Below are 56,563 nucleotides of genomic sequence, written 5' to 3' on the forward strand. Positions count from 1 at the left end.
CCATAGCCCCCTTCTGACCGGTACAGTGCGCGCTTAAATCGGCTGCGACCTTCACCGCAGCCCTCTCCCGGAGCCCTTCTTTTGCTGTCCATTATCCGCGAAGCCGGCTGGCCAATCTGGCCGCTGCTGATTACCTCTATCCTGGGCCTGGCGTTGATCGTCGAACGGCTGCTGTCCCTGCGCCGCAATTTGATTTTGCCGAAAGGCTTGGCCGAGCAAGTGCTGGAAATGCAGCGCAACAGCCAGGACAGCCCTGAAGCACTGACCCGGCTGGAACAGCATTCGCCTATGGGCCGCATTCTGGCCGAAGTCCTGCGTCACCGGAATCAACCGCGCGAGGTCCAGCGCTCTGCCGTCGAAGACGTCGGCCGAGCTGTCGCGCACGATCTGAACCGATATATTGCCGCGCTCGGCACGGTTGCCGTCATCGCCCCCTTGCTCGGTCTGTTCGGCACCGTCGTGGGCATGATCGAGATTTTTGCGTCGTACACCCCCGCTGGCGGTGACCCCGCCCAATTGGCGCGTGGCATTTCCATTGCGCTGTACAACACCGCCTTCGGCATCTTGATCGCCATTCCCGCCATGATCGCCCACCGTTATCTGCGCAGCCGCGCCGATAACCTGCTCAATGACATGGAACAGGCCGCGGCACGCCTCGCACGGCTGAGCCGCCCGACTGTTCCGCCCAGGGCCCAGCCATGAATTTTCGCAGCCGGCGCGGTGACCGCGATGAACTCGACATCAATCTGATCCCCTTGATCGATGTCTTGCTGGTGATCCTGATCTTTCTGGCCGCCACCACGTCTTTTGCCCGTTATACGCAATTGCAGATCACCCTGCCCGAGGCCGCCATCGAGCAAGACACCGCTCCCGAGATCACGCTCGACGTCAGTCGCGATGGCCGCTATGCCTTGAACGGAACAGTGATCGACGCCGCCAACGCCAGCGACATCGCCAACATGCTCGCCCTGGCGGCGGCGGGGAAAGAATCCCCCATGTTGCTGATCAACGCCGATGCGCAAGCCACGCACCAATCCGTCGTCAACGTCATGGAGGCCGCTCGCCTGGCGGGTATCAGCCGCGTCAATTTTGCCGCTCAGAACGCCCGGTGATCCCCGCCGTGCCACGCAACCCCTCGTCCCCCTCGCCGTCCGCATCAGGCGTTATGCAACGTCATTGGCAGCGTGACGGCTGGCTGGCCACCCTGCTGCGCCCGCTTGCCGCCCTGACGGGGTGGCATGTGAAACGACGTCGCGCGCAGTATGTGAATGGCCAGCGTCCGGTTTATCGCGCCCCCGTGCCAGTGGTCGTGATCGGCAACATTTATGTCGGCGGTACGGGTAAAACCCCCGTGGTAATCGCAACCGTACAGGCGTTGCGCGAACGCGGTTGGACACCCGGCGTCGTCAGCCGGGGCTACGGCGTCAAAATCGGCCCCCAGGCCCGGGTAGGTCGCGGTGAACTAAATCCTGCGGACTTTGGCGACGAACCCGCCTTGATCGCCCATACGAGCGGCGCCCCTGTAGCGGTGCATCCGCGCCGCGCACTGGCCACCCAAGCCCTGCTGGAACAGTACCCGCAAACGGATGTCATTGTGTCCGATGACGGCCTGCAACACTTGGCGTTAGCGCGTGACGCGGAAATCGTGGTGCAGGACGAACGCGGCGTCGGTAACGGGCACCTGTTGCCTGCCGGACCATTACGCGAGCCCGTATCCCGATTGAATACCGTGGATGTCATCGTCACGAATCGGTCTGCCGGTGGTACGCAATCGATATCATCGGCCAGCGACAGCCGGACTGGCCCCAGGCACACCGACATGCAGTTGCATCCCGATGCCGCCCGCCAGATCGCAACGGGCGTGCAACGTGCGCTAGCCGACTTTGCCGATCCATCGGCCTTTCGCCGTGTTGCCGCAGTGGCCGGCATCGGTAATCCCAACCGATTTTTCGCAACCTTGCAGGCGGCCGGCATACAGCCGGATCCTTGCGTAGCGCTGCCCGATCATTACGACTATCGTCAGTCCCCCTTTGAATCCGTGCAGGCCGAAGCGATTTTGATCACCTCGAAAGACGCGATCAAATGCCAGACTCAGCGTGATGCGCGCCTCTGGGAAATCCCGGTCCGGGCGCAGTTTTCCGATCCGTCGTTGTTCGATTGGCTCGACCAACATCTGCGCAAAATCGCCGATCGGCGCAAACACCACCGCGCCCCTGGCTAAAAACGTCACATCGAACCTCGCATCTCGGGTAGCGCTGCGTCCGTTCCGGCCCCAAACTGCTTTAGAATTACGCCTATGGAATCCCGCCTACTTGATACGCTCGTCTGCCCGCTTTGCAAGGGCCGTCTCGACTACGACCGCGCCCAGGCCGAACTGACCTGCCGCGCCGACCGCCTGGCCTACCCCGTGCGTGACGGTATTCCCGTCATGCTCGAGTCCGAGGCCCGGTCGCTGGACACCCCTCGCCCCGACGCAGCGGCATCGTGAGCTTCATCGCCCTGATCCCCGCGCGCATGGCGTCCACACGCCTGCCCGACAAGCCGTTGGCCGATATAGCCGGCAAACCCATGGTCGTGCGCGTGGCGGAGCGCGCCGCGGGTTCGCAGGCCGCACAAGTCACCATCGCCACCGACGATACCCGCGTGCAGCAGGCGGCAGCCGAACACGGCTATCAAGCCGTATTGACCCGTGCGGACCATCCCACCGGTACCGATCGCCTGGCCGAGGCCGTCGAACAACTGGGTCTGGCCGATGATGCCATCGTCGTCAACGTCCAGGGCGACGAACCGCTGATCGATCCCGCGCTCGTCGACGCCGTCGCAGCACTGTTGCTCGATCATCCCGATGCCGACATCGCGACGTGCGCCTGTCCCCTGGCCGACGCTGAGTCCCTCTTCAATCCCAACGTCGTCAAGGTCGTCTGCGGCGCTGACGGACGCGCCTTGTATTTTTCGCGCGCGCCGATTCCGTGGGCTCGCGATGCCCTGGCCAGTGGCGAACGCGTATTGACCCCTGGGTTACCGGCACTGCATCACATTGGCTTGTATGCCTACCGCGTGGCATTTTTGCGGCGTTTTCCGCGTCTGCCTCAAGGCGCACTGGAACGTTTCGAGGCCCTCGAACAACTGCGCGCGCTCGAACATGGCCACACCATCGTCGTACATCGCACTCCGCAACCTCCCATGGCTGGCGTAGACACCCCTGCAGACCTCGATCGGGTCCGTGCGTGGTATGCCAATCACTCCCAATGACGGGTTTTCCCTGATTCTGGTAATCACACCAGCCCCCGCGTTGCGGCATAATCGTCCTCATTCTTAAAATTCATCCACTATTCAGGAGCTCCTCCCATGCGTCTCATTCTGCTCGGTCCGCCCGGCGCCGGCAAAGGCACCCAGGCCGCCTTCGTCACCCAGCAGTTCGCCATCCCGCAGATTTCCACCGGCGATATGCTGCGTGCGGCCGTCAAGGCCGGCACCCCGCTCGGTCTGGAAGCCAAAAAGGTCATGGACGCAGGGGGTTTGGTTTCTGACGACATCATCATCGGCCTGGTGCGAGACCGTCTGAAACAGCCCGATTGCGCCAACGGTTATTTGTTTGATGGCTTCCCGCGTACGATTCCTCAGGCTGATGCACTCAAAAGCGCGGGCGTCGCACTCGACTACGTCGTCGAAATCGCCGTCCCCGAAGAAGACATCATCGAGCGCATCAGTGGCCGTCGCGTCCACCCGACCAGCGGCCGCAGCTATCACGTGCGCTTTAATCCGCCCAAGGTCGCGGGCGTGGACGATGTCACCGGCGAGCCGCTGATCCAGCGCGACGACGACAGCGAAGCCACCGTACGCAACCGTCTGGCCGTCTACCAAAGCCAAACGCGCCCGCTCGTGGACTACTACTCGTCCTGGGCCGACGCAGGCGATGCCAAGGCGCCCAAATACCGCAAGATCTCGGGCGTAGGCGCAGTTGATGAAATCAAGACTCGCCTATTCGAGGCGCTGGCCAGCTAAGGCCTTCGCGCTGCTCTCTGACGCCGTGGCACGCCACGGCGTTTCTTTGAACCTCTCCCTCTGAAGAACCCGTATGGAAATCGCGAACAAGGTATTCATTGTGACTGGCGGGGCCTCCGGCCTGGGTGCCGGCACCGTACGCATGCTGGTCGAAAACGGCGCAAAAGTCGTCATCGCCGATGTTCAAGACGAGCCCGGCGAAACCCTGGCCAAAGAGCTGGGCCAACGCTATGTACATTGCGATGTCACCCAAGAAGCTGACGGCCAGCGAGCCGTCGCTGCCGCCCTCGAGCTGGGTGCACTGTTCGGCCTGGTCAACTGCGCAGGCGTCGCCCCTGCCGCCAAGATCGTCGGCAAAAATGGCGCCCATCCGTTGGATCTGTTCCAGAAAGTCGTCTCGATCAACCTGATCGGCAGCTTCAACATGATGCGCCTGGCCGCTGAAGCCATGAGCAGCAACACCCCCGAGCCAACCGGCGAACGTGGCGTATTGATCAACACCGCCTCCGTTGCGGCATTCGATGGCCAGATCGGCCAGGCGGCTTACGCCGCCTCAAAAGCCGGCGTCGCGGGCATGACCCTGCCGATCGCGCGCGATCTGTCCAAAGCCGGTATCCGTTGCATGACCATCGCACCGGGGATCTTCGGCACGCCGATGATCTTCGGCATGCCCCAGGACGTTCAGGACTCTCTGGCCGCCAGCATCCCGTTCCCCGCGCGCCTGGGTCGTCCAGAGGACTACGCCAAACTGGTGCACAGCATCGTCACCAACGACATGCTCAATGGTGAGACCATCCGTCTGGATGGTGCCATCCGCATGCCGCCAAAATGATGCAAGCCCTGCGCACCGACGCTGCAGGTGCGCACCATGCCGTCCCGGGCATGCCCGGGACGGCACTCCCCCCGACGGCATGCGCGTTTTTCTTGCCGTTTTTTTGCTCCCTGTCACCCCATGAGTCTGTTTCGCTCGGCTGCTACGGTCAGTAGCTTCACGCTGTTGTCACGTATCACCGGTTTGGTTCGCGACATTCTGGTCGCGCGCGCCTTTGGCGCCGGGCCGTTGACAGATGCATTCTGGGTCGCGTTCCGGATTCCGAATCTGCTGCGGCGCTTGTTCGCCGAGGGAGCATTCGCCCAGGCCTTCGTGCCCATCCTGGGCGCTGCCCGCAACGAACGCACAGACGACGAAGTACGCACCTTGTTGGACCGGGTGGCGCTGTTGCTGACTTTGGCCCTGATGGCCGTCACCCTTATCGGCATTCTGGCCGCCCCCTGGGTCGTCACCGCCATGGCCAGCGGCTTGCGCGGCGAAGCTCGCGGGACTGAGTTTGGTGCAGCAGTGTGGATGACACGGATGATGTTCCCGTACATCCTCTGCATGTCGCTGGTGGCCTTTGCCTCGGGGGTCCTGAACACCTGGCGGCGCTTTGCCGTACCGGCTTTCACTCCCGTTCTGCTGAACGTCGCCATGATCGGGGCATGCCTATGGCTGGCTCCGCGCATGGACATTCCCATTTACGCCCTGGCAATTGGCGTCATGGCGGGCGGTATCGCCCAGCTGGCCGTTCAATGGGTTGCCCTGGCGCGCCTGGGCCTGACGCCCCGCTTTGCGACCAATCTGCGTCAAGCCTGGGGTGACGCTACGGTCAAACGCATCCTGAAGCAAATGGCGCCAGCCACCTTAGGCGTATCCGTGGCGCAAATATCGCTGCTGATCAATACCAATATTGCCACCTGGCTCACGCCAGGTAGTGTTACATGGCTATCGTTCGCCGATCGCTTGATGGAGTTTCCCACCGCATTGCTGGGGGTCGCACTGGGCACCGTATTGTTACCCAGCCTGTCGGCGGCACACGCGAAACAAGACCTGGCCGGCTATTCCGCTCTGCTGGACTGGGGGCTGCGGCTGGTGATGTTGCTGGGCTTGCCGGCGGCGTTAGGCCTGGCCCTGCTGTCGGACGGACTGGTGGCCACACTCTTTCATTACGGCGCTTTTCAGGCGCAAGACGTCACCCAGACCCGACTGGCCGTGATGGCCTATTCCGTCGGCCTGATCGGGATTCTCAGCGTGAAAATCCTGGCGCCCGGCTTTTATGCCCAACAAGATATCCGCACACCGGTCAAAATCGCCATCATGGTGCTGATTGTGACCCAGCTCATGAATCTGGCCCTGGTCCCCACACTGGCTCACGCGGGCCTGGCGCTGGCTATCGGCCTGGGCGCCACGCTCAACGCGCTGGCCTTATTGTTCGGTCTATTGCGCCGCGGGACTTACCACCCCAGCGCAGGCTGGCTCGCATTCACATTGCGGCTGCTGCCTGCCCTGGCAGCCTTGGCCGCCGTGCTTTACTACGCCGACGGCCATCTGGATTGGATAGCGTTACAAAGCCACCCGGCGCAACGCGCGCTTTGGCTGGCCGCCGTACTAGCCGCCAGCGGACTGGCCTACTTTGCTGTGCTGTTTATTTTTGGTTTCCGCCTACGCGATTTCGGCCGCCGGCGCAGCAAATAATCTCCCGTGGATTGTTAAGAATAAAAAAGTTTTTAACTTTATTTAAAAGAATATTCACAGTTAATGTAAATTAAAGTAAAAATAGCATTATTATTTAACCTTCAATAGCCGTTCGGATTCGCTTATGGGAATGATGCCTCCCTTCAGCCACGCGTCCCCTCTGGCAAACCAAGCCATTGATTGGCTGTTATTGCTGCGCTCAGGCCGTGCTACGCAGCACGACTACGCAGAGTTCCGCGCGTGGCGCGATGCTCACCCTCAGCACCATCAAGCCTGGCAGACTTTGACCACCAGCATCGATGGCGCAGCCTTTGATCAGTCCAACGATTCGCCTCTCTCATCGGCGACCGCCTCCTATAGCCGGCGCCGCTTCCTGGCTCGCACGGGGCTCGCGGTACTCGCTGGCGGGGCTGCAGCGTATGCATGCAACGCGCTTTACCCGCTGCAAAACTTGACGTCGGATGCAGCGACCGGGACTTCCGAGCGGCGTCGTTACACCCTCACCGATGGCAGCAGCTTGCTCCTCGATGCCCGCAGCGCCTTGGACCTGAGCTATACCCCGTACTTACGCCAGCTTAATTTGCAAAGCGGTGCGGTCACTATCGCGGCTACCGCGAACGAAAACCGGCCATTCCTGACAAAGACTGCCGAGGGGCTGATTCGATCTCACGGTGCCCGCTATATGGTGCGCCAACAATCGCATCGCACGCTGGTTGTGGCGCACGACGAGCCGATCGAAATCCAGACCCGTGCTGGTGCACATACCATTTTGCAACCCGGCATGGGTATGCGATTTGATGCGCTTCGCCTGGGTGAGCCCAGCCGCGAAATGGCCGCCCGAGCCGCCTGGGAACAGGGACGCATCGTGGCGCGCGACGTGACACTGAATGAAATTGTCGAGACACTACGCCCCTACTATTCGGGGACACTACGTGTTACCGTAGCAGCTGGCGGTTTACCCGTCTCCGGCGAATATTCGCTCGATGACATTAACGGAACATTGCGCAGCCTCGAACAGGACCTGCCCATTACGGTGCAACGTTTCACGCCCTGGGTTACCTCCATTGCCGTTGCCTCGACCTGACGTAGCGCTACTTCAGCTGCCCTCGCGACACGCCCATGGCGCTCTGGCACAATCTTGAGATACAACGCTAGAAATTCCTTGCAATCCCCGGCAAACTTGCTACAATGTTGGACTTTGCCGAATTCACTTAATTAATCAACACATGGCCAATACCGCCCAAGCCCGCAAACGCGCTCGCCAATCCGTCGAGCGTAACAAGCACAACTCCAGCCTGCGCTCGATGCTGCGCACCGCCATCAAGCGCGTACGCCAATCGATCGAAGCCGGCGACAAGGCGGCGGCTAGCGACGTGTTCCAAAAAGCCACCAGCGTGATCGATCGCGTGGCTGACAAGAACATCATCCACAAAAACAAGGCCGCTCGCCACAAGAGCCGCTTGGCTGCCGCCATCAAGGCGCTGGCCTAAGCCATTCTGCTGCCCCTGCTCTGCAGGGCTGCATGAATACGGCAAAACAAAAGGATGCCCGTGGGCATCCTTTTGTTATTGCAGCAACGGTTTTCGCATGCCGCCGCTGATCCCAGGCTCCGCCGAGGCATGTATGCCTGCGCGACATGCGCCAGCAAACAAATCGGCCGGACCGCCGGCCGATTTCGCTTACTTTGCAAACGCCTCGCGCAACGCAAAGGTCGCTTGTTTGAACACGCCCAGGTCTGTGCCCACCGCGACAAAATGCATGCCCATGTCCAGATAGCGGCGCGCATCTGCCTGCACAGGCGCCAACGTGCCGACGGCCTTGCCCTGGGCGGTGACGCGGTCATATAGATGGCGAATGACCTCTTGCACCTCTGGATGCCCCGGATTGCCCAGATGCCCCAGGCCCGCCGCCAGATCCGACGGACCAATAAAGATCCCGTCCACGCCCTCGACCGCCGCGATGTCGTCGACGGCATCGACGCCGGCTCGGCTCTCGATCTGCAACAACACGCAAACGTTGTCGTTGATCGTCGTCAGATAATCCGGCACCGTGCCGTAGCGGTTGCTGCGCTGCGCGCCCGCCACACCGCGGATCCCCTGCGGCGGATATCGCGTCGCGGCGACGGCACGGCGCGCCTCGTCTGCCGTCTCGATAAACGGGATCAACAGGTTATAGAACCCGATATCCAGCAAACGCTTGATCTCGACTGGATCGTTCCACGACGGCCGGCCGATCGCCGCGCTGGTGCTGCCCTGCAGGGCCTGCAACTGCTGCAACATCAATGGGACTTCGTTAGGCGAGTGCTCGCCGTCGATCAGCAACCAATCATAGTTGGCCAGGCCTGCCAGCTCGGCGGTAATGTGGTTGGACATGCACATCCAAAAGCCGATCAGCCGTTCGCGGGCCAGAATCTGCTGGCGGAAACGGTTAGGCAACGGTGAACTCATGATCACTTCCTTGGATAAGTAGAACGCTCCCGTTGCGGCACAAAATCCAGCAACGAGAGCCAAAAACGTGGCGCGACACGCGGCCCCTGGAAAATATCAATCAAACGCAGCGTCAGAGGCTCAGGCTGCGCCAACAGGGGTCAGGACGTAGTCCACCCCGCTACGCTCACAAATGGCGCGCAGGCGCTCTTCCAACGCCAATGGGATGGGAATGCCCTCACGCAAGCGACGCTCCCGCTCGACGGCCTCGGGCTCTCCGGCCACCTGCACGGGCTTGGCCGGGTCGGCCGGCGGCGTCTCATGCAAGGTATCGATCGCCTCGTCCAGCTCGTCCTCAAATGACCCCGACTCCCGGAATGCATCCGGATTCAGCGCCAAAAAGAAATGCCCGATATCGTCGGGATCGCCCGGACGACGCACCGCGGCCTGCCGTGCCGCCAAGGCACTGCCGCTCAACGTGCCGCCCAGGATTTGCGCCATCATTGCCAGACCATAGCCTTTGTGACTGCTCATGGCGGCGGTACCGCCCAGCGGCGTCAATCCGCCCTCGCGGCGATCAAAGATATAGCGCATCGCTTCAGCCGAATCAGTCACATTGCCGCCCTGGCCATCGACCGCCCACCCTTCCGGCAGGGGCTTGCCATGAAAGTCGTACACCTTGACCTTGTTCGCTGCCACCGTAGTCGTGGCCATGTCCAGCACAAATGGTTCGTTCTGTGCCGCGGGCGCCGCGAACGCAATCGGATTGGTCCCCAGCATCGGAAATGCGCCATGCGTGGGCACCATGATCAGCGTCGTCGCACTACTGGTGACCAGACCCACCGTGCCGCGCCGCACCGCCATGCGCGCGTAAACACCTGCCGCGCCGAAGTGATGCGAATTTCTTACCGACACGGCGCCTACGCCGTGTTCCAGGGCCTTGTCTACCGCCAGACTCATCGCTTGCGCTGCAACGGGATACCCCAGGCCTGCCATACCGTCGAGCAACGCGGTAGACGCAGCCTCGCGCACCACACGAGGCCGCGCACCGATCTGCAAAGTACCCGCGCGCAACTTGGCCTCGTACGCAGGCAACATCGAAATGCCGTGCGAATCGACCCCCAGCAAATCCGTTTCTGCCATCAGATCCGATGTGGTGACCGCCAGATCCTCCGGCATCCCCCACGCCATCAATACAAGCCGTATTTGCTGACGCACCTGCTGCGCCGGCACATTGGTCACTTGGCTACTCCCACCCTTCACTACCGTTCTCCTTCGGGCTTCACACCCTTGTTCTCAACGGGCATTCACCCGTATTGCCACCCATACCTGCGTTCAACAACACCGCATCGCGCCCAGCCGTTGGATTCTCATTGATCGCGTTCACGATCCACCAAGCGATGACGTGCCTGACCCAGATGGAATTGCATTGCCACCCGCGCCCGCTCGCCATCCTGCTCGCGTATCGCAGCCAAAATGGCAGCATGCTCATCCACCACACGCTGCGCACGCTGACGTGACCCGGTCCGCGTCAGGCTCAATGTCAGACGCATAAAACCACTGATCGACTCATGGATCGATTCCAGCACGCCCAGGTAATAATCGTTGCCCGTCGCTTGCGCAATACAGGCATGAAAGGCCAGGTCTGCTTCGGCCGAAATATGGCCGCGCTCCAGCTCGTCCACGAACGCAGCATGCGCCTGCTCGATCTGATGCAACTCCTCGTCCGTGCGCCGCATCGCTGCCAGACGAGCAGCATCGCCCTCCAGCGCCATGCGGATCTCTTGGGCACGTAAATACGCCCCTACATTCTGCACATCGTTAAACGTTTTTAAACGCGGGGCGGGCTGATGACTGACAAACGTCCCCAAGCCCTGGTGCGCCGTTACCAACCCATCAGCACGCAAGCGCAATAGCGCCTCGCGCACCACCGGCCGCGAGACACCAAAACGCTCGCAGATCTCGTGCTCGGACGGGAGTTTGTCGCCGACATTCAGCCCGCCCTCGACGATCTGCTCAAAGATCTGGCCATACAACTGATCCGCCAAACGCACGCGCTGGCCTCGCTCCAGGACCAGGGCGCCGCTGCTCGGCTTCTCGATCAATGCCGTGCCCACCTCGTTCGTACCTGCCCCCGCGTTCGCTGCCGGGGCCAAGGGTTTCGCATTCGCCCTGCGCGCCCCTGGGCTCGCTGCTCGTTTACGTGTAGTCGCCATGACCCGTTAACCGCCAACCGCCCCTTGCGTGTTCACATACAAGGCATAAATGGAATGCGACGACGCCATGAACAGGCGATTGCGCTGCGCACCGCCAAAGCACAGATTGGCACAGCGCTCAGGCAAATGAATGTGACCCAGGCGTTTGCCTTCAGCCGAGACGACCATCACGCCGTCCTTGCCCTCACCCATGCCCCAGCCCAGCCACAGATTGCCGTCCACATCGCAGCGCATCCCGTCGATGGTGCCGCCTTGCGCATCCAGGAACACACGGCCGTTGGACAGCTTTTTGCCCCCATCTGTCACGTCATACACATGGATCAAGCGGTTCGGCGTAGCGCGCCCTTCGACCACATACAAGAGCGCCTCATCAGGCGAAAAGCACAAACCATTGGTCCCCTTCAGATTGGTGATCATGGCCTCGCCTTTGCCCGTCTGCGCATCGATGCGATAGACCGTATGCGGCATTTCGGCCTTGGCCTTGCGGCCCTCGTAATTTCCGCCGATCCCGAACGGAGGATCCGAGAACCAGATAGAACCATCCGAATGGCAAATCACATCATTGGGCGAATTCAGCGGCTTGCCTTCATAGCTATCCATCAGCACCGTGATTGAACCATCGTATTCCGTACGGGTGACGCGGCGCGTCAGATGCTCGCACGTCACCAGGCGGCCCTGCCGATCGCGCGTATTGCCATTGGAGTAATTCGAGGGCTTGCGAAACTCGCTGACTGCCCCCGTGGATTCGTCCCATTTCATGATGCGGTCGTTGGGAATATCGCTCCACAGCAAAAACCGCCCATCGCCAAACCACACCGGACCCTCATTCCAACGCATGCCCGTCGCAATGCGCTCCACGCCCGCATTGAACAACCGATAGGGTTCAAACGCCGCGTCCAGCACTTGTACCGAAGGATCGGGGTACGCAGCGGCAGGCTCCCAGGCACGCGCCCATGTGGGCAGCGTCACCGCCGCTGCGCCGACGCCCGCCAACCAACGTCGACGTCCGCTATTGACCGATGCTTCATCTCCAGGATTCGTCTGCTTTGATTCGAATACGGCAGCGGACTGTAGAGCAGGAATATCACGCATAAAGTTGTCTCCGGCTTATCGTTATCTTCGCTGTGCGAGCGTGCTCGCACTAGGGTATTTACTGCTAAAAATGCCGTGCTTATCACCGTACGATACGGCCTCGGAAAAGTATACTTGGTTGACAAGCATACTCTCAACGCTTGGTCTTGTTTTACAAGACTCCCTCTCACAAGATGCGCCAAAACGCGCACAGGAGACATCGTGAAGAAACTGATTAGCGCCATCGCAACCGCCAGCGTCACCTTGCTCGGCGGAACCGCTGCCCAGGCGGCCTCATACCCCGACAAACCCGTCACCGTCATCGTGCCCTTTGTGCCCGGCGGCTCGTCTGACATCACCGCCCGTTCAGTCTTGCCGGGCATGCAAAAGCTCCTGGGCCAGACCTTCGTGGCCGAAAACAAACCTGGTGCAAACAGCGCGATCGGCGCGCAGGCTCTGGCACGCTCCACGCCAGACGGCTACACCATGATGGTCGGTTCTATCGGCACCTTTGCCATTAACGAGGCCTTGTACAAAGAGCTCTCGTACAACCCCAGCAAAGACTTCACCTATCTGACTCAGGCCGTGCGTAACCCCAACATCCTGGTTGCACCGCCCTCGTTCCCTCCCAACACTGTCGCCGAGCTGGTGGAATACGCCAAGAAAAATCCCGGCAAAGTCTCGTACGCCTCATCCGGCACGGGATCGTCCGACCATCTGTCTGCCATCCTGTTTCGCCAACGCACCGGCACGACGGGCGTAGACGTCCCCTATCGCGGCGGCGGCGCGGCCATTGCCGACCTGATGGGCGCCCAGGTCAACGTCTCGTTCCAAAACCTGGGCGCGGTACAGAAACACGTGCAGGCCGGCAAACTGAAGGCCCTGGCCATCACCGGCGATACGCGCTCACCAGAACTGCCCAATGTACCCACGCTGGCCGAAGCCGGCATCAAAGACATGGTGGTGTACTCATGGCAAGGCTTTGCCGTACCTAAAGACACCCCGGCACCTGTCGTGAAAACCCTGTCCGATGCGCTGCGTACGACCCTGCGCGAACCCGGCGTGACGAAAACCCTGCAAGGCCTGGGCTTCGAGGTCGTCGCCAACACGCCCGAAGAGTTCGCCGCCTTCCAAAAAGCCGAGGTCGCCCGGTGGAAACAGGTCATCAAAGAAGGCGGCATTGAGTTGCAGTAAATCAAGTAGCATGTACTTTTTCCCACCCCAACCAACAACGACATGACCACAAAGCCACGCATTCTTCAGGTCGGCTCTCTGTCCGGCTCCCCTTCTGCCAACCAGCGGCTCGCGAACGACTACGACGTTTTCGAGCTCTGGAAACATGGTGATCGCAAAGCTGCCCTCACCGACTACGGCAAAGGCATCACCGCCGTGGTCACCTCGGCAACCATGGGCGCCGACGCCGACCTGATCAATGCGTTGCCTGATCTGAAAGCCATCTGCAGTTGGGGGGTGGGCTATGAAACCATCGACGTACAGGCCGCCCGTGCCCGCGGCGTGCTCGTCAGCAATACGCCCGACGTTCTGACCGACTGCGTGGCCGATCTGGCCTGGGGGCTGATGATCGCCGGGGCGCGCCGCATGAGCCTGGGCGACCGCTTTGTACGCGCCGGCCGCTGGGGCCAGGTCCATGGCAACATTCCGCTGGGCACCCGCGTCAGCGGCAAAAAACTAGGCGTGATCGGCCTGGGCCGTATCGGTCAGGCCATCGCCCGCCGTGGCGACGGTTTCGACATGGAGGTCCGCTATCACAACCGCCGTGCACGTACTGATGTGCCATACGGCTACGAAGCCTCGCTGGTCGATCTCGCTGCCTGGGCCGATTTCTTGATCGTTGCCACCGTCGGCGGCCCGGAAACCCGCCACCTGGTCAATCAGCAGGTCATCGAGGCATTGGGCCCCAAAGGCATCATTGTCAACATCGCGCGCGGCCCCGTCATTGACGAACAGGCCCTGACAACCGCACTCGAGAACGGCAAACTCGGTTGCGCCGCCCTGGACGTCTTCGAATACGAGCCCAAGGTACCCGAGGCCCTCGTCGATAGCGACAACACCGTCTTGCTGCCTCACATCGGCAGCGCCACCTACGAAACCCGCCTAGCCATGGAAGACCTGATGCTGGAAAACCTGGCATCGTATTTCCAGAACGGCAAGCTCGTCACGCCGGTCGAATAAATCCGCGGCATGATAGTGAGCCGTGCGACGGCTCACTATCATGCCGGCACTGGCCTGCCGAGCGGGTGCAACGCCCGCTATCGCACCTGAATCTGATCCCTTGGCTTACAGAGTCAGGCGCTTCCCTCGGGGCCATCCAACACCATTGCGCATCATCGGCAACGCGCCGAATTTTAGTAATAAAAACAATTATCATTATTAGTGCAATAATTATTACTTACGCGTGAGTATCAACCGATGCTCTCCGCCGATCTCGTTCGCCCTCTCACCTCGCCGCATTTCACATCACGCCATGCCCTCGCCGCTGCTGCAACGTCCCCTTGCTTGCCTGATCGCACTCGTCCCTGCCCTCGCCATAGCGCAGCCCACCACGACAAACAGTACCGATGATGACGTCGCGCAAATGCCGGCGGTACAGATAACCGGCGATGACAACCCCGATGCGTTCAATCCGGTCGCCCCACCGCAAGTCAATAAATCCTCTGTTCCGTTATCTGAAACGCCCCAATCCATCACCGTAGTGCCACGCGCCGTACTCGACAGCCAACAGGCACAGACCCTGGCCGATGCCCTGCACAATGTGCCGGGCGTGGTCAGCAATCAATTTGGCCGCCGCGGCTGGGACGATTTGATCATTCGCGGTCAAGTGGCATCGGATTCCATTTTTCTGGACGGCCTGCGTGTCTCGGACAGCAACCGCGTCGCACAAGAATTGTTCGGCGTAGAGCAAGTGGAAGTCCTCAAAGGACCCGCGTCACTGCTGTATGGCCTGGTATTGCCGGGCGGACTGGTGAACATGGTGAGCAAACGTCCACAAGCCGAGGTCTTTGCCCGCGCCGATGTCACGGTGGCCAGCCATGATTTCTATCAGGGCACACTGGACATGGGTACGCCGCTTTCCGACAGCGGCAAGGCGGCGTTTCGCCTGAACGCACTGGCCATGAACTCACACGACGCGACCGACTACGTGTGGTTCAAGAATCGCTGGATCGCCCCCTCGTTATCACTCGACCTGGGCGCCGCCACCGACTTTACGATTTTGGCCAGCTACCAAGAACGCCGCTACATCCGCCAGCAGGGTTTGCCGCTGGCGGGCTCGGTATTGCCCAATCCATTGGGCAGCATTGCTCGCAACCGATTCATCGGCGAACCCGACCAGGACCCTTATCGGGCATTTCAGAGCCGCATCGGCTATGCCCTCACCCATCGCTTTGCCAACGGTTGGACCGTCAACCAAAACCTGCGCTGGCAACAGTTCTCGGTCACGGGGCAGTTGATCGCCAACGGCACGCTGAATGCGGACAATCGAACCCTGCGGCGCACCGCGACAGACCAGGCCTGGGATGGTGACACCTTTTCGCTCGACACCAATGCTCAGCGCCTTTTCGACACCCCGCTGGGCCGTCACACCATCACTGTCGGGGTCGACTATCTACGTTCGCGGGAAAACGCGCTGTCGTATACCTGCAGCGTAGGTTCGCTGGATGTTTACGACCCCGTCTACGGGAGCGCTATCTCGTGCCCCGCCAACCCCCGGACCGATACGACCTCGACATTACGCGCATTGGGCGTCTATCTGCGCGATCAGATAGCGTTCGGTGAACGCTGGCAGCTCGTGGCAGGCTTGAGGCGCGACCAGGCCGCGACCTACTCCACCAATCATTTGAATGGCGAACGCGCGGACAACCCATCTCAAGCCACGACAGGATCTGCAGCACTCATGTACGAAATGTGGCCCGGTGTGCGCCCCTATATCAGCTATGCAACCTCGTTTTTTCCCAACAGCGGGACCGACGTCGACGGTAATGTGTTCGATCCCGAAAAAGGATCACAATGGGAAATCGGCGTGAAATTCGATCTGGATGACGGGGCTACCAGCTTGACGCTGGCCGCCTTCGATTTACGCCGCCGCAGCGTCCTGCAATCCGACCCCTTCAACGACGGCTTCAGTATCGCCGTAGGTGAACAACGTACCCGGGGCGCGGAAATCGGCTTTGCGTCCGACCTGGGCAACGGCCTGAGCCTGATGGGCGGCTACGCCTATACCGCTGCCGTCATCACCGACGATGGCGGACAATCACCCTCCACTGAGGGAGACTGGCTGGACAACGTGCCACGGCACAGTTTCAACCTGACGGCGCGTTATCGCCTGCAGGACCGACTGCTAGGCTGGGAACTGAACGGCGCCGTACGCGGAGAAAGCCCCCGTCATGCCTACGGGTACGAAATTCCCGGTTACGCCGTCGCAGACGTCGGCGTCGCGTATCACGCGGCACATTGGCGGGCCGCACTGACGGTGCGAAACCTGTTCGACAAGGATTACTTCACCGGAGGCTTGCGTAACGCCGTCGCGCTGGGGGATGGCCGCACCGCCATGCTGACGCTGGGGTATCAATATTAGGCCTGGGCCTCACACCTCGCGTTCCTCGGTCTTGAGGTTATTGTCGCGGGCGAAATCCACCACGAATTTGTAAGCCAGGGGCTCCAGTTCCCGCAGCCGCAGATCCACCACCACTCCCCGCACCCCATCGATCAACATGGGTAAAACATAGGGCGAATAAGTCAAGTGGCTGCCGGCCGAGCCAGGCGGCCGGAACTGGGCCATCACGCCGGCCAGGCGCTCGGCCCAATCACTGGGACGAAAACGGGAGCCACTCTCGGTGACACCGTGAATAACGAATTGTTTGACGCGATTTGTCATGAATTTTTCACCACGGGCGGCGTGCGCTGCGTCCGGATCGGACAAACGACAAAGATGCGGCCCGCGCCGCGAATTGTATATGATTGATGTTTTGGCTTCGCCCTTTTCATCATGACACCTCCTGCGCACCAGACTGGCCCGTTGCGGCACTTCCTGCAGTTCCGGGACTTTTCCCCCAGTGAAATCGCTTATGTTCTCGACCGCGCCCGCTTGATCAAAGACAAGTTCAAGCGCTACGAGCCCCATATGCCTCTGCATGACCGTACTCTGGCCATGGTGTTCGAGAAAGCCAGCACCCGTACCCGCGTCTCGTTCGAGGCCGGGATGTACCAAATGGGCGGCTCTGTCATCAACCTGACTTCCAACGATTCGCAGCTGGGCCGCTCCGAGCCCATCGAAGACACGGCCCGCGTGATTTCTCGCATGGTCGACATTGTCATGATCCGCACGTTCGAGCAGACCCGCATCGAACGTTTTGCTTCGCACTCGCGCGTGCCCGTCATCAACGGGCTGACCAACGAATTCCACCCTTGCCAGATTCTGGCCGACATCTTTACCTACATCGAGCACCGCGGCCCTATCGCCGGCAAGACCGTTGCCTGGATCGGTGATGCCAACAACATGTCGTACACGTGGCTGCAGGCGGCCGAAATGTTGGGCTTTACGCTGCATGTGTCGACGCCGGCCGGCTATGAGCTCGAGTCTAACCGCATCGGCACCCCGCCGGAGGGCGTGTTGCGCCAGTTCGCCGACCCCATCGAGGCCTGCCGCGGCGCTCACCTGGTGACGACCGACGTCTGGACCAGCATGGGCTACGAGGCCGAAAATGATGCTCGCCGTGCCGCTTTTGCCGACTGGTGCGTTGACGCGGAAATGATGGCTGCCGCCGATCCCCAGGCCGTGTTCATGCACTGCCTGCCCGCTCACCGGGGCGAAGAAGTCACCGGTGAAGTCATCGACGGGCCGCAAAGCGTTGTCTGGGATGAGGCGGAAAACCGCCTGCATGTGCAGAAAGCGCTGATGGAATTCCTGCTGCTGGGAAAAATTGACTGAAAGTGAGCTCGGGTGCGAGGCTCGGTTGAGTTCTTGTGCTTGGGCGTGTGGCTTTGACGTCTTGGGGCGGCGGGAAAAGCGAGTTCTTGAGCCGTTTGCCGCAGCCGGGGCGCCGTGGCGGACAGGCCTGGTCGGCTGACTCATCCCCTCAACGGGGACTCGGCCTACGTCCGTGAACCATCGGCGGGCCGGGGGCCAAACTCGCTCCGCTGCGCTCCACTCAAACATGGCCCCCGGACTGCCCCCGCCGATGGTTCACGGACTCGGCAGCCTCCGACAGGCCTGCCCGCCACTGCGCCCCGGCTGCGGCAAACTCACAGCTAGGAACGGCTGCTTTTGCTGCTCTCTAGGGAGTTGGAAGGTGGATGCTTAAACCAGAAGCGCCGCGCCCAGTGGTAGGTTACGACCACTCACAGTAAACGCGTTAAAATGGAAGATTCCGCATACGCGCCGCTTGGCTTTGCCTTGCTCAACGCGTCTGGCGGTTCTTCTTTCGTTTCATTCGTCGTCGTCCCGTAGGCGATTTACACACCATGACCACTATTCTTCCCAATCTGCCCATCGGCCAGAAAGTCGGCATCGCCTTTTCGGGCGGCCTGGATACCAGCGCGGCCCTGCTGTGGATGCGCAATAACGGCGTCGTCCCCTACGCGTACACCGCCAACCTGGGCCAACCCGACGAATCCGACTACGACGAAATTCCGCGCAAAGCCCTGGCCTACGGCGCTGAAAGCGCCCGCCTGATCGACTGCCGGCCGCAGCTGGTTGCCGAGGGCATCGCTGCCCTGCAATCGGGCGCGTTCCATATTTCTACTGGCGGCATCACTTATTTCAACACCACGCCCATTGGCCGCGCCGTCACCGGCACCATGCTCGTGGCCGCCATGAAGGAAGACAACGTCAACATCTGGGGCGATGGCAGCACGTTCAAAGGCAACGACATCGAGCGTTTCTACCGCTACGGTCTGTTGACCAACCCGGACCTGAAAATCTACAAACCCTGGCTCGATCAGCGCTTTATCGACGAGCTCGGCGGCCGCTCGGAAATGTCCGAGTACATGCGTCAGGCCGGCTTCGACTACAAGATGTCCGCGGAAAAAGCCTACTCGACCGACTCCAACCTGCTGGGCGCTACGCACGAGGCCAAAGACCTCGAGCACCTGAACTCCGGCATCCGCATCGTCAAGCCCATTATGGGCGTGGCGTTCTGGCGCGATGACGTCGCCGTCAAAGCCGAGGAAGTCACCGTCCGTTTCGAAGAAGGCCAGCCCGTTGCGCTGAACGGCGTCGCGTACGACGATCCCGTCGAACTGATGCTCGAAGCCAACCGCATCGGCGGCCGTCATGGTCTGGGCATGAGCGACCAGATCGAGAACCGCATCATCGAAGCCAAGAGCCGCGGCATCTACGAAGCCCCGGGCATGGCCTTGCTCTTCATCGCTTACGAGCGCCTGGTCACCGGCATTCACAACGAAGACACCATCGAGCAATACCGCGAGAGCGGCCGCAAACTTGGCCGTCTGTTGTACCAAGGCCGCTGGTTCGATCCGCAAGCCATCATGCTGCGCGAAACGGCCCAGCGCTGGGTCGCCCGCGCCGTCACGGGTGAAGTCACCCTGGAACTGCGCCGCGGCAACGACTACTCTATCCTGAACACCGAGTCGCCGAACCTGACCTACGCGCCCGAGCGCCTGTCGATGGAAAAGGTGGAAAACGCCCCGTTCACCCCCGCGGACCGTATCGGCCAGCTGACCATGCGCAACCTCGACATCACCGACACGCGCGCCAAGCTCTTCACCTACGTGCAAACCGGCCTGCTGGCCGCCTCCGGCACGGCATTGCCCCAGTTGAAAGACAACGGCAAGAAGTAAACATCCTCCCATAAAAAAACCGCACTGATGTGCGGTTTTTTTGGCCCGGATCATTTCGATTTCGACAGTTATCAAGCCGCGACGGCCAGCCACCTCTACGAGTTTCTGCCGGTCGCCCGGAAGCCGCNCCGGGCCGTTGAGCGCGGATCCCAGTCCGCGAAGCGGACCGAGGCCCCTGGTCATGGGCCGAGTCCGCGCGATAGGCCCGGCGCGGCTTCCGGGCGACCGGCAGAAACGGCTAAAAAAACTCCGCCACCAGGCCAGCAAACACTCCCTCGTCGCCTAGAACAAAGCTCCACAACACACGTAACCACCCACGCAGCCCCGCTTAAACCTCGACCTGCATCCCCATCTCCACCACACGATTCGGCGGAATCTTGAAAAACTTCGTACTACGCGTCGCATTGCGCGCCATGAACGCAAACACCCCGCGCCGCCAGCGCCACATCGCAGGCCTTTTCGCCGCAACAACGGTTTGACGCGACAAGTAATACGACGTCCGCATAGGCTCCAGATCAATTTCCGGGTAAGCCTCGGCCACATGCCTCAAGACATCAGGCACATTGGGATCTTCTTTAAACCCATAATCCACCACAACCTGCCAGCACGAGGCACTGATCTGTTCGACCGTAAAGCGCTCGGGCGCCGACACATACGGCACATCCGCCACCGCGACCGTCAAGAACAGCACATGCTCGTGCAGCACTTTGTTGTGCTTCAAGTTGTGCAGCAACGCGGCCGGCACCAGGCCTGGGCTCATGGTCATGAAAATCGCCGTGCCTGGCACCCGCGCAGGCGGATACTCCTCGAGCTGCACCATGAATTCTTTCAACGGCTGTTGATCGCGGCGCTGCTGCTGGGCCAGCAATTGGCGGCCCCTTCGCCACGTCATCATCAAGGAAAAGACGATCGCGCCCACCAGCAAAGGCAACCAGCCGCCTTCGTGGATTTTGAAAATATTGGCGCCGAACAGCAGAATATCTACTATCAGCAACACGCCGAGCGTCGCCAACCACAACACCCGCTTGCCGCCGGTCGCACCGCGCGGCAACACCGCAAACGCCAGTACCGTTGTCACCAACATGGTGCCAGTGACCGCAAAACCATACGCCGCAGCGAGGTTTTCGGAATCCTGGAACACCAGGACCAGAATCAACACTGACACGAGCAGCAACGCATTCACCTGCGGCAAATAAATCTGGCCCTTTTCGACCGCGGACGTGTGCAAAATCTGCATCTTCGGCCAAAACCCTAACTGCACTGCCTGGCGCGTCACCGAGTACGCACCGGAAATCACGGCTTGCGCCGCCACGACCGTGGCAATGGTCGCCAAGATCACCAGGGGCACCAGCCCCCACTCCGGCGCCATCAGGAAAAAGGGATTGCGGATGGCTTGCGGGTCGCGCAGCAACAATGCGCCTTGACCGAAATAACACAGCACCAAAGCCGGCAATACCATCGAGAACCAGGCACGGCGAATCGCAGGACGGCCAAAATGGCCCATATCGGCATAAAGCGCCTCGGCCCCTGTCAGCGCCAACACCACTGCGCCCAGCAACAGGAAACTACCCAAGGGAAACTCATCGATGAAGCTCAGCGCCCACGCGGGATTCAAGGCCTGCAATATCTGAGGAGCTTGCCAGATCTGCCATCCCCCCAATAGCGCCAGCGTCGTAAACCACAACGCCATGATGGGGCCAAACAGCTTGCCCATGGCCCCGGTGCCTTTCGACTGAATCACGAACAGCAATATCAGGACCACCAGCGCCAACGGGACGATCCAGGGATCCAGCGTATGCGACACCACGCCGATACCTTCCAACGCTGACAACACCGAAATCGCCGGCGTAATCATGCTATCGCCATAAAACAGCGATGCCCCGAAAATCCCCAGCACCACCAGCAGCCACCGAGAGCGATCCGACCGCCCGCGTACAGCCAGCTCCAGCAATGCCAGTGTGCCACCCTCGCCCCGGTTATCGGCGCGCAGCACCAACATGACGTACTTGAACGAGACGACCAGCATCAACAGCCAGAACAGAATCGACAGCACACCCAGAATGTGATCAGGTTCAACATCGGCAAAGCCGACCAGACAGGCGCGCAAGGTATACAGCGGACTGGTGCCGATATCACCATAAACCACTCCCAGCGCCCCCAGCATCAGCATCGCTTTGGACGACGCAGCGTGCTCATTGCCCGATGAAATAGTGCCCTGCACAGGCGAACTCATCCGTTACTCCCAGTGAGTCAAACAGTACGATCCTGACGGGTCAATTGCGCCCCTTTGCGAGGGCCGGGAAAAGCGACAGACAAACGCGTACCGGGATATTCAGGCCGGCTGGTCAGTTTCCACCATGCGCCATGCGCATGGGCAATCTCGCGCACAATGGCCAGCCCCAATCCCGAACCGCCGGCACTGGTGCCGGGCGAACGATAAAACGCCTCGAACACGCGCTCGCGTTCCTCGCCAGGGATTCCCGGACCGTCGTCCTCGACAACCAATGTCGGCGGATTCTCACCGACCGTCAGCGTGATACGACCGCTGCCATTACCATAACGCACGGCGTTATCGATCAGATTGCCCAGCAACTCATCCAGCAACAATGGATCGCCATCAATCCAGACAGGATGATCCGGCGCCACCAGATCGATATCAAAATGCGCCGCATGAGCATGCGGTATCCATTCCGCACCGCTCACCCGCACCCATTCACACAGGTCGATGCGGACGAAACTGTCCTGCGGACGCGCGTTTGGATCCGACCGCGCCAATACCAGCAGTTGCTGCCCCAGCCGGATCATGCGATCGCTGACGGCTTTGATGCGTTCGGCACGCGCCCGCACATCGTCCGGCAGCGGACGCGCCAACATCAGCTCGGATTCCATCCGCAGCCCGCTCAACGGCGTACGAAGTTGATGCGCGGCGTGGCCGATGAATCGGCGCTGCGCAGCCAATGAAGCATCCAGACGCAACAACAGATCATTGGTGTGCGTCACCAAAGGCGCGATCTCGGCCGGCACCCCCGCAACCTCCAGCGGCTGCATATCGTCGATAGATCGCTGGCGGATTTCTTCGGATAGATGGTTGACCGAACGTAATCCGGATCGCACACCCTGCACAATCACAGCGGCGAATACCCCCACCAGCACCGCCTGGCCGAGGACCATGACCCAGAAAAAATCCTCCAGCATCCAGCCGGCCATATCGAACTTATGGCTGATGACCCAGGTTGCCAGCAAATCCAGCGCCACCAGCACCAGGATGGGCGGCAGCAGCCGTTTGACCAGATAGCGTGCCAGCGAGCCGCGCGGAAAATGCCAGCGCCCCGTCGCAGGTGCATCGGAAATAGAGGAATGTGAATCCAGCATAGTGGAAGACGCAGGTCGGGGCACGGCGTGCGCGGACCTGCGATGGGTATTCACGCTGCTTGCGTTTCCAGCATATAGCCGAAACCCCGTACCGTCTGGATACTGGCGCCCGTGCCTTCGAGGCGCTTGCGCAAACGGTAGACGTAGACTTCAACAGCGTTTTCGCTAAAGTCTGCGTCCCAGGCGGACAGAGAATTGACGATCTGGCGCTTGGTCACGACGCGTCCCGCGCGGGCCATCAGCATTTCCAATACGGAAAGCTCACGCACCGACAGGGACAAGCGCTGACCGTTGGCGCGGACCTCGCGGCCGACCGTGTCGAAACTGAGCGTACCCGCCTCGATCAACGGCTGCGCCTGACCCGAGCGGCGGCGCCCGAAAACACGTACGCGTGCGGCCAGCTCAGGCAAATCAAAGGGTTTGGTAACGTAGTCGTCCGCCCCGGCATCCAGCCCCGCCACGCGATCGTCCAGCCCATCGCGGGCCGTCACGATCAACACGGGAACCTGATTGCCGTCCTGGCGCAACTGCCGCAACACATCCAACCCGCTGCGGCCCGGCAGATTCAAGTCGAGCAATAGCAGATCGTAGGTCTGCCCGGCCAAGGCGCCCAGCACCTTGTCACCGTCCGTTAACCAATCGACCGCATAACCCTGGTCGGCCAAAAACTCCTGGAGCGCGTGGCCCAGGGTCATGTCGTCTTCGATTACAAGTACTCGCATGGCGGAATTCTAGCGCGAAGTATGGTTTAGAAGAAATTCGGCTTGAGGCGCCCGGCCGTGTCTGCCGCAGTTAAAGGGTGAGACAGGCGCTGCCAAGGCACTGGAAACCAAGCGTCGAATCCGCGACATGATATGCCAAGGCACTGGAATGCACTGCGTCAAACTTGTGACAGTTGTGCCCAGATGCCGATACGGGACGTGCGGGCTAGCTGCCTCGATGACAAAGCGCTGAAACGCAACGTGCCAGACCCAATGAGTCTGGCACGTTTTGGGCATGAACATCGCAGCGTGCGTCATGCCGAGGTCGGCAGCGGTTTACTGTGCCGCAGCGGGCGCCGGTGCCGCAGGCGCGGCAGACGGTGCGGGCGATCCGCTAGACGGCGTTCCGGCGCCAGCGGGTGCGCCGCCTGGCGCAGCACTGCCTGGTGCCGCCGCCGGCGCGCCGCTCTGGGCCGCTGGCGTGGTAATAAAGCCAATCCGCGACAATCCCGAGCGCCGCGCTGCCGCCATGACCTTGGCCAAGGTCTCATAACGCGTATTCAGGTCGGCACGAATGCGCAGTTCGGGCTGTGGCTTGGTTTGCGCTATCGTATAAAAACGGTTGGGCAGGTCATCCATCGCCACGGGCTTATCGTCCCAGAACAACGCCCCGGCGGGATCAATAGCCAGATCCACGCTCTTGGGTTCCTGGTCGATCGGTTCAGAACTGACCTGCGGCATATTGATGCGCACCGAATGCGCCATCAACGGTGCCGTGATGATGAAAATCACCAACAGCACCAGCATCACGTCGATCAGCGGCACCATGTTGATTTCCGACACCGCGTGGCTGCCCGGACCTTTGCTGTCAAAGCTGCCAAAAGCCATTATTCCGCTCCTCGGCCATTCCCGCCCTGGCCATGACGGCGCAGTGCACGCACTTTGCCATCAGACAACTCCACCTGCTGGCCCGTGCTCAGGAAGGCAAACAAATCATGCGCAAACGCGTCCAGACGCGACAGGAACACGCGGTTATTACGTACAAATGCGTTATAGGCCAACACCGCCGGGATCGCGACTGCCAGACCCAGACCGGTCATGATCAGCGCCTCGCCCACCGGGCCGGCAATACGGTTGATCGTCACCCCGTCGGCCAGGCCGATACCGACCAGCGCGTGGTACACCCCCCACACCGTGCCGAACAAGCCGACAAACGGCGCCGTCGAGCCGACCGACGCCAACACCGTCAAACCATTTTCGAGCTTGGCGGTTTCCTCGTCGATGACTTTACGCATCGTGCGCGTCACAAACTCGCCATTGGCGCCCGACTCTTCGAGCTTGGTCGCCCCGAATTTGGCGTGGTGAGCCTGCGCATGCATGGCATGGCTGGCCAAATGCGAGAACGGATCACGCGCACCATGCGTCACGATCTCGTTCTCCACCTGTTCCAACGAACTGGAATTCCAGAACTTGTTCAGGAAATCGGAAGCACGGCGGCGCATGCGCACATTGCTGACACACTTCACCAGGATCAGATACCACGTCACCAGCGACATGATGATCAGGATGGCGAACAAGGTCTTGCCGACAAAATCGCTCTGCGCGACAAAATGCAGGAAACCCATGTCCGGCACCGTGGGCAGGGGCGGCAGCGCGCCGGCGGCCTGCTGCAACGTATCGCCTGCCTGCGACAAGGCGGGACCTGCCTGATGGAGTGCATCGGCGGCTTGTTGCGCGCCAGGCACAGCAGGAGCGGCGCCGGAAGCGGCAGGCGTCACAGCACCTGCGGCGGGCGCAATGCCCGAAGCAGCCGGAGCGGCCGAGCCTGCAGCCGCCGCAGCGCCAGAGGCTGCAGGCGCCGTCGGCGTGGTGCTTGCCTGCGCCACCAAAATGGCATTATGCATAGCGTTAGACATCTCAGTTCCTTAGTACGAAATCGAACGGTAATTTGGCCTTGGCGGGATAAGGCACGCCATTGCGCATCAGGGGTTTAAAGCGTGCTTTACGCGCCGCTGCCAGGGCAGACTCATCCAAACGATCAAAGCCCGAGCTCTTATCCACCGTTGCCTTTTCCACGACACCGATGGTGTTGATCTCGACCAAAATCACGACCCGCCCTTCTTCACGAAAGCGTTTGGACATCGTCGGGTAGTTCGGCATCGGACGACGCCCCGCATACTCGACACTGGACACCAGGATCGGCTCGTCCGGCGGCGGCCCCTGGACCGGAGCCTGTGTCACCTTGGCCCCTTCGGGCGTACCCGTAGGCGGGGCCTCGGATGGCGGCGTAGGCTTGGGCGGCTTCGGTTTCTCGACCGGCTTTTCGACCTTGGGTTTAGGTTTGGGCTTGGGTTTCGGTTTGGGCTTTGGCTTGGGAGCAGGCTCCACCGGCTTTTCGATAACCGGTTCCGGCTCGGGCTCAGGTTCGACCACGGGCTCGGGCTCCGGCTCTGGTTCGGGCTCTATCTCCGGCTCCGGCTCTGGAGGCGGCGGTTCCACCTCTGGCTCTGGCGGCGGCTCTGGTTGCGGCTCAACGGTAGGTTCAGCCTTTGCAATTTCAGGCACCGGCGCTTCAATGACGCTGACCATCACCGCTTCGGGTTCCAGCAGCTCAGGCGGAGTTTCGTCGGGCATCCAGTAAATCGCCCCTACCACCGCCAAATGCACTGCCAGCACCGTGAGACCGGCGCCAATACGCAAAGCAGCGGAGGATTGTGGACCAGAAGACCAACCGTGTTGAAGACGAGGCATGAATCAGCCAAAAAACGTCGAAGTGTCGGCCGGCCACGCAACCGGCACCACGCCGGAAACGCCAAAACCGGCAAATTCCAAGTCCGACATGATATCTTAAATGCGAATGATTCGCACACGCTTCTATGCAAAAAGCCGCCGCCCTGGTCTGAGCGTTACGCCCGGCGGCACGTAAACCAAATGCAGACCGGCCATGAAGCACGGTCAACCACCCCTGCCCCGTACCGCCCGAAACCACTCTGCCCTATGGCGGGCGCTTGGCCAGTGCCCCACGAAACACCGCACACTCTACCGATCGATATGCCCTAAATCCCGCTGAGGATCGAGGCGATCGCGTACACGTTGTTTCAATATTTTGGCATCCGGGAACCCTCCGTCCACCGTGCGGTCCCAGATGAGGTCGCCATCGTAATGAATACGGAAAACGCCGCCGGTGCCAGGCACCAAGGCCACCGATCCCAGATCGGTGCTGAACGTAGACAGCAGTTCCTGCGCCATCCACCCGGCACGTAATAGCCACTGGCACTGCGTGCAATACGTGATCGTTATTTGAGGATGATTTGATTCGACAGTCATGAAACACTCCGGGCCAGACTCTACGGCAATCCCACTTGATGCCACAGCCGCCAGTATGCTTGCGCCAGCGAGTGGCCGGCAACCGTCCCTCATTGCAGCGCAGCAGTGCGCATCGAATCGCAATACAATAGGGTCTGCTTGCCTATCCCAGGGCGTCGCCCCTGCTTTGCCCCATCACTGCAGGTCCTTGCCTCTCCAGAGCCCTCGCGCCTGGCGTTCGCGCCTTCGCTTGGCCCTGACTTTTGTTATGCCTGGTAGTTCCGCCAATTCGTTCCTGCGCTCTCTATGCACATTACGATGGCTGGCCATCGCTGGTCAGGCCACGACGGTGCTCGTCGCCAGCGAGCTGCTGGACCTGGAATTACCCCTGGCCGCCCTCTGGAGCGGCATCGGCATTCTGGTGGCATTCAACCTGTATGCCACGCTGCGAGTGCTGCACAGCCGCGGTGAGATCTCCCCTGCTGTCGCCTTCGCCCACCTGCTCGTCGATATCATCGTCCTGGGCTGGATGGTGGGCTGGAGCGGCGGCATCCATAACCCCTTTGGGCTGATGTTCCTGATCCTGATCGCGCTGGCCGCCTTGGCGTTGCCGCGCAGTTGGGCTTTGGCCGCAGCGATGGCCTGCCTGATCGGCTACCTCGTTTCGGGCTTATTGGGCCAGCCGCTCGAGGGTCACCATAACCCCTATGCACTCATCGTTTCGGGCATTGCCGCCAGTTTCCTGATCTCGGCCATGGTGGTTTTGTATTTTTCCACTCGCCTGGCGGCCGATCTGCGCAGCCGGGAACGCGAGCTGGCAGCCCTGCGCGAGCGTTTTACCCGCAACGAGGGCATCGTCGCTCTAGCCACCCATGCCGCCGCCATGGCGCACGAGCTCAACACACCGTTGGCCACCATGACCCTATTGGCCGACGAAATCGCCGCCGAAGTCGACACGGACGATCTGCGCGCCGACGCCGAGCTGCTGCGCCAACTGCTGGCGCTATGCCGCGAGCGCATCCGTAATCTGGCCGTGCCCACCGAGGTCGATCTCGTGCGCGAGGTCAGCCAATGGCGTCTCGTGCGCCCTACCATCGACTTGCATCGCACGGGCGAACTGCCCGCGGCGCTACGGGTCGAACCGTCGATTTCCCACCTGATACAAGCCCTGCTCAATAACGCCGCCGATGCCGGCGAAACTGCGGGTCACTCGCGGGTCGACCTGCACCTGGAATATCGCGACGGCGCCCTCGAAGGCGAAGTGCGCGATCACGGTCACGGCTTCGATCCCGACCATTCGCTGCTGCCCGCCACCAGCCTATTCAATAGCGAAAAGCCCGGCGGACTCGGCGTCGGGCTAGCCCTGTCACATGCCACCGTCGAACAGCTCGGCGGCGACATGACGATGGCCCCCGCCGAGGGCGGCGGCACCCGTATCCGTTTTCACTTGCCTCTGACGCCACTCGCGACGCGTGGCACCGGAACTCAATTATGAATGCCCCTGATGTCGGCCTATTGATCGACGACGATGAACTCTATGTGCGCACTTTGCAGCGCAGTCTGACGCGGCACCACCTGGACACTCGCGTCGCCACCAGCATTGCCGAGGCTTTGCGCGTAGCCGAAGAAACCCTGCCTGCTTTCGCGCTGGTCGATCTGCGCCTGGGCGAAGACTCCGGCCTCACTCTGATCCGGCCACTGCGTGCCTTGCGTCCCGACATGCGCATCTTGCTGGTCACGGGCTACGCCAGCGTGGCGACTGCAGTCGAGGCCATCAAGCGCGGCGCGGACGATTACCTGCCCAAGCCTGCCACCGCTCCCATGATCCTGCGCGCCCTGGGGATGGTAAAAGCCGAGTCGGCCGCAATTGAAGCCACCATGACGCCTTTGCATCGCCTGGAATGGGAACACATCCAACAGGCATTGCACGAATGCAGCGGCAACGTCTCCGCCGCGGCCCGGCTGCTGGGCATGCATCGACGCTCCTTGCAACGCAAGCTCGCCAAAAAACCCGGCCCCGAGCGTGATCTCGTCCTAGATTGAGTCGCCAGATAACCGTCCGGCGACATTCAGCGCGTTGACAGCCGCGCGCGCCAGCGGCCTGCGCCATCTCCGATCATTTCAGCCCCCACTCATCGAATCGCGTCGGATTCGGCGCCACCCCTCAAATTCAATGCGACACATTGTCGCACCCCTGCTGCTACGCACAAATACCTTGCCCTAATGGCGTTACTGCCGTTTACAATGCCCGCGCTTTTTCCGCGATGCGACCTTTCGTCGCAGGTTTGCGCCGCAACAAACGGCTAGCATTGCGGCTTCACCGCATCTTTGCGTCCTAATCAGACGCGTTGTGCATTCTTGCCGGCTTCGGCAATTAACCCTCAAGGTTGTACGTGAAACACCCCCACTTCACCACCGTCGGGCGAACGCTCGGTATTGGTGCGCTCATGCTGCTCAGCGGCTGCACAATGGAAGTGCTGTCGCCCAAGGGAGACATCGGCGCCCAGGAAAAAACGCTGCTTCTCACCTCATTGGGACTCATGCTCCTTATCGTGGTGCCTGTCATCATAATGACGCTGTATTTCGCCTGGAAATACCGAGCGAGCAATACCAAAGCGGTGTACATGCCGCGCTGGTCGCACTCGACGCGTATCGAAGTGGTCGTATGGACCATCCCCTGCATTATCGTGGCGATCCTGGGCGTGTTGACCTACAAGTCGACGCACGCGCTGGACCCCTACAAACCCATCGAGTCCTCGGTCAAACCGATCAACATCGACGTTGTATCGCTGGATTGGAAGTGGTTGTTCATCTACCCCGACTACGACATCGCGACTGTCAACCAGATTGCGTTCCCGGTCGATACGCCTGTCAATTTCCGCATCACCTCGTCGTCGTTGATGAACTCGTTCTTCATTCCGCAATTGGGTAGCCAGATCTACTCGATGGCCGGCATGGAAACCAAGCTGCACCTCATTGCTCGCGAAGCTGGCGACTACGCCGGGATCTCGGCCAACTATAGCGGCGCCGGCTTCTCCGGCATGCGCTTCCGCGCCATCGCGACCAGCAACGAAGGATTCCAGGACTGGATCAATCAGGCCAAGGCTGCCAACAACCCGTTGACGCCCGAGTCGTACCAAACCCTGGTTCAGCCTAGCGAACGTAACCCTGTCACGCTCTACTCCAGCGCACCGACCGGCATGTTCGACAACATCATGCACAACACGATGAGCAAGATAGCTGGCCTGGACCCGGCAAGCTGCACGCCCACGTCGCAGAATTTGATTGCAGGAAATAACTGATGTTCGGCAAACTCACACTAGAGTCCATCCCTTATCACGAGCCTATCGTCATGGTGACGATGGCCGCCGTGATCCTGGGTGGCGTTGCGCTGTTGGGCGCGATTACCTATCTGGGTAAATGGAAATATCTGTGGACCGAATGGTTCACCAGCGTTGACCACAAACGCATCGGTGTCATGTACATCATCGTTGCGCTGGTCATGCTCTTGCGCGGCTTTGCCGACGCCATCATGATGCGCGGCCAGCAGGCCGTCGCCGCTGCCGACGCTGTCGGTTACCTCCCCCCTCACCACTACGACCAGATCTTCACGGCTCACGGCGTCATCATGATTTTCTTCATGGCGATGCCTTTCATCACGGGCCTGATGAACGTCGTCGTGCCGCTGCAAATCGGTGCGCGCGACGTGGCCTACCCGTTCCTGAACTCGCTGAGCTTCTGGCTGTTCTGTGTCGGTGTCGTGCTGATGATGCTGTCGCTGTTCGTGGGCGAATTCGCTGCCACGGGCTGGCTGGCTTATCCGCCGCTTTCCGGACTGGAGGGCAGCCCGGGCGTCGGGGTCGACTACTACATCTGGGCGCTCCAGATATCAGGAGTAGGCACCACGCTGAGCGGCATCAACTTCGTCGTCACCATCCTGCGTATGCGTACGCCTGGCATGACCCTGATGAAGATGCCCGTCTTCACCTGGACTGCCCTGGTTACCAACATCCTGATCGTGGCTGCCTTCCCGGTGTTGGCCGGTACGCTGGCCCTGTTGGCGGCTGACCGCTATCTGGACATGCACTTCTTCACGAACGATCTCGGCGGCAACGTCATGATGTACGTGAACCTGATCTGGATCTGGGGCCACCCCGAGGTTTACATCCTGATCCTGCCTTGCTTTGGCGCGTTCTCGGAAATCATCGCCACCTACTCGAAAAAGCCCCTGTTCGGCTACAAGTCGATGGTTTACGCCACGGCGGCCATCGGTGTGCTCTCGTTCATGGTGTGGCTGCACCACTTCTTCACCATGGGTGCCGGCGCCAACGTCAACACGTTCTTCGGTATCGCCACGATGATCATCTCGGTCCCGACCGGGGTCAAGATCTTCAACTGGCTATTCACCATGTATCGCGGCCGTGTCGAAATGACCACTCCCGTGCTCTGGACCATCGGCTTCATGGTCACCTTCGTGATCGGCGGCATGACCGGCGTGCTGATGGCCATCCCGGGCGTGTCGTTCGTGTTGCACAACAGCTTGTTCCTGATTGCTCACTTCCACAACGTGATCATCGGTGGCGTGGTGTTCGGTTGTATCGCCGCCATGACCTACTGGTTCCCCAAGGCCTTTGGCTTCAAGCTCAATGAGCGTCTGGGCAAATACTCGTTCTGGTGCTGGTTCATCGGTTTCTACCTGGCCTTTATGCCCCTGTACATCCTGGGCCTGAAGGGCATGACGCGCCGTATCAACCACTACGACGACCCGACCTGGCAGCCTTACCTGATCGTGGCCTTCATCGGCGCTTGCTTCGTCGCCGCCGGTATTGGCTTCATCCTGCTGCAGATCTTCGTCAGCATCCGCGACCGCAAGAAAAACCTGGACACCACCGGTGATCCCTGGGGCGGCCGTACGCTGGAATGGTCGATCGCTTCGCCCGCACCGTTCTACAACTTTGCCCACCTGCCCAAGGTCGACCATCTGGATCAACACTGGGAAGACAAGGAAAACGGCACGGCCTATGCCCGTCCGGCCCGCTACGAAGACATCCATATGCCGCGTAACACCGGTGCTGGCGTCGTCATTGGCTTCTTTGGCCTGGTAATGACCTTCGCCCTGGTCTGGCACATCTGGTGGCTGGCCATCGTGGGCTTCGTCGGCATGATCGGTTCGTTCATCGTGCGCGCCTATGACCGCGACGTGGACTACTACGTGCCCGCAAAAGAAGTCGAGCGCATCGACTCCGCCCATCTTGCTTCTATTCAAAAGGCCGTCTGAGTCATGACTCACGCTGCAACATCCCTCCCCCACGGGTCCGGCGCTCACGCCGGACACCATGACGAGCATCACGATGATGGCTCCAAGACCGTAGTCGGGTTCTGGATCTATCTGATGAGCGACTTGCTCATCTTCGCCGTGCTGTTCGCCACGTTCGCCGTACTGTCCAACGCCACCGCCGGCGGCCCCACCGGCAAAGAGCTGTTCGAACTGCCGTTCGTGCTGGTCGAAACCATGCTGCTGTTGATCAGCAGCTTCACCTTCGGCATGGCCATGCTGAACATGCACGCCGGCAACAAGGGCCGCGTGATCGGCTGGCTCATGGTGACGTTCCTGTTCGGCGCAGGCTTTATCGGGATGGAAATCTATGAATTCCATCATCTGATCCACATCGGCGCCGGCCCCGATCGCAGCGCCTTCCTGTCGTCGTTCTTCACGCTGGTAGGTACGCACGGCCTGCACGTCACGTTCGGCCTGATCTGGATCATCGTCATGATCGACATGGTTCGCCGCCACGGTCTGGACTCGATCAACAAACGTCGCCTGGCGTGCCTGAGCCTGTTCTGGCACTTCCTGGACATCGTCTGGATCTGCGTCTTTACCTTCATCTACCTCATGGGAGCGATCTAATGTCGCACCACACGACTTCTACTGCAGGCCATGGTCACGGTGATCACGGCCACGACAGCGCCGATCACGGCTCGCTGAAGTCCTACATCGTAGGCTTCATCCTGTCCATCATCCTGACCCTGGGCTCGTTCGGTCTGCTCATGGTCGAAGGCGTCCCGCGCGGCATGATCCTGCCCGGCATCATCGTGCTGTGCGTGGCACAGCTGCTGGTGCAATTGGTGTTCTTCCTGCACATGGGCACCTCGAAGTCCCAGCGCGACAATCTGTCGGCTTTCATCTTCGCCGTGTTCGTGATCGCGATCATCGTGGTGGGCTCGCTCTGGGTGCTGCACAACATGAACGCCAACATGATGCACCCGATGCCCGGCATGTAATGCCAGGCGTGAATGTCATGCATCCCGATCAGCGTCACACTGCATTTGCCGAACTCGTTTTGCTCCGGTATACTGCCGTCCTCGTTGAACGTGATGCACGACATCACGCAGCACTCGGGGGTGCTTAGCTCAGTTGGTAGAGCGGCGCCCTTACAAGGCGTAGGTCACAGGTTCGACCCCTGTAGCACCCACCAGTCCCCCGAATAAAGCACCCGGCCACTGGGCTGGATGTGAAAAAGGCACCGGATTATTCCAGGTGCCTTTTTTGTTGCCCGGCCGCCCGCTTCGGCATGCCACTCGGAAAATCAAGGGAAGAAGCCTCGCGATGCAATTCCTTCGATGCTCGGCATCAATGCCTCCTCGCTCTGCCTGTTGCTAACGCGACACAGCCGAACGAATGAAATCCGACAAATCGCGATTAAAGCGGTCTGGCTCTTCGAGAAACGGCGCATGTCCCGAGGCCGCATACAGCTTGCTCTGAATCCGTGGGTTGAGGCTCTTGGCCCTAGCGATGCTGGGCTTGGCCTTCACCAGCGCATCCTGGGCGCCGTAGATCAGCAGCAACGGAACGTCGGCCTTGCTCAGCCCTCCGGCTGCGTCGACCGTCATTGATTGCACGGCACGTTGCATATCCCACGATGCCAGTGCAGCGTTAGCCAGCAGGAGTGAGAACGTGGCCGCATCGGGCTGGCGATGGAAGCACAGGCGCAGGAATGCGCGTTCACCATCCAAATGGGTTTTCAAGTCCGAAGCGATCATGTCGCGATAGACCTCGGGATGCGCCACGATCTGGTCGGGCTTCAGCTCGATCACGCCATCGACATATACGGCACCGGCGATCCCGCTGTCGCCGTAGGCGGCCAGGTAGTTCGATATCACAGCACCGCCTAACGACCATCCCACGAGCACCGGTTTGTGTGCGTGCGTCGATTCGATGATCGCGGCCAAGTCATCGGCCCACCGGCGTCCGTCAGTGTAGGAATCTGCTTCGGTCGGCTTGCCTGACCGGCCGTGTCCACGCAGGTCGTAGGTAATCAATCGGTAACGCTGAAATCGAGGGTCTTGCAGTTGCTTGGTCCAGTTCAGGCGGCTGCCAAGCAGGCCATGAACGAAGATGATGGGAGCGCCCTTGGGATCACCGGCTTCCTGCACGGCCAGCACCACGCCATCAGGCGCAGTGACGGTGTAGTCCTCGGTTCCGGCAAACGCAGCTGACGAGGCTGCCAGTAACGCGAGTCCCACGATCAGTGCGCCGAGCGCACTATGAAGCTTCGACAGAGACATGAACAAATACTCCTGGGTTTCTAGGATGCGCACAGTCTCAAGCCTCACATTGATGTGAGTGTCAAGCGGAAAAGTGGTATCGTGTTTCTATGTCCAAGCCTCAAGGCCCTATGACCATTGGCGAGCTTGCCCGCAAGACAGGGGCAAGCCTGCGCTCAATCCGGCATTACGACGACAACGGACTTCTGACCTCTGTACGCGCAGAAAATGGCTATCGTTTGTTCCCCCCGACAGCCGTGACGCAAGTTCGTCAGATCCAGAGGTTGATCGCCGCAGGCTTCAGCCTGGCGGAAATCCGCGGATTTCCCGATTGCATGCGCATGATCGAAGGCGCTGCGGCGTGCCCCGAAACGACCGAAGTGCAACGCCGACGACTCGCTTCCATAGAGCGACAGATTGCGGATCTTGAGCAGCGACGTGCACGACTCCGCGGGATGCTGACGGAAGGAGGCTAGCCCGCTTGGGCTGGCTGCCGCGACGCTCCCATGTGACGCGTGGCCCACACAGCCGCAGCCCCTTTGGCCCTTTGGCGATTTTCGCTAAGGGCTGGACATGCCATTTTTTTGCCTTGGGCCGCCCCAAGGCAAAAACGCCCCCTCGGGGGCAGCAAGCCGAAGGCGCAGCGTGGGTTTTTTTGCCAGACCGCCCTGCACTGCCGACAAACACAAAAGCCCTTGAATATTCAGCGCAGTGCGCTGCCTTCAAGGGCTTTCGTGTTTTGCGGCGATCTTGCTTGCCGCGGGATCATGACCGTCGATTAGTTGACGGCATCCTTCAGGGCTTTGCCCGGACGGAATTTCGGCACTTTGGCCTTTTTGATCTTGATGGTCTCGCCAGTGCGAGGGTTACGGCCCGTGCGAGCAGCGCGCGCCGACACAGCAAACGTGCCAAAGCCAACCAGCGTCACTGTGCCGCCCTTTTTGAGCGTGGTTTTTACGGCACCGATCAGGGCATCAAGCGAACGGCCGGCGGCAGCTTTGGAGATATCGGCCTTGCTGGCGATATGATCGATGAGTTCGGTTTTGTTCATTCAGGTTTACCCCTCAAGGTGTTGGTTCTGTCGGATGCGCGCCGACACCAGAACAATCAAGGTGCCAGCAAACGGAGGTAGATATGCTTCTTGGGCACTGCGCATATCTCAGTGCCCTGCCAAACGCAACGGCAAAATTGCTACGTCGCGGATGTCTTTCGCACCTGAGAAAGTGCTAAAACATCAGCGACGCAGGAACATATTAGGCCTCTCGTTGCGACGGCGTCAAGGGGAAAGGCTCCGCTGTAAGCCGCGTGGATACTAGCTCCCAGGTGTTTTCGTAATAAGCATCCAATCTACGCATATTTCCGCAATAATCCCGCAAGACGCTGCAAATCCACGGCGCGGCCCATCGGGCGCGCCAGTCTCAGCCCATGCAAGCCTGCAATGCCTGATCAAAATCGTGCAGCAGATCCGCTTGATCCTCGATCCCGACGGACACTCGGATCAGACTGTCCGCAATACCCATCTGGGCACGACGCTCGGGACCCATTTCATAATAAATCGTGTGCGCGGCCGGCAGCGCCAAGCTGCGGGTATCGCCCAGATGGGTGGCATTGAGCACGATCTGCAAATGATTCAGAAAATCAAAGCAATCGATTCCGTCTGCCAGCTCTACGCCCAGCAGCCCGCCAAATCGGCCACCGAACAAGGCTGCCGCACGCTCATGCTGCGGGTGGGTGGGCAGACCGGGGTAATGCACCTTGGTCACGCCGGGATGGGCGTCGAGCATTTGCGCCAGCGCCAACGCATTGCTGCAATGCGCCGCCATACGCAACGCCAGCGTTTCGGCGCCGATGGCAATGCGATGCGCAGAATCGGCCGACAGGGTGCCCCCCATGTCGCGCAGACCCTTCTTCTTGACCTGCAGCAGCCCCCAGCCGGTGGACGGACCTTTGCGGTAGCTATCGTAAATGTTGGGATAGCTTGCCCAGTCGTATAGCCCCGTGTCCGTAATCGATCCGCCGAGCGCATCGCCGTGACCGCTGATGTACTTGGACAAGGAGTTCATCACCAACGAAGCACCGGCCGAGCGGCCTTGGAACAACCAGGGCGAGGTCAAGGTATTGTCGATGACATACACGAGATTGCGCTCGCGGCACAGTTCGCCGATACCGGCGAGGTCCGCCAGCTGGGTGCCTGGGTTGGCGATCGTCTCGGTAAACACCATGCGCGTATTGGGCTGCAATGCCGCACGCACCTGATCCAGATCGGTGGGATCCACATAGGTGACCTCGACCCCCAATTCAATCAGGGTGCCCAACAGACTGTTCGTGTTGCCGAACACATACTGGCTGGACAGCAGATGATCGCCCTTGCGCAACAAGGTCGAAAACACCGCAGCCAGCGACGCCATCCCCGTGGCAAACGAGACGGTTGCCACGCCACCTTCCATGTGGGTGATTTTCGATTCCAGCGCAGTGGTCGTCGGCGTACCCTGGCGGCCATAGGTAAAGCCCGCCTTGCCCTGGAACACCGCCGCCAGCTCGCGCGCATCGGCGTAGGCAAACTCGGACGAGGTATGGATAGGCTTATGCACAGCGCCGTGCTCGACGGACAGGCGACGATCAGAATGAAGAATCGTAGTAGTAAAGCCGTTCTTATGCATGATGAATGACAGAAAAAAGTAAATGGCCGATGACGGCACGCCGGGCTGAGTTTGGCTCAGCCGTTCCAAGCAGTGCGCAAAGGACCCGGGAACACCCGACAGTCACCTTGCGTGTCACGCACAAAGTTTACGCTTGCCGCTGCCGCACGGATTCGTACAGGCACACGGCGCTGGCCACGCTGACGTTCAAGCTCTCGACAGAGCCCAGCATGGGAATGGTCACCAACTGGTCGCAGGTCTCGCGCGTCAGGCGGCGCATCCCCTCGCCTTCGGCGCCCATCACCCACGCCATGGAACGGCGGGCATCAACGGCATGGAGGCTTTCGCTCGCCTGATCATCCGTACCGACCACCCACACGTCACGCTCTTTCAGCGCGCGCAAGGTCCGGGCCAGATTCGTCACCGTGATGTAAGGCACCGTATCCGCCGCACCGCACGCCACGCGCTGCACCGTGCTGTTGAGCCCGACCGCGCGATCACGCGGCGCAATCACTGCATGCACGCCTGCCGCATCGGCTGTACGCAGGCATGCGCCAAGATTGTGCGGGTCAGTCACCCCGTCCAACACCAGCAACAGCGCGGGGCCTTCGATGGTATCCAATACCTCGTCGACATCCACCGCCAAGAGCCGTTCCTCGGCCAGCGCAACCACGCCCTGGTGGCGCGTCCCGCGCGCCAGACCGTCCAGCCGTTCCATTGTCACCGGATGCACGCGGCGCCCTGCGCGTTCGGCTTGCTCGATAAGCCCTTGCATGCGCTTGTCGCGGCGCGAGGCCTCGACGTAGATCTCTTTGACGGATTCGGGTGCGTGCCGCAGTCGCGCCACCACCGCGTGAAACCCCGCCAGGACTTGGGCTGACGCCATGAATATTCACCTTATATGCGTAAAGAAAGGCCGGCGCCAACGCGCCTGCCCGCCGGGCTGAATGCCTATGCATCACCTGGCGCAACCGTCATGTTACTGCGTGGCTCGCCAGCGTGCGCAACCATGACGGCAACCGGCCGGCCAACGAGGCCTCGCGAGCCCGCGAGGCCATGGCCCATCACATGTATACGGAGAGATACTGCCGGCGCGCAGGCCCCGCGGTCGGGGCCATACGGCGACACTCAACGACGCCCGCGCGCCGGTGCCTTCTTGACGGCGGAACGCTTTTGCGCCGGCGCAGCGGGTTTGGCCTCTTTTTTCGCTTGCGCGCGCCGCTGCTTGGCGGTCTGCCCTTTCAGGGCGGCGGGCTTGGGAGCCGCCGCCTTCTTGATTTTGCGCGGCTCATCCGGATTGCGCGATGCCGCCTTGCGCAACGCGTCAAAGCTCGTACCCTTGACCAGGCGGAACTCGATACGGCGTGCCTCGAGGTCGACGCGCGAAACCTGGACCTGCACCTTGTCCGTCAAACGATACCGCAGGCCCGTGCGCTCGCCACGCAACTCGTGCAAGGCTTCGTTGAACTGGAAATACTCGCCTCCCAGCTCGGAAACGTGCACCAGCCCCTCGACGTGCAGGGTATCCAACGTCACAAATATGCCAAAGCTGGCAACGCCCGTCACCGTGCCACTGAAATCCTCACCCACACGCTCTTTGACGAACCAGCACTTGAGCCAGGCCTCGACATCGCGTGAGGCCTCATCGGCACGACGTTCGCTGGCCGACAACAGCAAGCCCAGTTTTTCCCAGGTCGCATGTTCGTGTTCGCGTTGCGTGCGGCCAATGACCAGGGGCTGGTCTTCCAGGCCCGGCACATAACGCTTGCCCGCCAGCAGCGCCTTGATGACGCGATGCGTCAGCAAGTCAGGGTAACGTCTGATCGGTGACGTAAAGTGGCTATAACCCGGATACGCCAACCCAAAATGGCCGACGTTATCCGGGCTGTAAATCGCCTGCTGCATCGAGCGCAGACACATGGTCTGCAACAGTTGAAAGTCAGGACGGCCGCGCACCGAATCCAGAAACTCGCCGTAGTCCTTGGCCGTCGGCGCATCCCCGCCGCCTATCGACAGCCCCATCGTGCGCAAGAACTCACGCAATGATGTCAGACGCTCCGGCGTCGGGCCCTCGTGAATCCGATACAGCCCGGGGTGCTTGCTGCGAGTCATGAAATCTGCCGCACACGTATTGGCGGCGAGCATGCATTCCTCGATGAGCTTGTGGGCGTCGTTACGCACCAGCCCCACGATCTGTTCGATCCGGCCCAGTTCGTTGCAGACGATCTTGGTCTCGACGGTATCGAAATCAATGGCGCCACGCTTTTTACGCTGCTGTACCAGCAACAGATACAACTCGTGCAAATGGCGCACATGCGGCATCACCGCACTCAGACTGTTTGCGACCGGACCGCCAGGCTGCTGCAGGGCCTCCCAGATCTGGGTATAGGTCGTGCGCGCATGCGAATGAATGACGGCGTTATAAAACTGATAGGCCGAAATCGTACCGGCCTTGGCCCCCGTCGCCGGAATCACCATATCGCAGACCAACACCAATCGGTCCACGTTCGGGTTGAGCGAACACAAACCATTGGACAGCGACTCGGGCAACATGGGAATGACCCGGCGCGGGAAATACACACTGGTGCCGCGCTCGAGCGCATCATCGTCCAACGCGTCGTTGGGCGTCACATAGTGGCTGACATCGGCAATCGCCACCAGCAAACGCCAACCCGGACGCTTGCGCTGGCCTGTGCCCAGTTCAACCGGCTCACAGTACACGGCATCGTCAAAATCCCGCGCGTCCTCGCCATCGATGGTGATCAGCGGCACGTCGCGCAGATCGAACCGCTCTTTCAGATCGGACTTGCGCACCACGTCCGGCAACCGCGCAGCCTGTTTGGCGGCCGCCTCGGAAAAATCCACCGGCACGTCGAACTTACGCACCGCGATCTCGATTTCCATGCCAGGATCATCGATCTCGCCCAGTACTTCAAAGACACGGCCCAGCGGCTGTGTATGGCGCGTGGGCTGCTCCATGATCTGGACCGACACGACCTGGCCGTGCTGGGCACCGTTGGTGTCGCCCGGCGGGATCAGGATGTCATGCTTGATGCGCTGGTCTTCCGGCACCACAATCGACAAACCATGCTCATGCAGGAAACGCCCCACCAGTTTGTTGGTGCGGCGTTCGATGACCTCGACAATCACGCCCTCAGGCTTGCCCCGGTATTCGCCCGACGGCTTGACCAGTACACGGTCGCCATGCAGGACCTTGAGCATTTCGCGTGGGGACAAAAACAAATCCTGCCCGCCATCGTCGCGCAACAAAAATCCAAAACCGTCACGATGACCCTGCACCTTGCCAGCCACGAAATCCAGCTTGGTGGCCAGCAGCAACACCCCCTTGCGATTGGGCATGAGCTGACCGTCGCGCTCCATGGCATTCAGGCGGCGCTCGAATCCCACCAGCGTCGCCGGCCGCTCGACGCCCATGCGCTCGGCCAGCTCGGTCGGCGACAGGGGTGACCCGGCCGAGCGCAGCGCCTTGAGAATGGTCTCTCGGCTCGGCACATCGGGATCAAAGTCTGGGGGGGGTTCGGGCAAGACGGATCCGGATCTGCCGTTGTTATTGTTATTGGAATCTTTATTCGATCGTTTTGCCAAAGTTTAAAATCCTGTATATAATCTTTTGCTTCTGTGGTCTGCCCTAGGCTGATCACTGTAGCAAAAACCAAGCGGTGATTTAAAGTTTAAAACACTAATTGGTCTGGGAACTGCTGATACGTCTCTATTTCTTCGAAGCGTATCACACAAACCCGTAAAATTTTGCACAGTGCCCAGGTGGCGGAATTGGTAGACGCGCATGGTTCAGGTCCATGTGCCGCAAGGTGTGGAGGTTCGAGTCCTCTCCTGGGCACCACGGAATTCAGACGATTCGATCGTCGCACGCCCCCGGCAGCCTTATGGTTCCCGGGGGTTTGTTTTTGTGCGCTCCTCACGGCTGCCCTCCCGCCTCACGTGGTGCCGCTCATAACGCTCGGCCCCCATGGCGGCGATCTGCGTGGCGACCAAGGCCTCGAACGGCGCCAACAATGCTGCAAACGATTGCGGCGCCTCCAACACATCCAGAGCAGCGGCGATCGCTTCAATAGTGGACAGAGCCGTCGCGTCTCCCGCATGACGTACCCGGTATCGCGTCGTCATGCCGTCTGGCAAAGTCACACGTGGCAACGCCGCCAGATCGGAATGCGTCGCGAGCAAATGGCGCGCGTGCCGCCAGGTGCCATCAGGCACCACTAGTAAAACAGGACGCGCCTCTGCACCAAGGCGAGAGCCTGGTCCGATGGGCTCGGCGGCGGCCGCATGCGTACCCCCCCTCTCCACATCGAAAGCCGCACCTCGCGCTGCCGCCCTTGCCGTGCCGCCCCGGACAGCAACCCCGCGAACCAAGACCCGCGCCCCTTCACCCGGAAACAGCAAAAAGGGTTCGTACTGCCCAGAGCTCCAGAGCGCCGCATCAAACTGCCGCCCCACATGCAGCGCCGCGTTACGCAGGCCCAACACCGCCAGCCGGGCAGTATTCAGTGCATGGCGCGACTCATCCGGATGCTGCAACACCAGCACACGCGTGCGGCTATCCAAGGTGGGAATCAGCGCGCACAAACAATGCGCCATCGGCCGCCGACAACGCTCGCACTTGGGCCGCTTGTTCACCGGCGCAAAATCCGCGCCACCGCTGCCTGCATGCCCGCTCTCGTCAATCTCATTCACCGCCATCAATATCGATACCCTCGCCTGACGTGCAGGCTGAACCCATCGCCACTCTGGCCCTGTCCGTTAAGGGCGGCAATTTTCACATTATTTTGCCCACCCATTTGCACACTTCAAAAAAAGTGTGCATAATGCGCGTCCTCTGATGTTCAAACGCACTGGCAACAGTGTGCCAGAACAACAGCGCCCAGGTGGCGGAATTGGTAGACGCGCATGGTTCAGGTCCATGTGCCGCAAGGTGTGGAGGTTCGAGTCCTCTCCTGGGCACCAATTACTACACTGCGACTTACCTTCGCGGTGCGCCGAAGACCCCGATTGCTTAACCGCATCGGGGTTTTTCTTTTTCAGTTGCCCAGTGCGCGGGTCATGGCAACGTGCGCGATACCCGCCTCGATGAATTCCTCGCCTTCGGCCGTAAAGCCGTGTGCCTCATAAAACCCACGGGCATGCGTCTGTGCGTGCAACAGCAGCATCCGGTGTCCGTCGCCGTGCCCTTGGGTAATCAGCGCATCCAGCACCTGGCCACCCACCCCCGTCCCACGGGCCGACTTGCGCACCGCCATACGGCCTATGTGCCCATCGGGCAACAAACGCCCCGTCGCCACCGGCACATTGTCCGGCCCGTAGGCCACGGCATGCACTGACAACGAATCATCATCGTCCAACTCGACCTCGACCGGCACGGCCTGCTCGACCACAAAGACCTCGTGGCGAACGAGATACGCATCATCACGCAGGCGATCCCAGGTTCCCAAGACAATACGGATAGGAAGCGGTTTAGGCATGACGATTCTCCTGCGTTGCTCATAAAACATAAACCCGGCGGACATACCACCGCATGGCTAATGATAAAGCCACAGTAGAATGTCCGCTCTTTCTTTCCGCCCCGTACCATGGACGCCGTTGTCACCGCCGCTTTGCCGGTATTCGCCCTCATCCTGACAGGCTGGCTGGCGGCCCGCTGCGGCGTACTCGGTCCGGCGGCGACAGACGCGCTCAATCGCTACGTCGCCTATCTGTCGTTGCCCGCGCTGCTGTTTCGCGCCATGGCGCAAGCCGACTTGAGTCTCATGTCCTGGCGTTTTGTGGTGTCGGTGGCTGGCGGTATCGCCATCACCTTTGCGATCACCTGCCTGGTCTCGCGCCGGCACGATCTCCGCCTGACCGATCTCAGCATCCAAGGCCTGGCTGCCTCGTACGCCAATGCGGGATATATGGGCATTCCGTTATGCCTGGCATTGCTGGGGCCGGCCAGCCTGGCGCCCGCCATCATCTGCACCCTGATGACGGCTTGCGTCCTGTTCGGCGCAGCCATCGCCTTGATCGAATTCGATCAACACCGGGATCGCAGCCTGGGCACGACACTGTTCAAGGTCGCCCGGGCGCTGATCCGCAATCCCTTATTGATTTCCCCTCTGGCCGGACTGGCCTGGGCCTTATCGGGCCTGACCCTGCCCTTGGGCATCGATCGCTATGTCGAATTATTGGGCGCGTCGGCCAGCCCCTGCGCATTAGTGACGATAGGGCTGTTTCTGGCTCAAGCAACGCCCGGCGGCGATCACCGGGCCGTCGGCAAACTCGTCGCCGGCAAGCTGCTGCTGCAACCCGCAGCCACAGCCATTCTCGTCTTTTGGCTCTTTCCCGCACCACCGCTATGGGCCTGGAGCGCGGTGCTCATGAGCGCTCTGCCGATAGGCACCGGACCATTCATGCTGGCCCAACTCTATGGGCGCGACGCCCGCGCCACATCGCGCGCGATTTTGCTGTCGACGATACTGTCCGTGATCACAGTTTCATTATTGGTGGCGTGGATCAGTAAACAGCCTCTACATTGAGGCACTTAACGCATGCATCGAATCTGTCGCCTCATCGCTTGAAGCTTCACCCGGCCCACCACACTGCGCATTCCTGACGATTCGCCGCCATTCCCTGACCATCCAATACCGTCCATCATGTTGCTGCCCGCCGCCATTTTCATTGCCACGCTGATCCTGGTCATCTGGCAGCCTCGAGGCCTGAACATCGGCTGGAGCGCCTCGGCAGGCGCCGTGGTTGCGCTGCTGACAGGCGTCGTACAACCGAGTGACGTCGTTGCCGTCTGGCACATCGTGTGGAATGCAACAGCCACCTTTATCGCCATCATCATCACCAGCATCATTCTCGACGCCGCGGGTTTTTTTAAATGGGCTGCGCTGCATGTGGCCCGCTGGGGTGGCGGGCGAGGCCATTGGCTGTTTGCACTGATTGTGTTGCTGGGTGCAGCCGTCTCCGCGCTCTTTGCCAACGACGGCGCCGCCTTGATCCTGACCCCTATCGTGATGGAAATGCTGCTGGCGCTGGGCTTTGGGTTGGGCGCAACACTGGCCTTTGTCATGGCGGCAGGCTTTATCGCCGACACCGCCAGCACACCGCTTGTGGTGTCGAATCTGGTCAATATCGTGTCGGCCGATTTTTTCGGCATCGGCTTCGATCGCTACGCATCGGTCATGGTCCCGGTCAATTTTGCCGCCGTCGCGGCATCGCTGGCGATCCTGTTCCTCTATTTCCGCAAACAGATTCCGTCGCGGTACAACGTCGCGCAAATCCCGCCTCCACAGTCTGCCATCCGCGATCGCACCACCTTTCGCGTCGGCATGGCGGTCCTGGTATTGCTGCTAGCGGGATTTTTCATCCTGGAGCCGCTGGGCATCCCCGTCAGCGCCATCGCAGCCGTTGGCGCACTGGTACTGCTGTTGGTCGCCGGCCAGCAACACATCGTCGGTACACGCCGGGTCATGCGCGAGGCTCCCTGGCATATCGTGGTGTTCTCGCTGGGCATGTACCTGGTCGTCTACGGACTGCGCAATGCGGGCCTGACGGCCTACCTGACGCAATTGCTGGAGGTCTTCGGCCACCATGGCGTCTGGGCGGCCTCGCTGGGCACAGGTCTGGTAACAGCCCTCCTGGCCTCGGTATTGAATAACCTGCCCGCCGTGCTGGTAGGCGCACTGGCGATTGCCGACACAACGGCGACCGATGTCATTCGCGACGCCATGATTTACGCCAATGTCATCGGCACCGACCTGGGCCCCAAGATCACACCGATCGGCAGTCTGGCCACCCTGCTCTGGCTGCACGTGCTCGCGCGCAAGGGCTTGCGTATCACCTGGGGCTATTACTTCAAGGTCGGTATCGTCCTCACGCTGCCTGTGCTGCTGGTCACCTTGATGGCATTGGCATTGCGCCTGCAATAGTCGTTGGTGACAATGCGACTAGCCGACAGCCAACCATCCCTGCTATGGTTGCCTACTATTCGCGCGCCCCGGAGCATGGCATGAGCTGGATCATTGGCAGATATACGACATTCACCCTGGTATTGCTGGGCACCCTCGTCACACTGGCGCTGACCCTATGGGTCTCCATCAGTTGGCTCTGGGCAGCCATACCGTTGGCATTGCTGACACTACTGGGTATCTACGACCTGATCCAGCCCCGCCACGCCATCCGGCGAAATTATCCCGTACTGGGCAATCTGCGGTTTTTGTTCGAATTCATTCGCCCTGAAATCCGCCAGTACTTTTTAGAAGACGACACACACGCCGCCCCGTTCTCGCGCGCGCAGCGATCGATCGTTTATCAGCGTGCCAAGCAGGATGTCGACAAGCGGCCCTTTGGCACCCAGGAGGATGTGTACGGCGACCGCTACGAGTGGATCAACCATTCCCTGGTCCCTGCACAGATCAACGACCCCGACTTTCGTGTCACAGTCGGCGGCCCCGATTGCGAGCAGCCCTACTCGATGTCGGCGTTCAATATTTCGGCAATGAGCTTCGGCGCCCTGTCGGCCAATGCCGTTCTCGCCCTCAACGAGGGTGCGCGCCAAGGCAATTTTGCGCATGACACCGGCGAAGGCGGCATCAGCCGCTATCACCGCCAGCCGGGTGGCGCATTGGTGTGGAACATCGGCTCGGGCTATTTTGGCTGCCGTGACGAACATGGCGCCTTTTCCGAAGAGGCCTTCGTCCGCAACGCCTGTACGCCGCAGGTCAAGATGATCGAGATCAAGCTGTCGCAAGGCGCCAAGCCTGGCCATGGCGGCATCTTGCCCGGCGCCAAAGTCACGGCAGAAATCGCCGAAGCCCGCGGCGTGGCTATCGGCCAGGACTGCAACTCGCCCTCCAGCCACAGCGCGTTCGATTCGCCTATCGGCCTGCTCCAGTTTGTGGCGCGGCTGCGCCAGCTGTCCGGAGGTAAACCCGTCGGATTCAAATTCTGCATGGGCCATCCCTGGGAATGGTTCGCCATCGTCAAAGCCATGCTGGAAACCGGCATTACGCCCGATTTCATCGTCGTCGATGGCGCCGAAGGCGGCACGGGCGCAGCGCCCGTCGAGTTCGTCGATCATGTCGGCACGCCGCTGCGCGAAGCCCTGCGCATCGTGCATAACACCTTGATCGGCGTCAATCTGCGTGATCGTATCCGCGTGGGCGCCTCGGGCAAAATCATCACCGCATTTGACATGGCCCGCGTGATGGCCATGGGCGCCGATTGGTGTAACGCAGCGCGCGGCTTCATGTTCGCGGTAGGCTGCATCCAGGCACAGGCCTGCCACACGGACAAATGCCCGACCGGTGTCACCACCCAGGATCCTGCGCGCCAACGCGCCCTCGTCGTCCCCGACAAGGCGCAACGCGCCGCGAATTTTCATCGCAACAGTCTGCACGCCCTGGCCGAGCTATTACAAGCCGCCGGTCTGACGCACCCCAACCAGTTGCGCCCGCATCACATCGCCCGCCGCATCTCGCCCAGCGAGGTTCGTCTGCTGTCCGCCTTATTTCCCGAACTGGAGCCGGGGGAACTGTTGCGTGGCGAATTCCGCCACACCGTCTTCAGAGTGGGCTGGTCGATGGCACGCGCAGATTCGTTCAAACCCGCACACGACGTGACGGCCGCTTTGGCCGCCATACACCTGGCTCAGACCAACGCGACGACGGCCCCTGCCGCGATCACGCCAAATGCTGCCGTACCGGCGACGCCGTAATACACACGCAAGGCTTGACAACGCAAAGGGGGGATAGGCCACAATAGGCTTCGCGCAACGCAATTCTGCAAGGAACCATCCCATGTTCCAGTCCAGCAGCATGCTCGCCGGGACGCCATCCGACTATCTGGCGCCCCTCTATCACGCCCCCCCGCAGGCTATCGAGGCATTGCAGGCGGGGCTGCTGGCTCGCCCTGCCCACATCGATCCGAAATACTTATACGACGCACTGGGATCCAGCCTGTTCACCGCCATCACTCAACTGCCCGAGTATTACCCCACTCGATGCGAAGCTGAGATATTGCGTGATCATGCCACGGACATCGCCCAGCATGCAGGCAAAGTCAGCGCATTGATTGATCTGGGCGCCGGCGACTGCGTCAAAGCGGAAAAGCTATTTCCATCATTGCGTCCCGAGATGTACATCCCCATCGATATCTCGGTGGAGTATCTGCATAGCGCCGTACAGCGTTTGAAAAACACTTACCGCGACCTGAACGTTTCGCCGATCGGTGAAGATTTTCATCATGAACTGACGCTGCCCGACACCATCCCCCGATCTGGCCGATTGTTTTTTTATCCTGGCTCCAGCATCGGGAACCTGGACCCCGAGCGCGCGCTGGCGCTGCTGATCCGCATTCGGCAATCGTGCGATGACGGCGGCCTATTGATAGGTGTCGATCGCGTCAAATCACGCCACGTTCTGGAACCGGCGTACGATGACGCGCTGCATCTGACGGCAGCATTCAATCTGAATCTACTGCGCCATGTGAATCAACGGCTCGGCAGCGACTTTGATGTACGGCACTGGCAACACGTCGCGCATTATGACGAGGACCATGCCCGGGTTCAGATGCATCTGCAGGCTCAAACCGACGTGGATATTCACTGGCCCCAAGCACATCGAACGTTTCGCAAAGGCGAACGCATCCATACCGAGAATTCGTACAAATACACGCCCGAAGGTTTTCGCGATCTCTTGACGCGTGCCGGTTTTTCGCACGTAGAACACTGGTCGGACGCGTGCGGATGGTTTTCCGTATTCAGCGCACGTGCCTGACCGTGGGCATGCCACTTGCGACAGAACAGGAGCCCTTCTTTTCATGGACCCCGCCTGCCTGCTGACCCATCCCATGACGCGCCAAGACCCCGCACGCGCGCTGGCCGCTCGCTACGAGCAAGTACGCCAGCAGACCCGCATACTCGCCGAACCACTCAGCCCCGAAGACTGCCAGATACAGTCGATGCCTGATTGCAGTCCCGTGAAATGGCATCTGGCACACACGACCTGGTTTTTTGAAACCTTCATTCTGAGCCGTTTTCAGCCTGACCGGCCGGCCTTTCATCCCCAGTACCGGATGCTGTTCAATTCGTACTACAACACCATCGGCGCCCGGCATCCGCGCCCTCAGCGCGGGCTGCTGTCGCGCCCACCGTTGGACGATATCTGGCGTTATCGCAATGTCATCGATGAGGCAATGCGCCGCCTGTTCATCCGTATGGCAGGTACGGATCCCGTCTTTGATCAATTAGTGGAACTGGGCCTGAATCACGAACAGCAGCACCAGGAATTGATCCTGACCGATATCAAACACGCGCTATCGTTGAATCCGCTGCAACCACCCTACATGCCGCACCGCGACGCCGCTGCCGGGACGAGTGCGCCGCCGGGGTGGGTGCGCTACGAAGGCGGCCGCACACGGATCGGCCATCAAACGTCAGGATTCGCCTTTGACAACGAAAGTCCTGCCCATGACGTTCTATTGCCGCCCTTTTACCTGGCCGACCGCCTCGTCACACAAGGCGAATATCTCGAGTTTATTCGTGATGGCGGCTATCGGCGCCCCGATCTGTGGTTGTCATTAGGCTGGGATCGCGTCTGCGCCGAACAATGGCGCGCGCCGTTGTACTGGGAAGGGCAAAAGGACGATTGGCAGATTTACACGCTGCACGGCCTGCGCCCCCTGGAACCCCAGGCGCCCGTCGCGCACGTCAGCTATTTCGAAGCCGATGCCTATGCACGCTGGGCACGTGTCCGATTGCCGCGCGAGGCGGAATGGGAACATGCTGCGCAGCAAATGCCGAGCGATCACAACCTGGCCGCCAATCTGCTGGAAAGCGGACATCTGCGTCCCATCGCTGCGTCCGCTGTCCCTGCTGGCGGTAATCCCGCACAGCTATTCGGCGACGCCTGGGAATGGACCTGCAGCGCCTACGATGCCTATCCCGGCTATGCGCCGCCCGCTGGCGCAGTCGGCGAATACAACGGCAAATTCATGTGCAATCAATATGTGCTGCGCGGCGGATCTTGTGTAACGCCGGCCAGCCATATCCGACCGTCGTATCGGAACTTCTTTCCGCCCGAGGCGCGCTGGCAATTTTCAGGGATACGGCTGTCGCGGGATGTGTAGGCAACGAGCTTGCCTACATCACCCGATTATCAACAGTTGCCCTTTTTAGCCTGGCCCGGCGGGCAAAATCCACCACCACCGCCGCCACCACCCACACCGTGCGGATCCACGATCACGGCGCCGTCTGGTGTGTAAACCGCACAACCGCCCAAGAGGCCGGCAAGTACGGCCAAGGTACAGAGGAGTTTCATCAACATATTTCCGAAAATTTGAGGCGACGCAAGTGTATTGCCAAACAATGAAACCAGGCAGGCCACTTTGTAACGACCTTTGCTAGAGGAATCTTTTTTCTTTTAGGTCATTCCGATTTGCATACGTAAAAATTTTCATGCTAGAATTTCGTTCTTGCTTAGCACGACGCTTCGCGAGATTGCAGCAGGGGCACAGCCGACATCATTGGCCGCCTCAGATGCAAAGGCGCATTAGCTCAGCCGGTTAGAGCGACGGAATCATAATCCGCAGGTCCCCTGTTCGAATCAGGGATGCGCCACCAAGGAATTCAAAGGCCCACAAGCGATTGTGGGCCTTTTGTTTTGGGCTCTACGGCTCTACCCCATAAACGGGGAGGCGCCTTAGTCACATAGCAAACTGCGGCAATCAATTCGACTATTGAATCCGATAAAGCACAGCAGCACCTGGCTTTGCTTCGAATGCCGGGACAGTGCGTTGTTTGAGCTCATTGCCCTTGGCATCCCAGACCAAAGTCTCCTGCGGATACTCATCCTTTCGGGTCATGGCATCAATCTTTTGCACGATGACTGCCGTGCCTTCCTTGACCTCGGGATTCCACTCAAACACGCCTACGCGTCCGTAGAACACCGCTGGCGCATCGCTGTCCAGACGACGATCTGGACACATTACCAAGCCGCGGTCGAGCATCACGCGCAACGCACCAACAGGCACGGCGCTCACCGTGGGCGTTGTGCGGTCCGCACTATGGCCGGGACACACATTGGCTGACCGGGTCACCATGCTCTCGACGACTTGCCGGTCCGATTGAGCAAAAGCGGGAATGGAAAACGCCAAGAGCGCGCATGGAACCGCATATAGCCAACGAGACATGTGATAAACCCTTCAAAAGGAGTCGTCGAGTGTAGCAACACGTGTAATCAACATTGTGACGATGCGAAACGAATATTTCCGGAGCTTCGAACTCAACGGCCCTGCCCGACCGGCTATTCAGCACCCTCTTCGTCCAGCAACTCAATACCTCGCGCTGCGAGTGCCTTTAGCAGTTTGGGACCCGGCCGACTGTTTTCCAGGCCGCTGATACGCTTCAGATTAGGCAACAACGCGAGATCGTCCGCGGCCTTGACGGTCACGGAGATAGGCTCATCACCCACGCCTGGATCCCAGAACGGAAACAGATGATCGAGAAATGAGGGACCACCGTCCAGACCGCTCGATTGATGCAGTCGCTCAACCTGGGCCAGCAAATTGTCGGGAACAGCGAGATTGCGGAAATATCGCTCTGCCTCGGGGATGATGGCATAGCCATCGGCCTCTACCGAGATCTCCCGCTTTTCATATTCCTGCGCGAACTCGTGGATATCGAAGCATGGCTCCAGCACCTTCTGCCGATACATCAGCTCTTCGATCACCAACAGCTTCAGGCCGAAATCCTTGAAACGGTTGTCGGCGGCTTTGGGCATAGGAAAGCGCTTGGGCCGTGCGGCATAGTCTGCCGCCTCGTCCAGCAAGCCCTGGACAGTAGGCCTGTGCCCAACAGGCAGCTTGGCAGCCGCGGCCTTGAGCGCCTTGCGGGTCAGTGACGATACGGCCACACGCTGCACGGCCTTGCGGCGGCGCCGGGTGTTCCATTGAGCGAAGTCGCCTTCGATCAGTGCCAATTCCGCCTCATAGTCTTTCAGGTATTGTTCGTCCCGCTCACGCGCACTCTGCGCCGAGATCCCCATGCTGGCTTCGTAGCGGTCCTCTGCCAAGATACGCCGCTGGTTTTCGATACTGGCGCGCAGCTTCGCCGCAGCCTGCTCCACCGTATAGGTCTCGATGCCCAGCGGATAGAGAATGATCCGCTCGACAAAGGCGCCTGCCACCGCATCCGGCCATTGCGCAGAATCGTCGAGCGCGCCTGCCAAAATAGCGCCAGCCTGCACATGAGCGGGATCTCGCTTGTCGGCATAATGGCCTAGCAAGTCCAGCGCGATGCTGGGCATCGGGCCTTCTTGCAGATTCCCGCGGTCCAGCGCATAAAAGCGTAGCAACCCGGCGGCCTCGCGGACTGCATGGGGATGTTGCATCAACAGCCCAGGCAGCATGAAACCTTGCTGCATTGGAAACGTGCGGTACAACGCGGGAACCAGTTGTGCCGCCTCGGCCACGACAGCGTCCTGTTCGCCATACGGTAAATGCCAGCAATACATCTCCAACATGGATTCGACAATGTCGCCCCAGTGACCGGTATTAGTGCGGGTATGCCGCGCCGAGATCAGTTCATCCGGTCGCACCAACGCCTGCCGGATCAACTCGATATGCTCCGCATGCGCCTCGCGCAGCAATTGCCAAGCCTCGGTGCGACGCATAGACAGATAGCGCGACGAGGAAAACGCCAGGACAAATTTGTATGCCTCCACCCTATCGGTCGCGCTGTACCCTTGCGCCAACCATTGGCGCAAGATCGCCAGATAGCGGGCGTACAGGTGTTCCAGAACAGCCGGGTCGCTCTGGATCAGACGCGCCCAGGCTTCCTGCACCTTAAAGACCCCGCGAAAATCGTCGGCGTGCAGTCCGGCCAGATTTGCCAGGCTGTCTTCCAGAGTCTCGTTCGTCGGGGTTATCATGATTTCCAAGGCCCATAGAAAATGAACAAGAGATAATCAGCCACGCCCCAGATTATCAGGTAAATGCCGATACGAATTTTGACACACCATAGTCCGCGGCCTTTTCCGTTGATTTAGCATACGCATAGCCTTCCAATGCGAGGAGCGAGCCTCAGTATGAAACTAGCCGAAACCTCGGAATTTTCCATCGACATCCATCCGATGTTTGAAACGGTCCGCATATTCGCGGGGTCGATTGGACTGAGGTGTCACCCAGAGACCGCATTCTCCCCCCAGATGAGCGTGTGGACGACAGCTGCGGAAAAGGACCCGTCGCCGCAAGACTGGCTCACGGATACGTTGAAGGACAATGGCCCTGTCGTCGAACGAACTGCAATCACCCTCTGCGGCATGGCCGGTGAAATAAGCAAGATCAAGGATCGTCTCAAGGATTACGAAACTGAAGAGGAACGAGACTGGTACCGGCTGCGTGCGCTGCTCGTTTCAGCCGACGGCGCCACGTGGTATCACGCAACCGCCATGGCCAGCGATATTGATCTTCCCCTCATCGAGACGGATTTCATTCGCTTGCTGGGCTCCATCCAGATCAAGCTGACAGGCGACGCCGCAAACACGGCGCGGGAAACCGCTGAGCTAGAAAAAGCGGCAATGTTTGACCGCATGAAAAAGAACATGGACGAACTGTCCGCCATCAACCGCACCCAGCAAAAAGCATTTGAACAGGCGGCAAAAGCCGCCCGCGCCAAAGCGCCTGTTGCCGATATAGAAATGCGTTTTGACAAAGCGGTAGCTGCTGCCGGCCTGACCGACAAACGCGACGCATTGCGCCAAATCGTGATGCCGACCCTTTCGCTGACCGAGGTTGATGTGGCCGTGCCCGGCGAGACGGGACGCAGCCGCATCGGCGGCGGGCCTGACTTACCGGCAAACATGGACTGGCCGCGCGATGCCAGCGGCTTTTACCTGAATTTTCTGGTGCAGATTGATTTGGCCGACCTGCCCGAGCGCCCGGAAAACCTGCCAGGGGCCGGACTGCTCTTCTTTTTCAGCGGCACGGATTGCAACGATTGGCTGGTGCACTATACGCCGCCAGGCACTGAACTCATGGCCCAAGCCCTGTCGGACGATGCCCGGAACTCAACGGAATCGGCATTTCGAATGGTGAATTGGGACAGCAACCGTAAACAATTCACCGCAAACGGGCTCTCCGTAGATGGATTGTCAGTCGACACGGACAAGAACGGGCGCATGACATTCAAGCGCGATGGCCTAGCGGTGAGGGTATTTGCCTCTGAATATGAGTTCAGCCGATCAGCACAGTTGTTACGGATCGAACACTCACTCAGCACGCCGTTTGGGCTCCCTGGCATCAATAATCCGCAAGTCTATGCGGAGTCAGGTATTGAAGACCCATCTGATTTTGCATTGGCGATCCAGGAAAACTTCCAGGTCGGCGATGGCCCACAACACCAGATGTTCGGCATCACCGGCGTGCGAGAACTATCCAGCCTCCAGGCATTGGCCGCTGATTATGCGGCAAAGCAAGGCTGGGCCGACATTGCGGCGCCCGATGCGTGGTTCATCCTGATCAAGCTTGCCTCGGGTGGCGAGGCTGATTTTTGTTTTTCCGATTACGGCGACTACGTCTTCATGATCCACCGCCAGGACGCCGCGAAGGGAGATTTTTCGCGAGCCTTTGCCTTCGTTGAATCAGGTTGAGGGGCTGACAGCCTCCGGCATTCTTCCTTTAACTACGCCCGATGCTCTTTCAGCCATTGACGCAGGGCGTCGTCCATCCGAGTTTGCCAGCCGCTACCTTCCGCACGAAACGCATCGACGACATCTGGCGACAGTCGAATGGTAATGCGCTCCTTCGTCGTAGTCGCCTTCGGTCGCCCCACCTTTTTCATCTGTTTCAAGTCGGCAGCAGTCAATTCATAAGTGTCGGAGTCAGCAGCAATTCCACGGTCGATAGCCTCGTCTTCTTCCGGTGTGGGAACGATAGTCCCAGGTTTAAGCTTCGGCATAAAGTCTTACCTCTCTAGAGTTTGCCTTGCGCAAACTGATGATTCGACGCCCATCGTCACGGTCAACATATATCGCGCAATACAAGCGCGCGCCGACGTAACCCAAGGCGATCATACGGCACTCACCATACTCACGGCGCGTATCTTCCCGCACCAATGCCTCGTCCCACTCGAACTCCCTCGCCTCAGACAATGACACACTGTGCTTGCGTTGGTTGCCTAGGTCCTTTGCGGGATCGAATGTGATTCGCACATATTTATTGTACATACATTAATGCCGCTGGTGCAGCGCTATCGACTCGTGGGCCGGCACTATCACTTGCGCGAGAGTCGCATCGATCTGGAATCGGTAGACGCATCTGGTTTACATCCCCGAGATACTATCCACGTCAAACCAAATATCTGGTTATTTATCCAGCAAAACGTCCAAACCAGACCAATCCTGCAAAGAGGATCAACGCCCTGTCCTCCCCGGCATCAGCGCACCTATTCCCATAGAGCCCCTACCGTTCGTCGAGCAAAATCACGAAACTCTGGGGGCGGCTGGTCAGATAACGCACCGCGAACGGTTGGCCCACGGTCGGATAGCGCACCTGATTTCGGGCCGGGTAAATATTGAAGTCAGAACTATCAAAGTGCGTTGCTATCTTCTGCCCATCGGCTTTTTGCAGCTCGACGGTATAACGCTCTACAGGCTGGTTGTTATAGATATTGCTGGTCTCCTCGCTGGAGACGATTACCGCCTGCCCCGGGACGCCGTAGTGATAGATCAATGGCGCGGTCAGGCTGGAGCCAAAAATAAGCACGGCTGGCGTGCCAAATGGGATGAAAAGCATCAACACCACCAGTACGGCGAGCAGCGCCTTGCTGGATTGAGGCACGTGCATCAGCCGGGCAATCAGCAATACAGCGGACACCAGAACGAGAATAAAAACGGGAAACGGCCATACCTCGTCCGTCATCCACACGAATAACGAAATCAGAGTCTCGGTCATAGCGAAGCATCCGTGATAGCCATCGCACCGCACCCGTGCGTATTCATCAAGGCGCACACACCAGCACTTTCAGCTGGCTGGGAACGATGCGGCATGAAAGCGGACAATTGATGAGGTTTGCCGGACCGATACTGGTTACCCGCGTACTCGGCGTCCCTCTCACGATAACCGTAAATGCGCCCGTGACATGCTGCTGCCGGGACATCACCGTTTGTGAAACCAAACCCAACCCAATACCCGGCGTATCACCCATCGTCAACGGACGGACGCTCATCAGGTTATGCCATGGCCCGCCACCGGCCAAGACATTGAACGCGATGGGGATAGTCAGCGGCCCTAATGCAATATTCGGATAGGGAATCGGGGGAATAGGAGTCTTGCATACATCCGGGAAACCCAGATCCATTCCGCCAAACTGTGCATTCGCAAACATGACGTTTTCCTTTGCGGGAGTTGACTGCTAGCCCACCAAAATTTGTTTGCCGTCAGCCTTCACCACGGTCTCGCCATTGATGAGCGTGGTATTACCGCTGAGCCGGGTGATGAACTCCGCGGCATAGTCCAGATTGATGGCTTTGACCATATCAGTGCCTGCCACGTACCGTGACGATTGGCCCACCGTTTCCGTGACCGACCGGTAATACGACTCTCGTTGGTCACCGCTATATTTGGATGTCGTCGCCACGACGTTGAGTTCTACGCTGGCCAGCATGTGGTAATGGCTCTTGACCGCCCAGGTTTTCGCATCCACGGCCCCTGAACCTGCCTCCAGGCTAAAGTCTTCCGTATTCATCGCGAGACGTTGGCTGCCCTGCAACGAGAGTTCGTCTGCGGATACGGTCAGCGCACCATCCACCTGCAAGGTCATGCTGCCGGCCGTGCGTTGTTCCAGCACGGCAATGATATATAGCCCGCCTGCAGCATCGCCCGATACCAGGACCTTGTCGCCCGGCGCGGGCAACAGCAGGCAACTCGCCGCGCGCTT

At 60.1% G+C, this 56,563-nt stretch carries 55 protein-coding genes and 4 tRNA genes (1 of these 59 cut by a window edge); 32 read left to right on the top strand and 27 right to left on the bottom strand.

The annotated features are described in order from the left end of the window. Positions 1-81 precede the first annotated feature (81 nt). The 10 genes from ACNA0J_RS16355 to rpsT all read left to right on the top strand — a co-directional run bounded on the left by ACNA0J_RS16355 (position 82) and on the right by rpsT (position 8,007). The gene (locus tag ACNA0J_RS16355) at positions 82-702 is read left to right on the top strand and encodes a MotA/TolQ/ExbB proton channel family protein (RefSeq protein ID WP_415819930.1); all 621 of its coding nucleotides are present in this window, start codon (positions 82-84) and stop codon (positions 700-702) included. Further along, positions 699-1,112: an ExbD/TolR family protein gene (locus tag ACNA0J_RS16360; RefSeq protein WP_415819931.1), complete on the top strand. Its 414-nt coding sequence runs from the start codon at positions 699-701 to the stop codon at positions 1,110-1,112. Before ACNA0J_RS16355 ends, ACNA0J_RS16360 begins: the two co-directional genes overlap by 4 nt. A 53-nt stretch (positions 1,113-1,165) precedes the next feature. Next, positions 1,166-2,221 carry a tetraacyldisaccharide 4'-kinase gene (gene lpxK / locus ACNA0J_RS16365; RefSeq protein WP_415819932.1) on the top strand — a complete coding sequence of 352 codons (1,056 nt, stop codon included), beginning with the start codon at positions 1,166-1,168 and terminating at the stop codon, positions 2,219-2,221. A gap of 75 nt (positions 2,222-2,296) precedes the next feature. After that, positions 2,297-2,488, top strand: coding sequence for a Trm112 family protein (locus tag ACNA0J_RS16370; protein WP_415819933.1), 192 nt, complete (start codon positions 2,297-2,299; stop codon positions 2,486-2,488). Continuing rightward, positions 2,485-3,252, top strand: a complete 768-nt coding sequence (gene kdsB / locus ACNA0J_RS16375) for a 3-deoxy-manno-octulosonate cytidylyltransferase (protein WP_415819934.1) — start codon at positions 2,485-2,487, stop codon at positions 3,250-3,252. The genes ACNA0J_RS16370 and kdsB overlap by 4 nt, the downstream gene beginning before the upstream one ends. Before the next feature lie 96 nt (positions 3,253-3,348). After that, on the top strand, positions 3,349-4,005 hold the full coding sequence (gene adk, locus ACNA0J_RS16380; protein WP_415819935.1) for an adenylate kinase: 657 nt from the start codon (positions 3,349-3,351) through the stop codon (positions 4,003-4,005). A 73-nt stretch (positions 4,006-4,078) separates the two neighbouring features. Next, positions 4,079-4,837, top strand: coding sequence for a 3-hydroxyacyl-CoA dehydrogenase (locus tag ACNA0J_RS16385; protein WP_415819936.1), 759 nt, complete (start codon positions 4,079-4,081; stop codon positions 4,835-4,837). Between the two features lie 120 nt (positions 4,838-4,957). Then, positions 4,958-6,517 (top strand): murein biosynthesis integral membrane protein MurJ, encoded by a 1,560-nt coding sequence (gene murJ, locus ACNA0J_RS16390; RefSeq protein WP_415819937.1) that lies wholly within the window; start codon positions 4,958-4,960, stop codon positions 6,515-6,517. Between the two features lie 133 nt (positions 6,518-6,650). Continuing rightward, positions 6,651-7,601, top strand: coding sequence for a DUF4880 domain-containing protein (locus tag ACNA0J_RS16395; protein ID WP_415820019.1), 951 nt, complete (start codon positions 6,651-6,653; stop codon positions 7,599-7,601). Between the two features lie 142 nt (positions 7,602-7,743). After that, positions 7,744-8,007 carry a 30S ribosomal protein S20 gene (gene rpsT / locus ACNA0J_RS16400; RefSeq protein WP_415819938.1) on the top strand — a complete coding sequence of 88 codons (264 nt, stop codon included), beginning with the start codon at positions 7,744-7,746 and terminating at the stop codon, positions 8,005-8,007. Positions 8,008-8,196: 189 nt separating this feature from the next. Here rpsT and garL read toward each other — a convergent pair whose 3' ends face one another. The 4 genes from garL to ACNA0J_RS16420 form a co-directional block, all read right to left on the bottom strand. After that, the gene (gene garL / locus ACNA0J_RS16405) at positions 8,197-8,964 is read right to left on the bottom strand and encodes a 2-dehydro-3-deoxyglucarate aldolase (protein WP_415819939.1); all 768 of its coding nucleotides are present in this window, start codon (positions 8,962-8,964) and stop codon (positions 8,197-8,199) included. A 120-nt stretch (positions 8,965-9,084) separates the two neighbouring features. Continuing rightward, entirely contained in the window at positions 9,085-10,176 is a 1,092-nt protein-coding gene (locus tag ACNA0J_RS16410) for an Ldh family oxidoreductase (RefSeq protein ID WP_415820020.1), read from the bottom strand. A 137-nt stretch (positions 10,177-10,313) separates the two neighbouring features. Further along, positions 10,314-11,159: a FadR/GntR family transcriptional regulator gene (locus ACNA0J_RS16415; RefSeq protein ID WP_415819940.1), complete on the bottom strand. Its 846-nt coding sequence runs from the start codon at positions 11,157-11,159 to the stop codon at positions 10,314-10,316. Positions 11,160-11,165: 6 nt separating this feature from the next. Next, the gene (locus ACNA0J_RS16420; RefSeq protein WP_415819941.1) at positions 11,166-12,251 is read right to left on the bottom strand and encodes an SMP-30/gluconolactonase/LRE family protein; all 1,086 of its coding nucleotides are present in this window, start codon (positions 12,249-12,251) and stop codon (positions 11,166-11,168) included. Between the two features lie 201 nt (positions 12,252-12,452). Between ACNA0J_RS16420 and ACNA0J_RS16425 the strand changes: the two genes are divergently transcribed. The 3 genes from ACNA0J_RS16425 (at position 12,453) to ACNA0J_RS16435 (ending at position 16,824) form a co-directional block, all read left to right on the top strand. After that, on the top strand, positions 12,453-13,424 hold the full coding sequence (locus ACNA0J_RS16425; protein WP_415819942.1) for a Bug family tripartite tricarboxylate transporter substrate binding protein: 972 nt from the start codon (positions 12,453-12,455) through the stop codon (positions 13,422-13,424). Positions 13,425-13,466: 42 nt separating this feature from the next. Continuing rightward, the gene (locus tag ACNA0J_RS16430; protein ID WP_415819943.1) at positions 13,467-14,423 is read left to right on the top strand and encodes a 2-hydroxyacid dehydrogenase; all 957 of its coding nucleotides are present in this window, start codon (positions 13,467-13,469) and stop codon (positions 14,421-14,423) included. Between the two features lie 292 nt (positions 14,424-14,715). Next, entirely contained in the window at positions 14,716-16,824 is a 2,109-nt protein-coding gene (locus ACNA0J_RS16435; protein WP_415819944.1) for a TonB-dependent siderophore receptor, read from the top strand. A 9-nt stretch (positions 16,825-16,833) separates the two neighbouring features. On the opposite strand, the gene ACNA0J_RS16440 is transcribed toward ACNA0J_RS16435, so the two are convergent. After that, positions 16,834-17,124 (bottom strand): DUF3579 domain-containing protein, encoded by a 291-nt coding sequence (locus tag ACNA0J_RS16440; RefSeq protein ID WP_415819945.1) that lies wholly within the window; start codon positions 17,122-17,124, stop codon positions 16,834-16,836. 111 nt (positions 17,125-17,235) lie between these two features. Here ACNA0J_RS16440 and argF point away from each other — a divergent pair, with 111 nt between their 5' ends. Both argF and argG read left to right on the top strand, forming a co-directional pair. Further along, the gene (gene argF / locus ACNA0J_RS16445) at positions 17,236-18,177 is read left to right on the top strand and encodes an ornithine carbamoyltransferase (RefSeq protein WP_415819946.1); all 942 of its coding nucleotides are present in this window, start codon (positions 17,236-17,238) and stop codon (positions 18,175-18,177) included. Between the two features lie 533 nt (positions 18,178-18,710). After that, a complete protein-coding gene (gene argG / locus ACNA0J_RS16450) occupies positions 18,711-20,048 on the top strand; it encodes an argininosuccinate synthase (RefSeq protein WP_415819947.1) in 1,338 nt (445 codons plus the stop codon). 328 nt (positions 20,049-20,376) lie between these two features. Here the strand turns inward: argG and ACNA0J_RS16455 are convergent, their stop codons facing one another. From ACNA0J_RS16455 to ACNA0J_RS16485, 7 genes are all read right to left on the bottom strand, one after another. Next, positions 20,377-22,281, bottom strand: coding sequence for a potassium transporter Kup (locus ACNA0J_RS16455; RefSeq protein WP_415819948.1), 1,905 nt, complete (start codon positions 22,279-22,281; stop codon positions 20,377-20,379). Positions 22,282-22,298: 17 nt separating this feature from the next. Beyond that, a complete protein-coding gene (locus tag ACNA0J_RS16460) occupies positions 22,299-23,420 on the bottom strand; it encodes a sensor histidine kinase (protein WP_415819949.1) in 1,122 nt (373 codons plus the stop codon). 50 nt (positions 23,421-23,470) lie between these two features. Then, a complete protein-coding gene (locus ACNA0J_RS16465; protein WP_415808101.1) occupies positions 23,471-24,142 on the bottom strand; it encodes a response regulator transcription factor in 672 nt (223 codons plus the stop codon). A gap of 315 nt (positions 24,143-24,457) precedes the next feature. Next, the gene (locus ACNA0J_RS16470; protein WP_415819950.1) at positions 24,458-25,009 is read right to left on the bottom strand and encodes an ExbD/TolR family protein; all 552 of its coding nucleotides are present in this window, start codon (positions 25,007-25,009) and stop codon (positions 24,458-24,460) included. Continuing rightward, a complete protein-coding gene (locus tag ACNA0J_RS16475) occupies positions 25,009-26,037 on the bottom strand; it encodes a MotA/TolQ/ExbB proton channel family protein (RefSeq protein ID WP_415819951.1) in 1,029 nt (342 codons plus the stop codon). Before ACNA0J_RS16475 ends, ACNA0J_RS16470 begins: the two co-directional genes overlap by 1 nt. Position 26,038: 1 nt before the next feature. After that, the gene (locus ACNA0J_RS16480) at positions 26,039-26,872 is read right to left on the bottom strand and encodes an energy transducer TonB (protein WP_415819952.1); all 834 of its coding nucleotides are present in this window, start codon (positions 26,870-26,872) and stop codon (positions 26,039-26,041) included. A 288-nt stretch (positions 26,873-27,160) separates the two neighbouring features. Continuing rightward, positions 27,161-27,448: an Rdx family protein gene (locus ACNA0J_RS16485; RefSeq protein WP_415819953.1), complete on the bottom strand. Its 288-nt coding sequence runs from the start codon at positions 27,446-27,448 to the stop codon at positions 27,161-27,163. Positions 27,449-27,695: 247 nt separating this feature from the next. Here ACNA0J_RS16485 and ACNA0J_RS16490 point away from each other — a divergent pair, with 247 nt between their 5' ends. From ACNA0J_RS16490 to ACNA0J_RS16520, 7 genes are all read left to right on the top strand, one after another. Continuing rightward, on the top strand, positions 27,696-28,922 hold the full coding sequence (locus ACNA0J_RS16490; protein ID WP_415819954.1) for an ATP-binding protein: 1,227 nt from the start codon (positions 27,696-27,698) through the stop codon (positions 28,920-28,922). Beyond that, entirely contained in the window at positions 28,919-29,470 is a 552-nt protein-coding gene (locus ACNA0J_RS16495) for a response regulator transcription factor (protein ID WP_415819955.1), read from the top strand. The genes ACNA0J_RS16490 and ACNA0J_RS16495 overlap by 4 nt, the downstream gene beginning before the upstream one ends. Positions 29,471-29,820: 350 nt before the next feature. Further along, complete coding sequence (gene cyoA, locus ACNA0J_RS16500) at positions 29,821-30,729, top strand: ubiquinol oxidase subunit II (protein WP_415819956.1); 909 nt, start codon at positions 29,821-29,823, stop codon at positions 30,727-30,729. After that, complete coding sequence (gene cyoB, locus ACNA0J_RS16505; protein ID WP_415819957.1) at positions 30,729-32,705, top strand: cytochrome o ubiquinol oxidase subunit I; 1,977 nt, start codon at positions 30,729-30,731, stop codon at positions 32,703-32,705. Before cyoA ends, cyoB begins: the two co-directional genes overlap by 1 nt. A 3-nt stretch (positions 32,706-32,708) precedes the next feature. Next, positions 32,709-33,335, top strand: a complete 627-nt coding sequence (gene cyoC, locus ACNA0J_RS16510; RefSeq protein ID WP_415819958.1) for a cytochrome o ubiquinol oxidase subunit III — start codon at positions 32,709-32,711, stop codon at positions 33,333-33,335. Next, positions 33,335-33,709, top strand: a complete 375-nt coding sequence (gene cyoD / locus ACNA0J_RS16515) for a cytochrome o ubiquinol oxidase subunit IV (RefSeq protein WP_415819959.1) — start codon at positions 33,335-33,337, stop codon at positions 33,707-33,709. Before cyoC ends, cyoD begins: the two co-directional genes overlap by 1 nt. A gap of 118 nt (positions 33,710-33,827) precedes the next feature. Next, positions 33,828-33,903, top strand: a tRNA-Val gene (locus ACNA0J_RS16520). Positions 33,904-34,084: 181 nt separating this feature from the next. Here ACNA0J_RS16520 and ACNA0J_RS16525 read toward each other — a convergent pair. Further along, complete coding sequence (locus ACNA0J_RS16525) at positions 34,085-34,993, bottom strand: alpha/beta fold hydrolase (RefSeq protein WP_415819960.1); 909 nt, start codon at positions 34,991-34,993, stop codon at positions 34,085-34,087. Positions 34,994-35,082: 89 nt separating this feature from the next. Between ACNA0J_RS16525 and ACNA0J_RS16530 the strand changes: the two genes are divergently transcribed. Beyond that, on the top strand, positions 35,083-35,448 hold the full coding sequence (locus ACNA0J_RS16530) for a MerR family transcriptional regulator (RefSeq protein ID WP_415819961.1): 366 nt from the start codon (positions 35,083-35,085) through the stop codon (positions 35,446-35,448). Positions 35,449-35,750: 302 nt separating this feature from the next. Here the strand turns inward: ACNA0J_RS16530 and ACNA0J_RS16535 are convergent, their stop codons facing one another. The 4 genes from ACNA0J_RS16535 to rnr all read right to left on the bottom strand — a co-directional run bounded on the left by ACNA0J_RS16535 (position 35,751) and on the right by rnr (position 41,217). After that, positions 35,751-36,023 carry an HU family DNA-binding protein gene (locus ACNA0J_RS16535; RefSeq protein WP_003812968.1) on the bottom strand — a complete coding sequence of 91 codons (273 nt, stop codon included), beginning with the start codon at positions 36,021-36,023 and terminating at the stop codon, positions 35,751-35,753. A gap of 367 nt (positions 36,024-36,390) precedes the next feature. Continuing rightward, positions 36,391-37,632, bottom strand: coding sequence for a cystathionine gamma-synthase family protein (locus ACNA0J_RS16540; protein ID WP_415819962.1), 1,242 nt, complete (start codon positions 37,630-37,632; stop codon positions 36,391-36,393). Positions 37,633-37,759: 127 nt separating this feature from the next. Then, positions 37,760-38,497, bottom strand: a complete 738-nt coding sequence (rlmB, locus tag ACNA0J_RS16545) for a 23S rRNA (guanosine(2251)-2'-O)-methyltransferase RlmB (protein WP_094821769.1) — start codon at positions 38,495-38,497, stop codon at positions 37,760-37,762. 242 nt (positions 38,498-38,739) lie between these two features. Next, positions 38,740-41,217 (bottom strand): ribonuclease R, encoded by a 2,478-nt coding sequence (gene rnr, locus ACNA0J_RS16550; protein WP_415819963.1) that lies wholly within the window; start codon positions 41,215-41,217, stop codon positions 38,740-38,742. 171 nt (positions 41,218-41,388) lie between these two features. Here rnr and ACNA0J_RS16555 point away from each other — a divergent pair. Next, positions 41,389-41,473 (top strand) — tRNA-Leu (locus ACNA0J_RS16555). Positions 41,474-41,514: 41 nt separating this feature from the next. Here ACNA0J_RS16555 and ACNA0J_RS16560 read toward each other — a convergent pair. Next, positions 41,515-42,330, bottom strand: coding sequence for a tRNA-uridine aminocarboxypropyltransferase (locus ACNA0J_RS16560; RefSeq protein ID WP_415819964.1), 816 nt, complete (start codon positions 42,328-42,330; stop codon positions 41,515-41,517). A 179-nt stretch (positions 42,331-42,509) separates the two neighbouring features. Here ACNA0J_RS16560 and ACNA0J_RS16565 point away from each other — a divergent pair. Continuing rightward, a tRNA-Leu gene (locus ACNA0J_RS16565) sits at positions 42,510-42,594 on the top strand. A 74-nt stretch (positions 42,595-42,668) separates the two neighbouring features. Here the strand turns inward: ACNA0J_RS16565 and ACNA0J_RS16570 are convergent. Beyond that, the gene (locus ACNA0J_RS16570; protein WP_415819965.1) at positions 42,669-43,109 is read right to left on the bottom strand and encodes a GNAT family N-acetyltransferase; all 441 of its coding nucleotides are present in this window, start codon (positions 43,107-43,109) and stop codon (positions 42,669-42,671) included. 108 nt (positions 43,110-43,217) lie between these two features. Between ACNA0J_RS16570 and ACNA0J_RS16575 the strand changes: the two genes are divergently transcribed. From ACNA0J_RS16575 to egtB, 5 genes are all read left to right on the top strand, one after another. Further along, positions 43,218-44,159: an AEC family transporter gene (locus ACNA0J_RS16575; RefSeq protein ID WP_415819966.1), complete on the top strand. Its 942-nt coding sequence runs from the start codon at positions 43,218-43,220 to the stop codon at positions 44,157-44,159. 117 nt (positions 44,160-44,276) lie between these two features. Beyond that, entirely contained in the window at positions 44,277-45,557 is a 1,281-nt protein-coding gene (locus ACNA0J_RS16580) for an arsenic transporter (protein ID WP_415819967.1), read from the top strand. An 80-nt stretch (positions 45,558-45,637) separates the two neighbouring features. After that, positions 45,638-47,344, top strand: coding sequence for an FMN-binding glutamate synthase family protein (locus ACNA0J_RS16585; RefSeq protein ID WP_415819968.1), 1,707 nt, complete (start codon positions 45,638-45,640; stop codon positions 47,342-47,344). Positions 47,345-47,444: 100 nt separating this feature from the next. Continuing rightward, positions 47,445-48,404 carry an L-histidine N(alpha)-methyltransferase gene (egtD, locus tag ACNA0J_RS16590; protein ID WP_415820021.1) on the top strand — a complete coding sequence of 320 codons (960 nt, stop codon included), beginning with the start codon at positions 47,445-47,447 and terminating at the stop codon, positions 48,402-48,404. Between the two features lie 43 nt (positions 48,405-48,447). Then, positions 48,448-49,755 (top strand): ergothioneine biosynthesis protein EgtB, encoded by a 1,308-nt coding sequence (gene egtB, locus ACNA0J_RS16595; RefSeq protein WP_415819969.1) that lies wholly within the window; start codon positions 48,448-48,450, stop codon positions 49,753-49,755. A gap of 29 nt (positions 49,756-49,784) precedes the next feature. On the opposite strand, the gene ACNA0J_RS16600 is transcribed toward egtB, so the two are convergent. After that, positions 49,785-49,946, bottom strand: coding sequence for a hypothetical protein (locus ACNA0J_RS16600; RefSeq protein ID WP_415819970.1), 162 nt, complete (start codon positions 49,944-49,946; stop codon positions 49,785-49,787). A gap of 225 nt (positions 49,947-50,171) precedes the next feature. On the opposite strand from ACNA0J_RS16600, the gene ACNA0J_RS16605 reads away from it, so the two are divergent. Next, positions 50,172-50,248, top strand: a tRNA-Met gene (locus ACNA0J_RS16605). A gap of 113 nt (positions 50,249-50,361) precedes the next feature. Here ACNA0J_RS16605 and ACNA0J_RS16610 read toward each other — a convergent pair. Both ACNA0J_RS16610 and ACNA0J_RS16615 read right to left on the bottom strand, forming a co-directional pair. Next, positions 50,362-50,817 (bottom strand): hypothetical protein, encoded by a 456-nt coding sequence (locus ACNA0J_RS16610; RefSeq protein ID WP_415819971.1) that lies wholly within the window; start codon positions 50,815-50,817, stop codon positions 50,362-50,364. Between the two features lie 113 nt (positions 50,818-50,930). After that, entirely contained in the window at positions 50,931-52,556 is a 1,626-nt protein-coding gene (locus ACNA0J_RS16615; RefSeq protein WP_415819972.1) for a DUF6892 domain-containing protein, read from the bottom strand. Between the two features lie 156 nt (positions 52,557-52,712). Between ACNA0J_RS16615 and ACNA0J_RS16620 the strand changes: the two genes are divergently transcribed. After that, the gene (locus ACNA0J_RS16620) at positions 52,713-54,275 is read left to right on the top strand and encodes a DUF1963 domain-containing protein (RefSeq protein ID WP_415819973.1); all 1,563 of its coding nucleotides are present in this window, start codon (positions 52,713-52,715) and stop codon (positions 54,273-54,275) included. Between the two features lie 32 nt (positions 54,276-54,307). On the opposite strand, the gene ACNA0J_RS16625 is transcribed toward ACNA0J_RS16620, so the two are convergent. From ACNA0J_RS16625 to ACNA0J_RS16645, 5 genes are all read right to left on the bottom strand, one after another. Continuing rightward, entirely contained in the window at positions 54,308-54,583 is a 276-nt protein-coding gene (locus ACNA0J_RS16625) for a BrnA antitoxin family protein (RefSeq protein WP_415819974.1), read from the bottom strand. After that, positions 54,570-54,851, bottom strand: a complete 282-nt coding sequence (locus tag ACNA0J_RS16630) for a BrnT family toxin (protein WP_415819975.1) — start codon at positions 54,849-54,851, stop codon at positions 54,570-54,572. Before ACNA0J_RS16630 ends, ACNA0J_RS16625 begins: the two co-directional genes overlap by 14 nt. Before the next feature lie 235 nt (positions 54,852-55,086). Further along, positions 55,087-55,578, bottom strand: a complete 492-nt coding sequence (locus tag ACNA0J_RS16635) for a DUF3592 domain-containing protein (protein ID WP_415819976.1) — start codon at positions 55,576-55,578, stop codon at positions 55,087-55,089. 46 nt (positions 55,579-55,624) lie between these two features. Continuing rightward, a complete protein-coding gene (locus tag ACNA0J_RS16640) occupies positions 55,625-56,011 on the bottom strand; it encodes a DUF4150 domain-containing protein (protein ID WP_094838170.1) in 387 nt (128 codons plus the stop codon). 27 nt (positions 56,012-56,038) lie between these two features. Beyond that, positions 56,039-56,563: the 3' portion of a DUF3540 domain-containing protein gene (locus tag ACNA0J_RS16645; protein WP_415819977.1), read on the bottom strand. The gene runs 219 nt beyond the window's last position; only the last 525 of its 744 coding nucleotides appear in the window; its start codon lies off the right edge, out of view; the stop codon is at positions 56,039-56,041.

The organism is Bordetella tumbae (genome assembly GCF_965139195.1).
In the GTDB taxonomy this organism is placed as follows: domain Bacteria; phylum Pseudomonadota; class Gammaproteobacteria; order Burkholderiales; family Burkholderiaceae_B; genus Bordetella_A; species Bordetella_A tumbae.

Coding starts and splice junctions, on each gene's coding strand:
- ACNA0J_RS16360 (WP_415819931.1), top strand. CDS start 699: ATGAATTTTCGCAGCCGGCGCGGTGACCGCGATGAACTCGACATCAAT.
- lpxK (WP_415819932.1), top strand. CDS start 1,166: ATGCAACGTCATTGGCAGCGTGACGGCTGGCTGGCCACCCTGCTGCGC.
- ACNA0J_RS16370 (WP_415819933.1), top strand. CDS start 2,297: ATGGAATCCCGCCTACTTGATACGCTCGTCTGCCCGCTTTGCAAGGGC.
- adk (WP_415819935.1), top strand. CDS start 3,349: ATGCGTCTCATTCTGCTCGGTCCGCCCGGCGCCGGCAAAGGCACCCAG.
- ACNA0J_RS16385 (WP_415819936.1), top strand. CDS start 4,079: ATGGAAATCGCGAACAAGGTATTCATTGTGACTGGCGGGGCCTCCGGC.
- murJ (WP_415819937.1), top strand. CDS start 4,958: ATGAGTCTGTTTCGCTCGGCTGCTACGGTCAGTAGCTTCACGCTGTTG.
- ACNA0J_RS16395 (WP_415820019.1), top strand. CDS start 6,651: ATGCCTCCCTTCAGCCACGCGTCCCCTCTGGCAAACCAAGCCATTGAT.
- rpsT (WP_415819938.1), top strand. CDS start 7,744: ATGGCCAATACCGCCCAAGCCCGCAAACGCGCTCGCCAATCCGTCGAG.
- garL (WP_415819939.1), bottom strand. CDS start 8,964: ATGAGTTCACCGTTGCCTAACCGTTTCCGCCAGCAGATTCTGGCCCGC.
- ACNA0J_RS16415 (WP_415819940.1), bottom strand. CDS start 11,159: ATGGCGACTACACGTAAACGAGCAGCGAGCCCAGGGGCGCGCAGGGCG.
- ACNA0J_RS16420 (WP_415819941.1), bottom strand. CDS start 12,251: ATGCGTGATATTCCTGCTCTACAGTCCGCTGCCGTATTCGAATCAAAG.
- ACNA0J_RS16430 (WP_415819943.1), top strand. CDS start 13,467: ATGACCACAAAGCCACGCATTCTTCAGGTCGGCTCTCTGTCCGGCTCC.
- ACNA0J_RS16435 (WP_415819944.1), top strand. CDS start 14,716: ATGCCCTCGCCGCTGCTGCAACGTCCCCTTGCTTGCCTGATCGCACTC.
- ACNA0J_RS16440 (WP_415819945.1), bottom strand. CDS start 17,124: ATGACAAATCGCGTCAAACAATTCGTTATTCACGGTGTCACCGAGAGT.
- argF (WP_415819946.1), top strand. CDS start 17,236: ATGACACCTCCTGCGCACCAGACTGGCCCGTTGCGGCACTTCCTGCAG.
- argG (WP_415819947.1), top strand. CDS start 18,711: ATGACCACTATTCTTCCCAATCTGCCCATCGGCCAGAAAGTCGGCATC.
- ACNA0J_RS16455 (WP_415819948.1), bottom strand. CDS start 22,281: ATGAGTTCGCCTGTGCAGGGCACTATTTCATCGGGCAATGAGCACGCT.
- ACNA0J_RS16460 (WP_415819949.1), bottom strand. CDS start 23,420: ATGCTGGATTCACATTCCTCTATTTCCGATGCACCTGCGACGGGGCGC.
- ACNA0J_RS16465 (WP_415808101.1), bottom strand. CDS start 24,142: ATGCGAGTACTTGTAATCGAAGACGACATGACCCTGGGCCACGCGCTC.
- ACNA0J_RS16470 (WP_415819950.1), bottom strand. CDS start 25,009: ATGGCTTTTGGCAGCTTTGACAGCAAAGGTCCGGGCAGCCACGCGGTG.
- ACNA0J_RS16475 (WP_415819951.1), bottom strand. CDS start 26,037: ATGTCTAACGCTATGCATAATGCCATTTTGGTGGCGCAGGCAAGCACC.
- ACNA0J_RS16480 (WP_415819952.1), bottom strand. CDS start 26,872: ATGCCTCGTCTTCAACACGGTTGGTCTTCTGGTCCACAATCCTCCGCT.
- ACNA0J_RS16485 (WP_415819953.1), bottom strand. CDS start 27,448: ATGACTGTCGAATCAAATCATCCTCAAATAACGATCACGTATTGCACG.
- ACNA0J_RS16490 (WP_415819954.1), top strand. CDS start 27,696: ATGCCTGGTAGTTCCGCCAATTCGTTCCTGCGCTCTCTATGCACATTA.
- ACNA0J_RS16495 (WP_415819955.1), top strand. CDS start 28,919: ATGAATGCCCCTGATGTCGGCCTATTGATCGACGACGATGAACTCTAT.
- cyoB (WP_415819957.1), top strand. CDS start 30,729: ATGTTCGGCAAACTCACACTAGAGTCCATCCCTTATCACGAGCCTATC.
- cyoC (WP_415819958.1), top strand. CDS start 32,709: ATGACTCACGCTGCAACATCCCTCCCCCACGGGTCCGGCGCTCACGCC.
- cyoD (WP_415819959.1), top strand. CDS start 33,335: ATGTCGCACCACACGACTTCTACTGCAGGCCATGGTCACGGTGATCAC.
- ACNA0J_RS16525 (WP_415819960.1), bottom strand. CDS start 34,993: ATGTCTCTGTCGAAGCTTCATAGTGCGCTCGGCGCACTGATCGTGGGA.
- ACNA0J_RS16530 (WP_415819961.1), top strand. CDS start 35,083: ATGTCCAAGCCTCAAGGCCCTATGACCATTGGCGAGCTTGCCCGCAAG.
- ACNA0J_RS16535 (WP_003812968.1), bottom strand. CDS start 36,023: ATGAACAAAACCGAACTCATCGATCATATCGCCAGCAAGGCCGATATC.
- ACNA0J_RS16540 (WP_415819962.1), bottom strand. CDS start 37,632: ATGCATAAGAACGGCTTTACTACTACGATTCTTCATTCTGATCGTCGC.
- rlmB (WP_094821769.1), bottom strand. CDS start 38,497: ATGGCGTCAGCCCAAGTCCTGGCGGGGTTTCACGCGGTGGTGGCGCGA.
- ACNA0J_RS16560 (WP_415819964.1), bottom strand. CDS start 42,330: ATGGCGGTGAATGAGATTGACGAGAGCGGGCATGCAGGCAGCGGTGGC.
- ACNA0J_RS16570 (WP_415819965.1), bottom strand. CDS start 43,109: ATGCCTAAACCGCTTCCTATCCGTATTGTCTTGGGAACCTGGGATCGC.
- ACNA0J_RS16575 (WP_415819966.1), top strand. CDS start 43,218: ATGGACGCCGTTGTCACCGCCGCTTTGCCGGTATTCGCCCTCATCCTG.
- ACNA0J_RS16580 (WP_415819967.1), top strand. CDS start 44,277: ATGTTGCTGCCCGCCGCCATTTTCATTGCCACGCTGATCCTGGTCATC.
- ACNA0J_RS16585 (WP_415819968.1), top strand. CDS start 45,638: ATGAGCTGGATCATTGGCAGATATACGACATTCACCCTGGTATTGCTG.
- egtD (WP_415820021.1), top strand. CDS start 47,445: ATGCTCGCCGGGACGCCATCCGACTATCTGGCGCCCCTCTATCACGCC.
- egtB (WP_415819969.1), top strand. CDS start 48,448: ATGGACCCCGCCTGCCTGCTGACCCATCCCATGACGCGCCAAGACCCC.
- ACNA0J_RS16600 (WP_415819970.1), bottom strand. CDS start 49,946: ATGAAACTCCTCTGTACCTTGGCCGTACTTGCCGGCCTCTTGGGCGGT.
- ACNA0J_RS16610 (WP_415819971.1), bottom strand. CDS start 50,817: ATGTCTCGTTGGCTATATGCGGTTCCATGCGCGCTCTTGGCGTTTTCC.
- ACNA0J_RS16615 (WP_415819972.1), bottom strand. CDS start 52,556: ATGATAACCCCGACGAACGAGACTCTGGAAGACAGCCTGGCAAATCTG.
- ACNA0J_RS16620 (WP_415819973.1), top strand. CDS start 52,713: ATGAAACTAGCCGAAACCTCGGAATTTTCCATCGACATCCATCCGATG.
- ACNA0J_RS16625 (WP_415819974.1), bottom strand. CDS start 54,583: ATGCCGAAGCTTAAACCTGGGACTATCGTTCCCACACCGGAAGAAGAC.
- ACNA0J_RS16630 (WP_415819975.1), bottom strand. CDS start 54,851: ATGTACAATAAATATGTGCGAATCACATTCGATCCCGCAAAGGACCTA.
- ACNA0J_RS16635 (WP_415819976.1), bottom strand. CDS start 55,578: ATGACCGAGACTCTGATTTCGTTATTCGTGTGGATGACGGACGAGGTA.
- ACNA0J_RS16640 (WP_094838170.1), bottom strand. CDS start 56,011: ATGTTTGCGAATGCACAGTTTGGCGGAATGGATCTGGGTTTCCCGGAT.